Origin of the sequence: Burkholderia sp. PAMC 28687, from assembly GCF_001577465.1 — a bacterium.
Lineage (GTDB): Bacteria > Pseudomonadota > Gammaproteobacteria > Burkholderiales > Burkholderiaceae > Caballeronia.
The window spans coordinates 2,926,266-2,982,828 of the sequence record NZ_CP014505.1; the positions used below are offsets into that span (position 1 = coordinate 2,926,266).

57 protein-coding genes, 3 tRNA genes and 3 rRNA genes (2 of these 63 only partly in view) are annotated in these 56,563 nt (G+C 57.8%); 19 read left to right on the top strand and 44 right to left on the bottom strand.

The window, feature by feature from the left end; genetic code table 11:
• On the bottom strand, positions 1-843 hold the 5' portion of the coding sequence (locus AX768_RS13595) for an APC family permease (protein ID WP_062000400.1). Its footprint begins 750 nt before the window's first position; 843 of the gene's 1,593 nt are visible here — the first part of the coding sequence; it begins with the start codon at positions 841-843; its stop codon lies beyond the left edge, outside the window.
• A 456-nt stretch (positions 844-1,299) separates the two neighbouring features.
• Between AX768_RS13595 and AX768_RS13600 the strand changes: the two genes are divergently transcribed.
• Entirely contained in the window at positions 1,300-1,503 is a 204-nt protein-coding gene (locus AX768_RS13600; protein ID WP_060858913.1) for a cold-shock protein, read from the top strand.
• Between the two features lie 134 nt (positions 1,504-1,637).
• On the opposite strand, the gene AX768_RS13605 is transcribed toward AX768_RS13600, so the two are convergent.
• A complete protein-coding gene (locus tag AX768_RS13605) occupies positions 1,638-2,888 on the bottom strand; it encodes an Hsp70 family protein (RefSeq protein ID WP_062000401.1) in 1,251 nt (416 codons plus the stop codon).
• A 197-nt stretch (positions 2,889-3,085) separates the two neighbouring features.
• Here AX768_RS13605 and AX768_RS13610 point away from each other — a divergent pair, with 197 nt between their 5' ends.
• Entirely contained in the window at positions 3,086-4,564 is a 1,479-nt protein-coding gene (locus AX768_RS13610; protein WP_062000402.1) for an MFS transporter, read from the top strand.
• 35 nt (positions 4,565-4,599) lie between these two features.
• Here AX768_RS13610 and AX768_RS13615 read toward each other — a convergent pair whose 3' ends face one another.
• Positions 4,600-5,196: a nitroreductase family protein gene (locus tag AX768_RS13615; RefSeq protein WP_062000403.1), complete on the bottom strand. Its 597-nt coding sequence runs from the start codon at positions 5,194-5,196 to the stop codon at positions 4,600-4,602.
• A gap of 131 nt (positions 5,197-5,327) precedes the next feature.
• Positions 5,328-6,611 carry an MFS transporter gene (locus AX768_RS13620; protein WP_062000404.1) on the bottom strand — a complete coding sequence of 428 codons (1,284 nt, stop codon included), beginning with the start codon at positions 6,609-6,611 and terminating at the stop codon, positions 5,328-5,330.
• A 130-nt stretch (positions 6,612-6,741) separates the two neighbouring features.
• Here AX768_RS13620 and AX768_RS13625 point away from each other — a divergent pair, with 130 nt between their 5' ends.
• Positions 6,742-7,392: a TetR/AcrR family transcriptional regulator gene (locus AX768_RS13625; RefSeq protein ID WP_082778830.1), complete on the top strand. Its 651-nt coding sequence runs from the start codon at positions 6,742-6,744 to the stop codon at positions 7,390-7,392.
• Positions 7,389-7,943 (top strand): DUF1415 domain-containing protein, encoded by a 555-nt coding sequence (locus tag AX768_RS13630; protein ID WP_062000406.1) that lies wholly within the window; start codon positions 7,389-7,391, stop codon positions 7,941-7,943. Before AX768_RS13625 ends, AX768_RS13630 begins: the two co-directional genes overlap by 4 nt.
• Here AX768_RS13630 and AX768_RS13635 read toward each other — a convergent pair.
• The gene (locus AX768_RS13635) at positions 7,933-8,838 is read right to left on the bottom strand and encodes a class I SAM-dependent methyltransferase (RefSeq protein WP_082778831.1); all 906 of its coding nucleotides are present in this window, start codon (positions 8,836-8,838) and stop codon (positions 7,933-7,935) included. The two genes, AX768_RS13630 and AX768_RS13635, sit on opposite strands and share 11 nt — an antisense overlap.
• A 414-nt stretch (positions 8,839-9,252) precedes the next feature.
• Here AX768_RS13635 and AX768_RS13640 point away from each other — a divergent pair, with 414 nt between their 5' ends.
• Positions 9,253-9,573, top strand: coding sequence for a hypothetical protein (locus AX768_RS13640; protein WP_062000407.1), 321 nt, complete (start codon positions 9,253-9,255; stop codon positions 9,571-9,573).
• 66 nt (positions 9,574-9,639) lie between these two features.
• On the opposite strand, the gene AX768_RS13645 is transcribed toward AX768_RS13640, so the two are convergent.
• Positions 9,640-10,347: a FadR/GntR family transcriptional regulator gene (locus AX768_RS13645; protein WP_062000408.1), complete on the bottom strand. Its 708-nt coding sequence runs from the start codon at positions 10,345-10,347 to the stop codon at positions 9,640-9,642.
• Between the two features lie 176 nt (positions 10,348-10,523).
• Between AX768_RS13645 and AX768_RS13650 the strand changes: the two genes are divergently transcribed.
• Both AX768_RS13650 and AX768_RS13655 read left to right on the top strand, forming a co-directional pair.
• Positions 10,524-11,546: a zinc-binding alcohol dehydrogenase family protein gene (locus tag AX768_RS13650; protein ID WP_062000409.1), complete on the top strand. Its 1,023-nt coding sequence runs from the start codon at positions 10,524-10,526 to the stop codon at positions 11,544-11,546.
• 7 nt (positions 11,547-11,553) lie between these two features.
• Entirely contained in the window at positions 11,554-12,672 is a 1,119-nt protein-coding gene (locus AX768_RS13655; RefSeq protein ID WP_062000410.1) for a D-mannonate oxidoreductase, read from the top strand.
• A gap of 1 nt (position 12,673) precedes the next feature.
• Here AX768_RS13655 and AX768_RS13660 read toward each other — a convergent pair whose 3' ends face one another.
• From AX768_RS13660 to AX768_RS13695, 8 genes are all read right to left on the bottom strand, one after another.
• Positions 12,674-14,287 (bottom strand): NAD(P)/FAD-dependent oxidoreductase, encoded by a 1,614-nt coding sequence (locus AX768_RS13660; RefSeq protein ID WP_062000411.1) that lies wholly within the window; start codon positions 14,285-14,287, stop codon positions 12,674-12,676.
• A 201-nt stretch (positions 14,288-14,488) separates the two neighbouring features.
• A 5S ribosomal RNA gene (rrf, locus tag AX768_RS13665) occupies positions 14,489-14,601 on the bottom strand.
• 252 nt (positions 14,602-14,853) lie between these two features.
• Positions 14,854-17,736 (bottom strand): 23S ribosomal RNA (locus AX768_RS13670).
• Positions 17,737-18,088: 352 nt separating this feature from the next.
• A tRNA-Ala gene (locus AX768_RS13675) sits at positions 18,089-18,164 on the bottom strand.
• A gap of 65 nt (positions 18,165-18,229) precedes the next feature.
• Positions 18,230-18,306: transfer RNA gene (locus tag AX768_RS13680), tRNA-Ile, on the bottom strand.
• A gap of 69 nt (positions 18,307-18,375) precedes the next feature.
• Positions 18,376-19,906: ribosomal RNA gene (locus AX768_RS13685) — 16S ribosomal RNA — on the bottom strand.
• The 16S, 23S and 5S rRNA genes sit together here with 2 tRNA genes alongside, the layout of an rRNA operon.
• Before the next feature lie 972 nt (positions 19,907-20,878).
• Positions 20,879-22,162, bottom strand: coding sequence for a dicarboxylate/amino acid:cation symporter (locus AX768_RS13690; protein WP_062000992.1), 1,284 nt, complete (start codon positions 22,160-22,162; stop codon positions 20,879-20,881).
• A 1,270-nt stretch (positions 22,163-23,432) separates the two neighbouring features.
• The gene (locus AX768_RS13695) at positions 23,433-24,146 is read right to left on the bottom strand and encodes a hypothetical protein (protein ID WP_155524239.1); all 714 of its coding nucleotides are present in this window, start codon (positions 24,144-24,146) and stop codon (positions 23,433-23,435) included.
• Between AX768_RS13695 and AX768_RS13700 the strand changes: the two genes are divergently transcribed.
• The 11 genes from AX768_RS13700 to AX768_RS13750 all read left to right on the top strand — a co-directional run bounded on the left by AX768_RS13700 (position 24,145) and on the right by AX768_RS13750 (position 33,382).
• Positions 24,145-24,633: a hypothetical protein gene (locus AX768_RS13700; protein WP_442857237.1), complete on the top strand. Its 489-nt coding sequence runs from the start codon at positions 24,145-24,147 to the stop codon at positions 24,631-24,633. The two genes, AX768_RS13695 and AX768_RS13700, sit on opposite strands and share 2 nt — an antisense overlap.
• 7 nt (positions 24,634-24,640) lie before the next feature.
• Complete coding sequence (locus AX768_RS13705; protein ID WP_231941280.1) at positions 24,641-24,937, top strand: hypothetical protein; 297 nt, start codon at positions 24,641-24,643, stop codon at positions 24,935-24,937.
• 43 nt (positions 24,938-24,980) lie between these two features.
• Positions 24,981-25,220, top strand: coding sequence for a hypothetical protein (locus AX768_RS13710; RefSeq protein ID WP_062000414.1), 240 nt, complete (start codon positions 24,981-24,983; stop codon positions 25,218-25,220).
• 150 nt (positions 25,221-25,370) lie between these two features.
• Positions 25,371-26,927 carry a hypothetical protein gene (locus tag AX768_RS13715; RefSeq protein WP_062000415.1) on the top strand — a complete coding sequence of 519 codons (1,557 nt, stop codon included), beginning with the start codon at positions 25,371-25,373 and terminating at the stop codon, positions 26,925-26,927.
• 9 nt (positions 26,928-26,936) lie between these two features.
• A complete protein-coding gene (locus AX768_RS13720) occupies positions 26,937-27,230 on the top strand; it encodes a hypothetical protein (protein ID WP_062000416.1) in 294 nt (97 codons plus the stop codon).
• A 5-nt stretch (positions 27,231-27,235) separates the two neighbouring features.
• Positions 27,236-28,336, top strand: coding sequence for a zonular occludens toxin domain-containing protein (locus AX768_RS13725; RefSeq protein WP_062000417.1), 1,101 nt, complete (start codon positions 27,236-27,238; stop codon positions 28,334-28,336).
• Positions 28,333-29,673 (top strand): type II secretion system protein GspD, encoded by a 1,341-nt coding sequence (locus AX768_RS13730; RefSeq protein WP_062000418.1) that lies wholly within the window; start codon positions 28,333-28,335, stop codon positions 29,671-29,673. Before AX768_RS13725 ends, AX768_RS13730 begins: the two co-directional genes overlap by 4 nt.
• A gap of 530 nt (positions 29,674-30,203) precedes the next feature.
• On the top strand, positions 30,204-30,983 hold the full coding sequence (locus AX768_RS13735) for a rolling circle replication-associated protein (protein ID WP_062000419.1): 780 nt from the start codon (positions 30,204-30,206) through the stop codon (positions 30,981-30,983).
• 1 nt (position 30,984) lies between these two features.
• Positions 30,985-31,191 (top strand): DUF4224 domain-containing protein, encoded by a 207-nt coding sequence (locus AX768_RS13740; protein ID WP_062000420.1) that lies wholly within the window; start codon positions 30,985-30,987, stop codon positions 31,189-31,191.
• Between the two features lie 2 nt (positions 31,192-31,193).
• Positions 31,194-32,213: a tyrosine-type recombinase/integrase gene (locus AX768_RS13745; protein ID WP_062000421.1), complete on the top strand. Its 1,020-nt coding sequence runs from the start codon at positions 31,194-31,196 to the stop codon at positions 32,211-32,213.
• Between the two features lie 326 nt (positions 32,214-32,539).
• Complete coding sequence (locus tag AX768_RS13750; RefSeq protein WP_155524240.1) at positions 32,540-33,382, top strand: site-specific DNA-methyltransferase; 843 nt, start codon at positions 32,540-32,542, stop codon at positions 33,380-33,382.
• A gap of 10 nt (positions 33,383-33,392) precedes the next feature.
• On the opposite strand, the gene AX768_RS13755 is transcribed toward AX768_RS13750, so the two are convergent.
• The 8 genes from AX768_RS13755 to AX768_RS13790 all read right to left on the bottom strand — a co-directional run bounded on the left by AX768_RS13755 (position 33,393) and on the right by AX768_RS13790 (position 39,548).
• Complete coding sequence (locus AX768_RS13755) at positions 33,393-34,190, bottom strand: hypothetical protein (RefSeq protein WP_155524241.1); 798 nt, start codon at positions 34,188-34,190, stop codon at positions 33,393-33,395.
• Between the two features lie 186 nt (positions 34,191-34,376).
• Positions 34,377-34,452: transfer RNA gene (locus AX768_RS13760), tRNA-Thr, on the bottom strand.
• 18 nt (positions 34,453-34,470) lie between these two features.
• The gene (locus AX768_RS13765; protein ID WP_062000424.1) at positions 34,471-34,977 is read right to left on the bottom strand and encodes a ClpXP protease specificity-enhancing factor; all 507 of its coding nucleotides are present in this window, start codon (positions 34,975-34,977) and stop codon (positions 34,471-34,473) included.
• A 64-nt stretch (positions 34,978-35,041) separates the two neighbouring features.
• The gene (locus AX768_RS13770; RefSeq protein WP_031362199.1) at positions 35,042-35,653 is read right to left on the bottom strand and encodes a glutathione S-transferase N-terminal domain-containing protein; all 612 of its coding nucleotides are present in this window, start codon (positions 35,651-35,653) and stop codon (positions 35,042-35,044) included.
• Positions 35,654-35,749: 96 nt separating this feature from the next.
• The gene (locus tag AX768_RS13775; RefSeq protein ID WP_062000425.1) at positions 35,750-36,505 is read right to left on the bottom strand and encodes a cytochrome c1; all 756 of its coding nucleotides are present in this window, start codon (positions 36,503-36,505) and stop codon (positions 35,750-35,752) included.
• An 88-nt stretch (positions 36,506-36,593) separates the two neighbouring features.
• Entirely contained in the window at positions 36,594-37,976 is a 1,383-nt protein-coding gene (locus AX768_RS13780; protein ID WP_062000426.1) for a cytochrome b, read from the bottom strand.
• Positions 37,976-38,596, bottom strand: a complete 621-nt coding sequence (gene petA, locus AX768_RS13785; protein WP_062000427.1) for a ubiquinol-cytochrome c reductase iron-sulfur subunit — start codon at positions 38,594-38,596, stop codon at positions 37,976-37,978. The genes AX768_RS13780 and petA overlap by 1 nt, the downstream gene beginning before the upstream one ends.
• A gap of 205 nt (positions 38,597-38,801) precedes the next feature.
• Entirely contained in the window at positions 38,802-39,548 is a 747-nt protein-coding gene (locus AX768_RS13790; protein ID WP_062000428.1) for a Nif3-like dinuclear metal center hexameric protein, read from the bottom strand.
• A gap of 20 nt (positions 39,549-39,568) precedes the next feature.
• Between AX768_RS13790 and AX768_RS13795 the strand changes: the two genes are divergently transcribed.
• Positions 39,569-40,798, top strand: coding sequence for a S1C family serine protease (locus AX768_RS13795; RefSeq protein ID WP_062000429.1), 1,230 nt, complete (start codon positions 39,569-39,571; stop codon positions 40,796-40,798).
• 90 nt (positions 40,799-40,888) lie between these two features.
• On the opposite strand, the gene tatC is transcribed toward AX768_RS13795, so the two are convergent.
• The 22 genes from tatC to AX768_RS13905 form a co-directional block, all read right to left on the bottom strand.
• A complete protein-coding gene (gene tatC, locus AX768_RS13800) occupies positions 40,889-41,689 on the bottom strand; it encodes a twin-arginine translocase subunit TatC (protein WP_062000430.1) in 801 nt (266 codons plus the stop codon).
• A gap of 69 nt (positions 41,690-41,758) precedes the next feature.
• Positions 41,759-42,292 (bottom strand): Sec-independent protein translocase protein TatB, encoded by a 534-nt coding sequence (gene tatB / locus AX768_RS13805; RefSeq protein WP_062000431.1) that lies wholly within the window; start codon positions 42,290-42,292, stop codon positions 41,759-41,761.
• A 70-nt stretch (positions 42,293-42,362) separates the two neighbouring features.
• Positions 42,363-42,590: a Sec-independent protein translocase subunit TatA gene (tatA, locus tag AX768_RS13810; RefSeq protein ID WP_062000432.1), complete on the bottom strand. Its 228-nt coding sequence runs from the start codon at positions 42,588-42,590 to the stop codon at positions 42,363-42,365.
• 167 nt (positions 42,591-42,757) lie between these two features.
• Positions 42,758-43,120 carry a histidine triad nucleotide-binding protein gene (locus tag AX768_RS13815; RefSeq protein WP_062000433.1) on the bottom strand — a complete coding sequence of 121 codons (363 nt, stop codon included), beginning with the start codon at positions 43,118-43,120 and terminating at the stop codon, positions 42,758-42,760.
• Positions 43,121-43,168: 48 nt separating this feature from the next.
• Positions 43,169-43,561, bottom strand: a complete 393-nt coding sequence (locus tag AX768_RS13820) for a DUF4870 family protein (protein ID WP_062000434.1) — start codon at positions 43,559-43,561, stop codon at positions 43,169-43,171.
• Positions 43,562-43,603: 42 nt separating this feature from the next.
• On the bottom strand, positions 43,604-43,984 hold the full coding sequence (locus AX768_RS13825) for a phosphoribosyl-ATP diphosphatase (RefSeq protein ID WP_062000435.1): 381 nt from the start codon (positions 43,982-43,984) through the stop codon (positions 43,604-43,606).
• Positions 43,984-44,397, bottom strand: coding sequence for a phosphoribosyl-AMP cyclohydrolase (gene hisI, locus AX768_RS13830; RefSeq protein ID WP_062000436.1), 414 nt, complete (start codon positions 44,395-44,397; stop codon positions 43,984-43,986). The genes AX768_RS13825 and hisI overlap by 1 nt, the downstream gene beginning before the upstream one ends.
• 3 nt (positions 44,398-44,400) lie before the next feature.
• Positions 44,401-45,174 carry an imidazole glycerol phosphate synthase subunit HisF gene (gene hisF / locus AX768_RS13835; protein ID WP_062000437.1) on the bottom strand — a complete coding sequence of 258 codons (774 nt, stop codon included), beginning with the start codon at positions 45,172-45,174 and terminating at the stop codon, positions 44,401-44,403.
• A gap of 167 nt (positions 45,175-45,341) precedes the next feature.
• Complete coding sequence (hisA, locus tag AX768_RS13840) at positions 45,342-46,094, bottom strand: 1-(5-phosphoribosyl)-5-[(5-phosphoribosylamino)methylideneamino]imidazole-4-carboxamide isomerase (protein WP_062000438.1); 753 nt, start codon at positions 46,092-46,094, stop codon at positions 45,342-45,344.
• Positions 46,095-46,249: 155 nt separating this feature from the next.
• Positions 46,250-46,900: an imidazole glycerol phosphate synthase subunit HisH gene (hisH, locus tag AX768_RS13845; RefSeq protein WP_062000439.1), complete on the bottom strand. Its 651-nt coding sequence runs from the start codon at positions 46,898-46,900 to the stop codon at positions 46,250-46,252.
• A 19-nt stretch (positions 46,901-46,919) separates the two neighbouring features.
• Positions 46,920-47,540 carry a MarC family protein gene (locus AX768_RS13850; RefSeq protein ID WP_062000440.1) on the bottom strand — a complete coding sequence of 207 codons (621 nt, stop codon included), beginning with the start codon at positions 47,538-47,540 and terminating at the stop codon, positions 46,920-46,922.
• A 50-nt stretch (positions 47,541-47,590) separates the two neighbouring features.
• Entirely contained in the window at positions 47,591-48,178 is a 588-nt protein-coding gene (gene hisB / locus AX768_RS13855) for an imidazoleglycerol-phosphate dehydratase HisB (protein ID WP_056355581.1), read from the bottom strand.
• Positions 48,179-48,207: 29 nt separating this feature from the next.
• Positions 48,208-49,278 carry a histidinol-phosphate transaminase gene (hisC, locus tag AX768_RS13860; RefSeq protein WP_062000441.1) on the bottom strand — a complete coding sequence of 357 codons (1,071 nt, stop codon included), beginning with the start codon at positions 49,276-49,278 and terminating at the stop codon, positions 48,208-48,210.
• A gap of 50 nt (positions 49,279-49,328) precedes the next feature.
• Positions 49,329-50,654, bottom strand: coding sequence for a histidinol dehydrogenase (gene hisD, locus AX768_RS13865; protein WP_062000994.1), 1,326 nt, complete (start codon positions 50,652-50,654; stop codon positions 49,329-49,331).
• A 43-nt stretch (positions 50,655-50,697) separates the two neighbouring features.
• Positions 50,698-51,381: an ATP phosphoribosyltransferase gene (hisG, locus tag AX768_RS13870; protein WP_062000442.1), complete on the bottom strand. Its 684-nt coding sequence runs from the start codon at positions 51,379-51,381 to the stop codon at positions 50,698-50,700.
• A complete protein-coding gene (murA, locus tag AX768_RS13875) occupies positions 51,378-52,646 on the bottom strand; it encodes a UDP-N-acetylglucosamine 1-carboxyvinyltransferase (protein ID WP_062000995.1) in 1,269 nt (422 codons plus the stop codon). Before murA ends, hisG begins: the two co-directional genes overlap by 4 nt.
• A gap of 136 nt (positions 52,647-52,782) precedes the next feature.
• The gene (locus tag AX768_RS13880; RefSeq protein ID WP_062000443.1) at positions 52,783-53,022 is read right to left on the bottom strand and encodes a BolA family protein; all 240 of its coding nucleotides are present in this window, start codon (positions 53,020-53,022) and stop codon (positions 52,783-52,785) included.
• 64 nt (positions 53,023-53,086) lie between these two features.
• Entirely contained in the window at positions 53,087-53,842 is a 756-nt protein-coding gene (locus tag AX768_RS13885) for an ABC transporter permease (RefSeq protein ID WP_062000444.1), read from the bottom strand.
• Complete coding sequence (locus tag AX768_RS13890) at positions 53,839-54,765, bottom strand: ABC transporter ATP-binding protein (RefSeq protein WP_062000445.1); 927 nt, start codon at positions 54,763-54,765, stop codon at positions 53,839-53,841. Before AX768_RS13890 ends, AX768_RS13885 begins: the two co-directional genes overlap by 4 nt.
• A 224-nt stretch (positions 54,766-54,989) precedes the next feature.
• The gene (locus AX768_RS13895; protein WP_172811952.1) at positions 54,990-55,259 is read right to left on the bottom strand and encodes an STAS domain-containing protein; all 270 of its coding nucleotides are present in this window, start codon (positions 55,257-55,259) and stop codon (positions 54,990-54,992) included.
• Positions 55,256-55,885 (bottom strand): MlaC/ttg2D family ABC transporter substrate-binding protein, encoded by a 630-nt coding sequence (locus AX768_RS13900; protein WP_062000447.1) that lies wholly within the window; start codon positions 55,883-55,885, stop codon positions 55,256-55,258. Before AX768_RS13900 ends, AX768_RS13895 begins: the two co-directional genes overlap by 4 nt.
• A 137-nt stretch (positions 55,886-56,022) precedes the next feature.
• Positions 56,023-56,563, bottom strand: partial view of an MlaA family lipoprotein gene (locus tag AX768_RS13905; RefSeq protein ID WP_062000448.1) — the 3' portion only. It continues 389 nt past the right edge of the window; only the last 541 of its 930 coding nucleotides appear in the window; its start codon lies off the right edge, out of view; its stop codon occupies positions 56,023-56,025.

Genomic DNA, 56,563 nt, shown 5'->3' on the forward strand with positions numbered 1-56,563 from the left:
CAGTTCTGCAAAAGGCGAAGCGAAGTTGAAATGGCTCCACCCTTTCAGCACATCGCCTGGACTTACCGCGCCGATATAGGCGACCTGCAGCAGCACATAAATAACCAATGCAAGCAGGATCGAACCGATCACCGCAAACGGAATGCTCTTGGACGGATTGCGGGCTTCACCGGCCAGATTAACCGGACTCTGGAAACCGTTGAAACTGAAGACGATACCGCTGGTCGCCACTGCGGTTAATACCGCCGACCATCCATAAGGTGCGAAACTCGACGCCGTACCAAAGTTTTCCGAATGAAAACCGGTAAGCATCAATCCCAAAATTGTCGCGCCGGGGATAATGAACTTGAAGACGGTAATCATCGAAATGGCGCGAGCAAATAATTTCACGCCCCAATAATTCAAAAGGAAATAGACGATCACCAGCAACGCCGATAAACCCAACCCTATCGGCGTTAGAGATTCATCGACATATAGCGCATGCGCCCACGCATAAGGCCATGTGCTCATGTATTGGATCGATGCCTCCGCTTCAATAGGAATCACCGAAACAATCGCGATCCAGTTCGCCCATGCGCTGACGAATCCAACCAGCGCGCCATGTGAATAGCGGGCATATCGCACCATGCCGCCGGACTCAGGGAACATTGCGCCGAGTTCCGCATAAGTGAGCGCAATGGCGAGAATCACGAGCGCGCCGATCACCCATGCCACGATGGCAGCGGGCCCCGCAATCTTGGCCGCCTTCCAGGCGCCAAACAACCAGCCAGAGCCGATGATGGAACCCAGACCCGTCAGCAGCAACGCAACTGGTCCGATGTTCCGTTGAATAGAACTTTTCACTCCATCTCCTTGAGTCAGCAAACTTCCAATCGACAAGTGCGGGTTGATGAACTTGTACGTACTTTTCGGTTCAATCCCCTTCCTCGCACCAGCGTGGCGCGTAGTTTAACGGCTGTCGAAGCAATGTGTTGTATGAGGTTTCCTAATGACACATGATTTGTGTCTGCATCGGCAAACATCGAGAAACGAAAGACTTGTAAGATTAACTTTCGATGTCCGACGATCACGCCTCACAAGAAGCGAACCGTGTCTCAAAAAACCCCAAATTCCGGTCGATTATTATTTGACCTCGTGTTTGATTGGCCGTATAAACCCTCTTGCAGGATTTCAAGCGCGAGTGAATTGGTCTTTCGTAATTCGCCCAGTACGGTACTCCGGTTGGTCCCATTGCCCCTTCCTTGATTTTCATGCACATTCGGGCCTCGGCCTTATTCAACATCTTTAGGAACACGTAACATGGAAACCGGTACCGTCAAGTGGTTCAATGACGCAAAGGGCTTTGGCTTCATCACGCCGGACGGCGGCGGCGAAGATCTGTTCGCTCATTTCTCCGAAATTCGCACGGAAGGCTTCAAGACGCTTCAGGAAAACCAGAAGGTTACCTTTGAAGTGAAGACTGGCCCAAAGGGCAAACAAGCTGCAAACATCAAACCGGCTTAAGTTTTAGTCGGTTTGATTCAGCAAAAGAAAACCCCGCATTCGCGGGGTTTTTTCTTTTTACTTCACGGGTTTATGCGGAGTCATCGAGAAGCGGCTTTAATTTATCCAAACAACAATTTAGCAATTAATACCGATTAACCGAATAGCCGCCGCGCATAGATTCCGAGTCCGGTTGCAACGCTCGCGAGCCGATCGCCGAAAACGGCCTCGGCTGCGGGAAATGCGCTCGATATCGACTGCGAAAGAAAGCTGAGGCCGGTGGAACCGCCCGTGAAGTAGACCGCGCTTACATCGGCTGGAGCAACGCCCGCGCGACGCACCGTCTCCTCGGCGGCTTGCGCAATCCGGCGCGTTTCGTCCAGCCCTGCATCGACGAGTTGTTGCGCCGTAAAGCCGATGCGCAGCGCCTCTTCGACCTCCTCCATGCCGATGGTGGTCTCGCCGCCCGCGGCGACATCGATCTTCGCGGCTTCCGCGTGCGATGCCAGCGCATGGCCCAGGCGCCGGTCGACAACGCGCATCAGCCGGTCGTGATGCCGCTGATCGCTGTAAAGATGCCGCATCAATTGCAGTTCGCCCACGCGTTTCGGCCCGTAGACCGTGTTGATCAAATGCCAGGTGGCGAGATCGAAATAAACGCGATTCGGCACTTCGCGGCCTTCCGGCGCAATCGACTGGTAGCCGAGTTCGCGCAGGATCGTCGCAAGTTCGACGCGCCGGTCGAAGTCCGTACCAGCCACGTGCACGCCGTAATGTGCGAGCACGTCGTCTTTACGCGACAACTTTTCAGCGCGCTCCGGCCCGACTCGCACGAGCGAGAAGTCCGACGTACCACCGCCAATGTCCGCGACCAGGACCAGCGCTTCTTTTGTGAGACTCGCCTCGTAGTCGAAAGCCGCCGCGATCGGTTCGTACTGGAAGTGGATGTCCGTGAGGCCAATGGCCTTTGCCGCAGCCTGCAACTGGTTCTGGGCGAGTTGATCGGCGCGCGGGTCGTCATCGACGAAAAATACCGGGCGGCCGAGCACGGCGCGGGTGATCGGCGTGCTCGACACGGCTTGCGCCTTCTGCTTCAGGTGCTGGAGGAACAGCGTGATGACATCGACGTAGCGAATCGCGGAACCGTCGCCGAGATCCGTGCTGGTCTCGGCGAGCGGCGAGCCGAGAATACTTTTCATGGAGCGCATCAAACGGCCGTCGAAACCGTCGATATAAGCCTCGAGCGCCGCGCGCCCGTAGGTCTGCTCGTCCTCGTCAGTGTTGAAAAACACAGCGGTCGGCAGCGTGGTGGCGTTGCCTTCGACCGGAGCAAGCCGGATCGATGCCCCGTCAGGCAAAGCGACCGCTGAGTTCGACGTGCCGAAATCGATCGCGCAATAAGTCATGGGGTGAGCGACGGCAGCGTGAACCCCGCCGAGCATCGCAAACAAAAAGTGGAGCGCGTTTTTAGCACGTAACGCGCTGCACTTCAACCGGCGATCAAAAACATCTGCGACGGTACGGTTTTTGCTCGAAAACCCGGTAATTAGTACGCTACCGGCATGCATCGGGCCGGATTTTTCCCACGCACCCGGCCAAATGCATGAACGACACCACCGCAGTCTCCGACGTTGACCAGGACGACAAGGCGTCCGCAACGATCATCGAAACGGATCTTCCCGGGCGGCTCGACAGGTTGCCGTGGGGGCGGTTTCACACGTTGATCGTGGCGGCGCTCGGTATCACGTGGCTGCTCGACGGGCTCGAAGTCACGCTGGCCGGTGCTGTGGCGAGTGCGCTCAAGGCGAGCCATGTGCTGAAATTTTCCAATGCCGACGTCGGCATTGGCGGCAGCGCCTACATTGCCGGCGCGGTGGTCGGCGCACTGGGTTTCGGCTGGCTCACCGACCGGCTGGGGCGCCGGAAACTCTTTTTCATCACGTTGTTTCTGTACGTGGCCGCGACCGCTGCAACCGCGTTTTCCTGGGATCTCGCGAGTTTCGTGCTGTTTCGGTTTCTTACCGGCGCGGGTATCGGCGGCGAATACACGGCGATCAACTCCACGATCCAGGAATTCACGCCCGCTCGCGTGCGCGGCTGGACGGACCTGGCAATCAACGGGACGTTCTGGGTCGGCGCGGCGCTGGGCGCCGCCGGCTCCATCGTGCTGCTCGATCCGGGCCTGCTGCCGCCCGATTACGGCTGGCGGGCGTGTTTTCTTATCGGTGCGATTCTCGGGCTGGCCATTCTCTTCATGCGCATGTGGGTGCCCGAAAGTCCGCGCTGGCTGATCACGCACAACCGCGTGGACGAGGCGAAGGAGATCGTGGAAGGGATCGAGGCGAAGTTCCGCGAGCACGGCGTGACGCTTTCGACCGATCCCATCAAGCCGCTGCGCCTGCACGTACGCGATCACACGAAGCTGAGCGAAGTGTTCCAGTCGTTGTTTCATTCTCACCGGCGCAGGTCGCTGGTCGGATTGACGTTGATGACGGCGCAAGCTTTCTTCTACAACGCGATATTTTTCACCTACGCGCTCGTGCTGACGGAGTTCTACCACGTGCCGGGCGACCACATCGGCTGGTACGTGCTGCCGTTCGCCGCGGGCAATTTTCTCGGGCCGCTCGTTCTCGGCCGCCTCTTCGACGTCCTCGGCCGGCGCAAGATGATCGCCTTCACCTACGGCATGTCAGGCATCCTGCTGACCATCAGCGGGTACATGTTCGAGCAGGGCATGCTGACCAGCACCACGCAGACGATCTCGTGGATGGTGATTTTCTTCTTCGCGTCGTCGGCGGCAAGCTCGGCGTATCTCACCGTCAGCGAAACTTTTCCGCTGGAGATTCGGGCGTTGGCTATCGCCATTTTTTATGCGTTTGGGACGGCGCTGGGGGGGATTGCCGGGCCTGCGCTGTTCGGGCGGCTCATCGATACCCATCAGCGCGGCGCCGTCTTCACGGGCTATCTGATCGGTTCTGCGTTGATGATGCTGGCAGCGGTCGTTGCAGGGGTCTGGGGGGTGTCGGCCGAGCGCAAGTCGCTGGAGGAAGTGGCGCGGCCGTTATCGTCGGCGGAGGATTGATGCGTCCCTCGCAACGAGGGACGTAGAACCGAAGCTTATTTGAACGCCTTGCCCCAGGCACCGTCGAATGCGATTTCACTCAGCGCCACGCGCGCACGCGGCGCGAGTTCACGTTCACGCAGGGCGTCGTCGAGCGTGGCCGGGTCGCCCGGATGGCCTACGGCAATCATCGCGATGACTTCGACGTCGTCCGGCGGCGAGAAGGTTTCGCGGAACGCATTGGTGTCGAAACCGCTCATCTGGTGCGCGACAAGCCCGAGTGAATGCGCCTGCAGCGCCAGCGAGAACGCGGCCGCGCCCGTGTCATAAGGCGCCGTGCGGTTCACTTCTCCCTTCGATGTCAGCGTCTTCGCCAGCACGCAAACCAGTACCGGCACGTTGGCGTTCCAGCCCTGATTGAACGGGACGAGCGTGGCGAAGGCCTTGTCGAACGCGGCTTGATCGTGGCTCCGGTCAAAGACGACGAAGCGCCACGGCTGCATGTTGTACGAAGACGGCGCCCAGCGCGCGGCTTCCAGAAGACTGTGCAACTGCTCGCGGCTTACCGCCTTGTTCGATACCGCCCGCGGGCTCCATCGGCCGGCGAGCAACGGGTCGATAGCGACTTCGGTAGGAGCGATTTTTTCAGTCATGCGAGATCCTCGTTCGAGTGGGTTATCACAACAACACGAGCAGCACGCTGGAAACGCGCGCCGCAACCGCCATAGGATAACCAAGCCCGCGACGCCGTGCTGCCGCCCGGAATCCGAGTCCACCTCAAACCTTACGTTGCCACCGCCTGAATCCGCCGCGACGCCTTGTTGATGCGCAACACCATCACGGCCGCGACAATGCACAGGCTGCCCGAAATCATGGTCGCGACCGTGTAGGTGCCGAGGCTCGCGCGCAGCATGCCGCCGCCCAGCGCCGCAAATGCCGCGCCAAGCTGATGCGCCGCGACGACCCAGCCGAATACGATCGGCGCTGATTCCTTGCCGTAGACATCCGTGGCCAGCTTGACCGTGGGCGGGACGGTCGCGACCCAATCGAGTCCGTAGAACACGGCGAAGATCGGCAAGCCGTAGAAATCGATGCCGAACGCCTGCGGCAAGAACATCAGCGACAACCCGCGCAAGCCGTAGTACCAGAAGAGCAGGACGCGAGCATTGAAGCGGTCCGAAAGCCAGCCGGAAAGCGTCGTGCCGAAAAGATCGAAGATGCCCATGGCCGCAAGAAGGCCCGCGCCCTGCACTTCGCTCATGCCGTGATCGGCGCACATCGCAATCAGATGCGTACCGATATACCCGTTCGTACTTGCCCCGCAGATGAAAAAACTGCCGGCCAGGAGCCAGAAATCGCGCGTCTTGCTCGCCATGCCGAGCGTGCCGAACGCGAGCGCAATCAAATTTTTCTGCGCGACGGGAATGGGCGGCGGCGCGTCGGCCGGTTCGCCGAACGGGCGCAACACGAGATCCGACGGACGTTCCGGCAGCAGCCACGCGACCAGCGGCAACGTGAGCGCCGCAGCGGCGGCAACCACCAGCACGACCGGCCTCCAGCCAAAATGCTCGGCAATGGCCGCGAGCACTGGCAGGAACACCAGTTGGCCGGTCGCTGAACTCGCTGTGAGAATGCCCATCGCGAGGCCGCGATGCGTCGTGAACCAGCGATTGACCACCGTCGCTGCCAGCGTCATTGCGGCAACTCCGGTTGCGCCCCCCACCAGGACGCCCCAGACGAGCACCATCTGCCAGGGCGCTGTCATCAGCGACGACAACGCCACGCCCGTCGCCAACGTAGCAAGCGCGACCAGCACGGTCGGCCGCACGCCGAAGCGCTGCATGGCGGCAGCAGCGAATGGTCCGGTCAGCCCGTACAAGGCAAGGTTGATGGATATCGCGAGCGAAATGGTCGCGCGGCTCCAGCCGAATTGCTGCTCGAGCGGCAGCATCATGACGCTCGGCGTCGCGCGTGTGCCGGCGGCGGCCAGCAACACCAGGAACACCACGCCCACCGATATCCACGCGTAATGCATGCGGCCCGAAAGCCGCCGTGCTGCCCAATTCATGCTTCGCTCCGGTTTTTCATCGTATTTTTTGCGTGGCCGGCGGCATAGAAGTTACCGATCAGTCACATGGAGGTTGCGAGCTTAGTGACTGATCGGTAACATGTCACGAATCCCTCCGGATTCAGAGGTTATGACCGTGGTACGAGCATCGACCCGAAACACTATCGCCGATAAAAAACCCGTCCGCCGGCACGTGGACGGCGCAACTGCGCAAGAGCAACTGCTCGACGCGGCAGAACGGCTCTTTTATCGCGACGGCATTCGCGCAATCAGCGTCGATGCCGTCGTGGAACGCGCCGGCGTGAACAAGATGAGCGTCTACCGGCAGTTTTCGTCGAAGGACGATCTGGTCGTGGCGTATCTCACGCGCATGGACGAGCGGTTCCGCGAGCGCGTCGAGGCGAGCTTCGCAAAGCATCCCGGCGATGCCGCCAAGGGTCTCGTGCAAGGCATCACGGATCTGGTGGAACGCGCGTCGCGGCCGGATTACCGTGGCTGCCCGTTCGTGAACGTGGCGTGCGAATTCGCGGATCGCGAACATCCGGCGCGGGTATCGGTTGCGCGCAACAAGGCTTATCTGATTGGACGATTACTGGCGCTGTCAGAAGCATCCGGCGCCGCCGATCCACAATCGCTCGCCGATTCGCTCGCGTTGCTGATTGAGGGCATCTACGCGTCGAGCCAGACTCTCGGGCCGGGGTGCGGTCCAATGCGCAGCGCGCCTCGCACAGCGCAGACGCTCGTACGCGCCGCTTGCGCCGAAGGCCGGGTGGAACAATGAACGAAGAGATCATCGATGCAACGCGCCACTGGCTGACGCGCGCTGTAATCGGGCTGAACCTGTGTCCGTTCGCCAAAGCCGTGTACGTGAAGGAGCAGATTCGCTACGTGGTCAGTGAGGCGCGTTCGTTCGAGGACGTGCTGGCCGACCTGGAAAAAGAACTCAAGCACCTTGCGGATTCCGACCCCGAAAAAATCGACACCACCTTGCTGATCGTTCCGCACGCGCTGGAAGATTTCGCTGAGTACAACGACGCGCTGCATTTCGCCGACACGCTTTTGAAACAGCTCAGGCTCGAAGGTGAGCTGCAGATCGCGAGCTTCCATCCGGACTATCGATTCGATGACGCCGAACCTGACGACATCGAAAATTTCACGAATCGCGCGCCCTATCCAATCTTCCATCTGCTGCGGGAAGCGAGCATCGAGCGCGCCGTCGATGCCTTCCCGGATGCCGCCAATATCTACGAACGCAACATGTCGACCTTGCGCCGTCTGGCGCTTGACGGATGGCAGGAACACATGAAGCGCGACATCCAGGTCAAGTCGTAAAGAAGCGCTCGCGCATCTCGTCAAGGCCGAGTGTTTCGAGTACATCGGACAGGCGTTGCGCAGGCTTGCCGCGCGGCAAGTCCTTGAACTGCGCGATGATCAACTCGTTTTTCATCGAATGTTCCCAGCCGACGAGCTCCGTCACGCTGACCTGGTAGCCGTGCGACTCAAGTTGCAGGCATCGCAGCACGTTCGTGATCTGGCTGCCAAATTCGCGTGTATGCAGCGGATGCCGCCACATTTCAGTCAGCACATTCTTCGATAACGAATGGCCCTTGTTCTTGCGCAGGACAGCGGCCACTTCCGCCTGGCAACACGGCACGACCACGATCGTTTTCGCCTTTTTCTGCAGGGCGAAATGAATGGCGTCATCGGTTGCGGTATTGCACGCGTGCAAGGCCGTGACCACGTCCACGGTCTCGGGCAACTTGTCCGACGTAGTCGATTCGGCCACCGACAGATTCAGAAACGACATCCCGTCGAAGCCCAACCGCGCGGCCAATTCCTCCGACTTTTCAACCAGTTCCGGGCGCGTCTCAATTCCATAGATATGTGACCGATCGCGCAGAGCTTTGAAGTAGAGATCGTAGAGAATGAAGCCAAGGTAGGACTTGCCAGCACCATGATCGACCAGCGTCACCGAGCTCTGCTTCGCATGAATTTCCGCAAGCAACGGCTCGATGAACTGAAACAGGTGATAGACCTGTTTCAGCTTGCGGCGGCTGTCTTGATTCATCTTGCCGTCGCGAGTAAGGATATGCAGTTCCTTCAAAAGCTCGATGGATTGCCCCGGACGAATTTCATGTTTTTCATTCGTCGAGGTGGTTTCCGGCTTTAGATCGGATGAATCCGATGATGCAATGGGCGCATTCAACGCCCGGGACTTCTTGGCCATCGTCTGGATACCGTAGGGATTTTTGCGTGGGGATCTAACGCGAAGTGTGCGCTAACCGCTGGTTTTAATGATGCAGATGAGCAAGTTTACCGAAAAGCGCAAAGACGCTCCCGAACAACGCAACGTCAGGAATTGGTAAGCGTTCGACTCTTCGTTTTTTGGATTGATCGAGCAGACAGTTTCAGATGGAACATTTCGTGCATTTGCAACGGGACAATCAACGGGACGGATGGACGCAACGGCGGCACGAAACCGCAAAATTGACTGAACAACAAGCCTGTAGCCAAGGTGAGCGCGATTAACCGGCGACCGGTGAGATGCACCGAGTCTCGTAACCACGCGCTGCCTGTTACGTAACACCCACGCACACAAAGCGCGTTCCCCGAGGAACACGCGAACGAAATGAGGACGGCAATGGACCCAATCCGAGACAGTAAAGCCGAACAGCAGTTTCAAGAGATGCTCGCCAAGCTCACCGCGTTGCCGGAATGGAGCGAAAAGCAGCAACTTGAACTGGAAATGGCTCGAGAGATTTCCGGCGAAATGCTGCGGCTTGCAGAAGCCATGCGCGACGGAACCACCGACATGGAAACTTGCCTGACGATGCTCAAGTACGCCAAGGTCATGGACTTCGTGCTGACCACGCTGGCGTCGCGTCGCGAGATCGCTCCGCAGACGTTGCGCGTGATCTTCAAGCTCGCCGGGCTGAAAGTCGATGAGGCTTATCCGGGTTGAGCCTGCATTCAGTGATGGTCTTGCGGCCAGTCCGGTATTTCCATCGGCTGGCCTGAAGCGGTTTTCTCAATGTTTGCGGCGGGTCATCAGCCGCTCGTAAGACGCTTTCAGGTGGCGCTGCATGGCAGCCTGAGCTTGAATCGCATCGCGCGCTTCGAGTGCGTCCAGTATTTCCTTGTGCTCGCTCAACGCGTCCGCCCACGTCTCCTCCCCCTCGAAATGCCCACGCAACGTCGATGACAACGGGCTATGCCGTTCATCGAAAAGACCCGCTACGGTACGCACCAGCACGTCATTGCCCGACATTTGCGCAACAGCCATGTGAAACGCACGGTCCGCAGCAAGTGGAATCTGGCCGTGGGCAACCTGGCGTGCCATGTCCTCGTAAATGTCGCGCAACGCCCTGAGCGCCTTGGGCTTGGCGAACGCCGCGACACTCGCCGCGATCGCACCTTCTATCACCATGCGCGCCGTTGTGATTTCCAGCGGGCTCTCCCCGAGCTCCGTATCGGCCAGCATGCCGGGGCGAGAACCTGGCGCGGGTGCCGCGCAAATATAAACGCCCGATCCCATTCGGATTTCGACACGCCCTTCCAGTTCCAGCGCAACCAGCGCTTCGCGCACGGACGGCCGCGATACGCCGAGCGTCGATGCCAGCTCACGCTCCGACGGCAAACGGCCGTTCGGCGCGAACCCCTTGTCGTCGATGAGTGCGCGCAGCTTATCGGCGATCTGGAGATAGAGACGGCGCGTTTCGATGGGTTTGCCTGCCACGAGGATTCCTTTTTTCTGCAGATATCGCGCGCCGGGTTAACTAGGCGAAAGCGTGAATTCTAAACAAAGGACGTCAGAATGGTCAGGCCAAACCCGTACTATCGGCAAATTGGCTTGACCAGTTCTCTTTTACGAAACTAACATGCACTCTGGTAAGGCCAAAACAGACCCCTCTCATGAAAACTGTCATCTGCGAACAACCCGGCTCTCTCGTCCTGATCGATCGGCCGTCTCCGGAACCCGGTCCCGACGATGTCCTGATTCGCATCAAACGCGTCGGCGTGTGCGGCACGGATCTGCACATATTCACGGGCAATCAGCCGTTTCTCGCGTATCCGCGCGTGATGGGACATGAGCTGTCGGGAATCGTCGAATCGGCACCATCCGGTGCGCGCGTCGCAAAAGGCGATCAGGTCTACGTGATGCCTTACCTTGCGTGCGGGAAGTGCATCGCGTGCCGCGCCAAAAAGCCGAATTGCTGCATGAACATTCGTGTGCTCGGCGTGCACACGGACGGCGGTCTGGTCGAGCAACTCGCCGTGCCGCAAGCTTTCGTGTTCAAAGCCGATGGCGTCACGCTCGATCAAGCTGCGATGATCGAATTCCTCGCCATTGGCGCACACGCCGTCGCCCGCGCCGATGTACAGCCGAAACAGCGCGCGCTCGTGGTGGGCGCGGGTCCCATCGGCATGGCGGCAACGATTTTCGCGAAGCTGCGCGGCGCCGAAGTGACGGTGCTCGATGGCCGGGAAGACCGCCTGAAATTCTGCGAGACGCAACTGAGCGCTGATCACATCGTGCGCCTGGATACCACCGACGCCGCGACCGACGCCAAACAACTCGCCGAGCTCACGGACCAAGAATTCTTCGATATCGTCTTCGATGCCACCGGCAACGTCAAAGCCATGGAACGCGGCCTGGAGTTCGTTGCGCACGGCGGCAAGTACGTGCTGATATCGATCGTTCGCGACCGCATCTCGTTCGCCGATCCCGAGTTCCACAAGCGCGAAACCACACTGCTCGCAAGCCGCAACGCCACGCCCGACGACTTCGAAACCGTTCTCACCGCCATGCGCGCCGGCCTGATTCCCACCGCCGCACTCAACACGCACACGTTGCAGCTCAGCAATTTGCCGCATGAGTTTTCGAGGTTGCTGGATCCATCGGCCGGGGTGATCAAGGCGCTGGTCGAGTGTTGAGCACGCAATGAGCAATCCCATTCTGCAGTTCGGCACGAGCCGCTTCCTTCAGGCGCACGTGGATTTGTTTGTCGCGCAAGCCTTGCGAAGCGAGCCGCCGAAGGCGCTTGGCCGCATCACGGTTGTGCAAAGCACGTCGAATCCCGAGAGCCGCGCGCGCATTGATGCGTTGCGCGCATCGAGCGTCTATCCGGTGCGGATTCGCGGACGAAAAGGCGATACGACCATCGATGAAACCGTGCAATGCGACGCGATCACCGAAGCGCTGAACGCCGCCGATGACTGGCCGACGCTTCGTGAACGCGTGCGGCGCGACGTCAGGGTCATCGTGTCGAACACGGGGGATACGGGCTACGTTTCCTTCGATAAAGACATTGGCCGCGGGTTCGAAGCGGCCTCAGTGCCGCGCGGTTTTCCAGCGAAACTCGCTGCGCTGCTGCATGACAGGTTCGTCGCAGGCGCTGAGCCGGTCACATTGCTGCCGTGTGAACTCGTTTCGCACAACGGCAATACGTTGCGTGACGCGGTGGTTGGCATCGCGAAGCAATGGCATGCAAATGATGCGTTCATACGCTATCTCGAGCACGATTGCGTGTGGGTGAATTCGCTTGTCGACCGCATTGTCTCGGAGCCGATTCATCCGGTTGGTGCCGTCGCCGAACCTTACGCGCTATGGGCAATCGAGCGCCAGCCGGGCATGATTCTGCCGTGCGAGCACGAAGACATCGTGATCACCGACGACCTCGCCCACTACGAGCGTCTCAAGCTTTTGCTGCTCAATCTGGGTCACACGATGCTCGCCGAACTCTGGCTCGCCGGGCAATCCGCAGCCGACGCAACCGTGCTCGATGCCATGCGCAACGCCGCATGGCGCGATACTTTGGAGTCGGTATGGCAGGACGAAGTGCTGCCCGTCTTTAATGCCCTCGGCAAGCACGACGCAGCGCAAGCCTATCTCGCCGATGTTCGCGATCGCTTCCAGAATCCGTTCCTCAATCATCGCCTTGCGGACATCGCGCGCAATCACGCGGAGAAGAAACAACGCCGCTTCAAGCCCGTAATCGATCTCGCGCGTCAGTTGGGGCTGGACATCGAACAAAAGCGGCTCGTCGCCGCGCTTCGATGACTCACTTCGCCATCATGTCCAACGCCAACGCTTCGGCGACTTCAATCCCATCAATCGCCGCCGAATAAATGCCGCCGGCATACCCTGCACCTTCTCCCGCGGGGAATAAGCCATCGACGTTCATGCTCTGATAGTTGTCTTTGCGCCGCACGCGGATCGGCGATGACGTCCGCGTCTCCACGCCGGTCAGGACGGCGTCGGCCATGGCGAAGCCGGGAATCTTTTTATCGATTTGCGGAAGCGCTTCGCGAATCGCCTCGACCACGTAATCGGGCAACGCGGTGCTCAAGTCAGTCATACGTACGCCTGGCTTGTACGACGGCTCTACAGAACCAAGCGCCGTCGATGCCCGCCGCGCGATGAAATCCCCAACCAGTTGCGCCGGCGCCGAATAGTCACCGCCGCCAAGCTCGAACGCCCGCTCTTCCCACTGCCGCTGAAACGCGATGCCGGCAAGCGGACCGCCCGGAAAATCCTCCGGCGTAATCCCGACGACGATCCCCGCGTTTGCATTCCGCTCATTTCGCGAATACTGGCTCATGCCGTTCGTGACGACGCGGCCTGGCTCCGACGCCGCGGCTACTACCGTTCCGCCCGGGCACATACAAAAGCTATAGACCGCTCGACCGTTGCTGCAGTGGTGAACGACCTTATAGTCAGCAGCGCCCAGCAATTTATGTCCGGCAAACTTCCCGAACCGGCTTCGATCGATCAACCCTTGCGGATGTTCGATCCGAAACCCGAGCGAAAACGGCTTCGCTTCCATATAGACGCCACGCCGGTGCAACATCTCGAACGTGTCACGCGCGCTATGTCCCACCGATAACACCACGTGATCGCAGCGCAGCGTCTCTCCGTTGGAAAGCGTCAATCCACGGACCTTTCCGTTTTCGATATCGATATCCTCGACTCGAGTATCGAACCGCACTTCCCCGCCGAGCTGATGAATGGTCGCGCGCATTTTCTCGACCATGCCGACCAGCCTGAACGTACCGATATGCGGCCGGCTCAGATAGAGGATGTCTTCCGGCGCGCCGGCGAGCACGAATTCATCGAGGACTTTGCGGCCGTAATGCTTCGGGTCCTTGATCTGGCTATACAGCTTGCCGTCGGAGAACGTACCGGCGCCGCCCTCGCCAAACTGAACGTTTGACTCCGGGTTCAACACGTTTTTCCGCCACAGGCCCCACGTGTCTTTGGTCCGTTCACGGACCGCTTTGCCCCGCTCGAGGATGATCGGGCGAAAACCCATCTGCGCGAGAATGAGGCCGGCGAACAAACCGCACGGTCCCATGCCGATCACAACCGGTCTCGGCGATGGCATCTGTTCAGGCGCCTTCGCCACGAACTTGTACGCCATATCAGGCGTGGTCGAACAATGCGGCTGATCGTCGAGATGACGAAGAGCGGCCGCTTCGTCCTTGATCTCTACATCGACGATATACGTGAGCTTGATGTCGGAACGCTTCCGTGCATCGTGCGCACGGCGAAACACCGTATAGCGGATAAGGCTTTCGGACGGAACGTGGATAAGCGCGAGGCGTGAGCGAATAGCCGACTCGAGCTCGCTTTCCGAATGCTCAAGCGGAAGCTTGATTTCGCTTAGACGTAACATGGAGACCTGATTGTTTTGCAGACGCCCTTGAACGACGGGCCGAAGCGCTATTTTAGCGTGTTGATACCAGGGGAGCCGACGCGAGCTGAGATTCCTCCGCCACCTGGGCTTGAGTGGCTACTAAGCCGCGCTGTAAACGCAAAAACCCCACCTTGATGGGGTGGGGTTTTAGCGACTGCGATGAGATGCAGAGGATGAGGAGCCTGACGATTACCTACTTTCACACGGGTATCCGCACTATCATTGGCGTGGAGTCGTTTCACGGTCCTGTTCGGGATGGGAAGGGGTGGTACCAACTCGCTATGGTCATCAGGCATTGAGGGGGTGTTCAGTCGCTGATGCGGTGCGACTGAACCAATCTGGGGAAGAAGTAGTCGAGTGCATGTGGGGAGTTAATCGCGCACGCCTCGTTGTTACGGGTAAAGCTTGGGGTTGTGTTTGCTACTACTTATATCAGGCACAACACTGATCTCAACCCATGCGTGTACTTAAGACCCCGCGCATGGCGCGGGATGGGGCATCCATACGTGCTTAAGCACTCATGGCTGCCGACACACACTGGTTATAGGATCAAGCCTTACGGGCAATTAGTATCAGTTAGCTTAATGCATTACTGCACTTCCACACCTGACCTATCAACGTCCTGGTCTAGAACGACCCTTCAAGGAGCTCGAAGCTCCAGGGATATCTCATCTCAAGGCGAGTTTCCCGCTTAGATGCTTTCAGCGGTTATCTCTTCCGAACATAGCTACCCGGCGATGCCACTGGCGTGACAACCGGTACACCAGAGGTTCGTCCACTCCGGTCCTCTCGTACTAGGAGCAGCCCCCTTCAAATATCCAACGCCCACGGCAGATAGGGACCAAACTGTCTCACGACGTTTTAAACCCAGCTCACGTACCTCTTTAAATGGCGAACAGCCATACCCTTGGGACCGGCTACAGCCCCAGGATGAGATGAGCCGACATCGAGGTGCCAAACACCGCCGTCGATATGAACTCTTGGGCGGTATCAGCCTGTTATCCCCAGAGTACCTTTTATCCGTTGAGCGATGGCCCTTCCATACAGAACCACCGGATCACTATGACCTGCTTTCGCACCTGCTCGACTTGTCGGTCTCGCAGTTAAGCACGCTTATGCCATTGCACTATCAGCACGATTTCCGACCGTACCTAGCGTACCTTCGTACTCCTCCGTTACACTTTGGGAGGAGACCGCCCCAGTCAAACTGCCTACCATGCACTGTCCCCGACCCGGATCACGGGCCAAGGTTAGAACCTCAAACAAACCAGGGTGGTATTTCAAGGACGGCTCCACCGAAACTAGCGTTCCGGTTTCATAGCCTCCCACCTATCCTACACAGATCGGTTCAAAGTCCAATGCAAAGCTACAGTAAAGGTTCATGGGGTCTTTCCGTCTAGCCGCGGGGAGATTGCATCATCACAAACACTTCAACTTCGCTGAGTCTCGGGAGGAGACAGTGTGGCCATCGTTACGCCATTCGTGCAGGTCGGAACTTACCCGACAAGGAATTTCGCTACCTTAGGACCGTTATAGTTACGGCCGCCGTTTACCGGGACTTCAATCAAGAGCTTGCACCCCATCATTTAATCTTCCGGCACCGGGCAGGCGTCACACCCTATACGTCCACTTTCGTGTTTGCAGAGTGCTGTGTTTTTATTAAACAGTCGCAGCCACCAGTTTATTGCAACCCCTTCACCCTTTGCGCGCAGGCGCATCAAGCTACAGGGGCGTACCTTATCCCGAAGTTACGGTACCAATTTGCCGAGTTCCTTCTCCCGAGTTCTCTCAAGCGCCTTAGAATACTCATCTCGCCCACCTGTGTCGGTTTGCGGTACGGTCTTGTTAAACTGAAGCTTAGAGGCTTTTCTTGGAACCACTTCCGATTGCTTCTTCACCTAAGTGAATGGCCTCGTACCCTTGAATTCCGCGCCCGGATTTGCCTAAGCGCCTTCTCCAATACAAGGACCGGGACTTCCAACACCCGGACAACCTTCCGCGATCCGTCCCCCCATCGCATTTAACAATGGTGCAGGAATATTAACCTGCTTCCCATCAGCTACGCATTTCTGCCTCGCCTTAGGGGCCGACTCACCCTACGCCGATGAACGTTGCGTAGGAAACCTTGGGCTTACGGCGAGGGGGCTTTTCACCCCCTTTATCGCTACTCATGTCAGCATTCGCACTTCCGATACCTCCAGCACACTTTTCAATGCACCTTCACAGGCTTACGGAACGCTCTCCTACCATGCGAGATAAATCTCGCATCCGCAGCTTCGGTATATTGCTTAGCCCCGTTACATCTTCCGCGCAGGACGACTCGATCAGTGAGCTATTACGCTTTCTTTAAAGGGTGGCTGCTTCTAAGCCAACCTCCTGACTGTTTTAGCCTTCCCACTTCGTTTCCCACTTAGCAATATTTGGGGACCTTAGCTGGCGGTCTGGGTTGTTTCCCTCTTGACACCGGACGTTAGCACCCGATGTCTGTCTCCCGTGATTGCACTCTTCGGTATTCGGAGTTTGCTATGGCGTAGTAATCCGCAATGGACCCCACAACCATGACAGTGCTCTACCCCCGAAGGTGATACACGAGGCACTACCTAAATAGTTTTCGGAGAGAACCAGCTATTTCCAAGTTTGTTTAGCCTTTCACCCCTATCCACAGCTCATCCCCTAATTTTTCAACATTAGTGGGTTCGGTCCTCCAGTACGTGTTACCGCACCTTCAACCTGGCCATGGATAGATCACTTGGTTTCGGGTCTACGCCCAGCAACTGAACGCCCTATTCGGACTCGCTTTCGCTACGCCTGCCTTAATCAGTTAAGCTTGCTACTGAACGTAAGTCGCTGACCCATTATACAAAAGGTACGCCGTCACCCCTTCGCAGAGGCTCCGACTGTTTGTATGCATGCGGTTTCAGGATCTATTTCACTCCCCTCCCGGGGTTCTTTTCGCCTTTCCCTCACGGTACTGGTTCACTATCGGTCGATCACGAGTATTTAGCCTTGGAGGATGGTCCCCCCATCTTCAGACAGGATTTCACGTGTCCCGCCCTACTTGTCGTACACCTAGTTCCACACATCCGCTTTCGCCTACAGGGCTATCACCTGCTATGGCCACACTTTCCAGAGTGTTCGGCTAACGGTCGTGCTAAAGAGTACAGGCTGATCCCATTTCGCTCGCCACTACTTTGGGAATCTCGGTTGATTTCTTTTCCTGCGGTTACTTAGATGTTTCAGTTCACCGCGTTCGCTTCACGTAACCTATGTATTCAGTTACGGATGACCCAGAAGGGCCGGGTTTCCCCATTCGGACATCTACGGATCAAAGCTCGTTTGCCAGCTCCCCGTAGCTTTTCGCAGGCTACCGCGTCCTTCATCGCCTGTGATCGCCAAGGCATCCACCACATGCACTTGTTCGCTTGACCCTATAACGAGTGCGTCTCCGAGACTCCTCCCGACTCCGAACCGAAGTTCAGCTTCGAGGCAAACCTCTTTCACACCGCTATAGGTTGAGTATTCGTGTTGCGCCGTATTCCAAAGCAATCTCTCGATCACTTTTTCATACATTGATACAATCACAACCCTGATTCACCTACTCACACACCCATCTCTAAGTATGCTTTCGTGAATCTCTTTACTACTTCTTCCAGATTGTTAAAGAACGACAGCATCACCTGAAGCGCTATGCTCCACATGATTTTACTGACTGGCTCAATCGCCAATGCAAATCACGCTCGACCGGCATGGCTCGGTCTAAACGTGCTTGGCATTGATGATTGGTGGAGGATGACGGGATCGAACCGACGACCCCCTGCTTGCAAAGCAGGTGCTCTCCCAGCTGAGCTAATCCCCCAAATACCTTGATGCTTGAGGGTCTGCATTTATCTTCGTTCGTTCTTTCAAACGTTCAAGAGTAAATGGTGGGTCTGGTTGGATTCGAACCAACGACCCCCGCCTTATCAAGACGGTGCTCTAACCAACTGAGCTACAGACCCTTAGCCTGTCTTCTTACAGCCGATAAGCGTGAGCACTTTAGTGCTTCGTTCAGAAGCGTTGAGCTCGAGAAAGGAGGTGATCCAGCCGCACCTTCCGATACGGCTACCTTGTTACGACTTCACCCCAGTCATGAATCCTACCGTGGTGACCGTCCTCCTTGCGGTTAGACTAGCCACTTCTGGTAAAACCCACTCCCATGGTGTGACGGGCGGTGTGTACAAGACCCGGGAACGTATTCACCGCGGCATGCTGATCCGCGATTACTAGCGATTCCAGCTTCACGTAGTCGAGTTGCAGACTACGATCCGGACTACGATCGGTTTTCTGGGATTAGCTCCCCCTCACGGGTTGGCAGCCCTCTGTTCCGACCATTGTATGACGTGTGAAGCCCTACCCATAAGGGCCATGAGGACTTGACGTCATCCCCACCTTCCTCCGGTTTGTCACCGGCAGTCTCCTTAGAGTGCTCTTGCGTAGCAACTAAGGACAAGGGTTGCGCTCGTTGCGGGACTTAACCCAACATCTCACGACACGAGCTGACGACAGCCATGCAGCACCTGTGTATCGGTTCTCTTTCGAGCACCCCAGCCTTTCAGCCAGGTTCCGACCATGTCAAGGGTAGGTAAGGTTTTTCGCGTTGCATCGAATTAATCCACATCATCCACCGCTTGTGCGGGTCCCCGTCAATTCCTTTGAGTTTTAATCTTGCGACCGTACTCCCCAGGCGGTCAACTTCACGCGTTAGCTACGTTACTAAGTCAATGAAGACCCAACAACTAGTTGACATCGTTTAGGGCGTGGACTACCAGGGTATCTAATCCTGTTTGCTCCCCACGCTTTCGTGCATGAGCGTCAGTATTGGCCCAGGGGGCTGCCTTCGCCATCGGTATTCCTCCACATCTCTACGCATTTCACTGCTACACGTGGAATTCTACCCCCCTCTGCCATACTCTAGCTCGCCAGTCACAAATGCAGTTCCCAGGTTAAGCCCGGGGATTTCACATCTGTCTTAACGAACCGCCTGCGCACGCTTTACGCCCAGTAATTCCGATTAACGCTCGCACCCTACGTATTACCGCGGCTGCTGGCACGTAGTTAGCCGGTGCTTATTCTTCCGGTACCGTCATCCCCTCACAGTATTAGTGCAAAGGTTTTCTTTCCGGACAAAAGTGCTTTACAACCCGAAGGCCTTCTTCACACACGCGGCATTGCTGGATCAGGGTTTCCCCCATTGTCCAAAATTCCCCACTGCTGCCTCCCGTAGGAGTCTGGGCCGTGTCTCAGTCCCAGTGTGGCTGGTCGTCCTCTCAGACCAGCTACAGATCGTCGCCTTGGTAGGCCTTTACCCCACCAACTAGCTAATCTGCCATCGGCCGCCCCTATAGCGCGAGGTCTTGCGATCCCCCGCTTTCTTCCGTAGATCGTATGCGGTATTAATCCGGCTTTCGCCGGGCTATCCCCCACTACAGGACACGTTCCGATGTATTACTCACCCGTTCGCCACTCGCCACCAGGGTTGCCCCCGTGCTGCCGTTCGACTTGCATGTGTAAGGCATGCCGCCAGCGTTCAATCTGAGCCAGGATCAAACTCTTCAGTTCAATGCCTGTTACTGTTTTCTATTCTTCCGAATAGGTCGCTCACTCAACGTACTGACAAGTTCCTCCCATCTTTCCATCTCTGAAAAGACGCTCAAAACCTACCTTAATACTAGTGTGAGACTTGATACTTTCGCTTCACGGCAGCGCCCCGAAAGACACCACCACGCTCTAAAGCAAAACACCAAGCGCCCACACTTATCGGCTGTTAGTTTTTAAAGAACATTCACCAAAACCGCAGCATCCCATCCCTCAGAACACCACCGCTTTCGCGTCGCTGCGTTTGCAGCACAGAAACGAGATTATGTAGAACGTTTCGCTTTTCGTCAACAGGTTTTTTACCGCATCGTGACAAACTCCAAATCACGACCACCTGGACCTCAATTCCCTGCGAAGGCCGTCCTGCATGGCTCTCCAGCTACCGGAATAGAACTGCGAATCCCCTACTTCCCGCTTCTCTTCACCTCACCCAGAAGCGAAGAGGCCGAATTCTAGTGCGCCCTCACGGGTTGCGCAAGGGGTTTGTGAAAAGAATATGAAGCCGCAGGCATTCCCCGGGGAATGGGTCAGGAACGCGGCGTAAGCGCTGCGTCGAGGGACGCAAAGTAAAAACCCCGCGGACCGTTGCCGGGCGCGGGGTTCAATTACATCTGACTACTTCTTGAAGCTAATCTGGTGCCGGCTGCAGGACTCGAACCCGCCACCTTCTGATTACAAAGCATCATAAAAACTTAATAAAATCATGAGGATAGGCGATATTTCGTTCTACCAAACCACGGAAGAGTCGCACGGCAGCGCCCAGCGGGACAAGGCACACCTGCGGGTTGTAGAACACTCCGTCGTTCGTAAGGGAAGGAGTTTCCCCCATAGAGACCTGCCAATTTGGTAGCCAACCGCTGTAGCTAGCGCCGTCTCTCGAAAGTTACGTTCGATCGACGGCGAGATTAAGTGGCTGTCTAGTCGTGTTTCGGTGCATCAAGAAACGGTTTCGGCTTCGGTATCCACCGCGCCGTGCTTGAGCTGATCGCGCAGCTTGTTGCGGTCCAGTTCCTTTTCCCATGCCGACACAACGACCGTCGCCACGCCGTTACCCACGATGTTCGTCAACGCGCGGCACTCGCTCATGAAGCGGTCGATACCAAGAATCAGCACCATGCCCGACAGCGGAATGGTCGGCACGACAGCGAGCGTGGCGGCCAGCGTGATGAACCCCGCGCCGGTCACGCCGCTTGCGCCCTTCGAGGTCAGCATGGTCACCGCGAGCAGCGTCAGTTGCTGCGTCCACGTGAGGTCCGTATTCGTCGCCTGGGCGATGAACAGCACGGCCATCGTCATGTAGATGTTGGTGCCGTCGAGGTTGAACGAATAACCGGTCGGCACAACGAGACCCACCACCGAGCGCGAGCAGCCGAGCTTTTCGAGCTTGAGCATCAGTTGCGGCAACGCGGCTTCCGATGAACTCGTGCCCAGCACGATCAGCATCTCTTCCTTGATGTACGCGACGAAGCGCAGGATGTTGAAGCCGACCATCTTTGCAATTGCGCCGAGCACGACGACCACGAACACGATGGACGTCAGATAGAACGTGCCGATCAGCTTGAGCATGGGCACCAGCGAACCGATGCCGTACTTGCCGATGGTGAACGCCATTGCGCCGAACGCGCCGATCGGGGCCAGCTTCGTGATGATGCGCACGATGCCGAACAGGATGTGCGACAGCCCTTCAATGAAGTTCGTCACCACGCGGCCTTTCTCGCCTGCGGTGGCCAGCACCGCGCCGAACAGCAACGCGACCAGAAGGATCTGCAGGATTTCGCCCTGAGCGAACGCCGACGAGATCGTGTCCGGGATGATGTGCATCAGGAAATCGGTGGTCGTCTGGCCGTGCGCCTTCGCGGCGTACGAGGCGACTGCCTTGGCGTCCAGCGTAGCCGGATCGATGTTGAAGCCCACGCCCGGTTTCAGCAGGTGCGTCGCGGCCAGGCCGAGGATGAGTGCGAAGGAAGAGACGACTTCGAAGTACAGAAGCGCCTTGCCGCCCACGCGCCCGACCTTTTTCATGTCCTCCATGCCGGCGATACCGGTCACGACCGTACAGAAGATGATCGGGCCGATCACCATCTTGATGAGCTTGATGAACCCATCGCCGAGCGGTTTCATCTCGGTGGCGAGCGCGGGATAGAAATGCCCGAGCGCGATGCCGATGGCAATCGCCATCAGCACCTGCACATACAGGACTTTATAAAAAGGTTTCTTCACGGTTGTCACAGTGGTTGCGGGCATGGTCGGCGAATGGCAAAGGGGTGAGACAAAAACGCGCCGGCGCTCGGCTGCGGCAATGCGCGTCTGGCGTCGGCAAAATCAGGTCAAGCTGGATGGGATGGGGTGCATCGAATTGTCTCCTTGTATTTGTCTGCGGCCTTTTTTGGCCTGCCTATATAAGGCAAGGTCGATGCCAGTTAGCGACCTACATGATGCATTGATTTTAAAAGGATTTTTTTGAGCAACGAGAACGCAAGTCCGCCTTTCCGAAATTACTAACGCTCTCATTCTGGTGATCCAGACGCCCCCTAGGGTTTCCACCAGCTCCGCTTTAAGTGCGGAATTGAGCAGGGGTCGTTGGTACGAAAATCGGATTCAATAGAATCTGCAGGAGGAGTGCTGCGGACTGACGCAAGCATGAAAACCCGCGCGAGCCCCCATGTTTCTGTTCTAGCCGGAAATAGCAAGAAAGATAAAATTCACCCGTCGCACCGATGACTTCTGAGCCTTCGCCGAGCGCGAATTGTCTGATCGCGTAGTGCAACGTCATATATCACGGCATTCTGGAAAGATTACTCCTCGCCCCTTGACCATCGGTTGCATGCTTCCGCAGCCGACATGTACTCGGAGCCCCGCTTCGCGAGCTCTGAGCCCCAAACTGCGACGTCTTCACGGGACGGAATCATTGTCGAGGGACACTCATAAAGGAAGAATGCGAGCATTCGATTGATCTCGTCGTGATCACCTTCAACGATGAATCTGGGGACCGATGAATTTGTCATTTGCGTGGTGAATCTCGTGGTTATTGGTGGCGCTTCCGCACCTCCAAGTTATTTGATCACGCTTCCGAGACCTGAGGTTATTTGGTCGCGCTCAGGAGCCTTGGGGCAATCTGGTCACGCCCCGAACCGTGAGGTTATCCGGTCGCACAACGAGCCCTGAGGTTATCTGGTCGCGCAACGAGCCCCGAGGTTATCTGGTCGCGCAACGAGCCCCGAGGTTATCTGGTCGCGCAACGAGCCCTGAGGTTATCTGGTCGCGCAATGAGCCCCGAGGTTATCTGGTCGCGCAGGTTATCTGAGGTTATCTGGTCGCGCAATGAGCTGGTCGCGCAATGAGCCCTGAGGTTATCTGGTCGCGCAACGAGCCCTGAGGTTATCTGGTCGCGCAATGAGCCCTGAGGTTATCTGGTCGCGCAACGAGCCCTGAGGTTATCTGGTCGCGCAACGAGCCCTGAGGTTATCTGGTCGCGCAACGAGCCCTGAGGTTATCTGGTCGCACTCTTGGCCGTGCAGCTCTTTGGTGATAGAGAGTCGATTGAATCGTAGGCGTCGAAGTCATCGGGTATCGATTGATCGAAATCGGTTGCATACCAGGTGTTTGAGATAGATTCCAAGATGGTTTTCAGGGTCTTGGGCTCGACAGCGCCATTCAATGCACGACGGATTCGCCGTTTCACCCGTTCCTGATCGGCTCGTTGATCGTCACAAACTTGATCGATCGCTTCGATTGCCGGCTTTAGGACCCACGCGTATTCGTTCAGCAGGCGGTTTTCTTTGAGCCACTGAATCGACCTCGTCAGAACCTTCGTAGCCTCCATCGCATCTTGTACAGGTGCTGGCAATCCGCTTAAAGCGGGCGGTTGCGACGCCCCGCGCAATGCGGCATCAAGGCCTTGTTCAAAATCGCGCCGCTGCATGTCAGATAGCAGGCCGAGTTCCACTGCTTGGTGCGCTCTTTGACGAAGTGACGCCTCACTCCATGACCGGTGGCCGTTCTTATAAGCGGACCAATTATCAACGCCAAAGGCCCGGCTGAAATGCTCATTGGTACGGGGCCAGCTAGGAGCCAGATTCGGTATCCGCAATTCGTTTTCTGAGTGCGGCACCTGACTGCTATGTTCTTCGATGAGCTGAACCAGCCTCTTCGTGGCAGCAGTTTTGAGCATTCGATAGGCCGTCCGATCTGCGGTTCGAGTCATGTCCATTCCAAAAATTGTCGAACAAACGGCGACATTTATTGCCATCGATGTTAGAGCGCGCGACGGCAACAATCAATCCCGCTCGCTCCGTTCTACAAAAATTTCCCATCAGGCAAATATTCGCGAGCGCTCCAAATTCCTTTGTCGCATAACAAACAGAAGAGGTTCTATGACTTCGAAGCAAAAGCTCACCATCCTCGCCATCAATGAGCGCAGCGGAACATCGATTAAAACCGGCCGCCCTTGGATCATCCGCGAAGCGCAGTCAATTCTGGAACAGGCGTCGAGCGAGGGCACAAGCATCGTGGTTGGCGTAATCAATTTGCCAACGGCACTGGCCGAAACACAACCTGGCGAATATCTGGCCGAGTTTGCGCTCGCTCAAGGGAATGGCCAAGACGCCGGAAGATTGGTCCCTCGCGTCGTGTCGCTCACCCCGTTCGGCCAAGTCCGTGCGCAGCCCAAATCCGACTCCAAGCAGGTGTAAAAGCTGAATGCCCGTCGGCTCAGTTCAGATCGTTCTTGTGTGCGTGCCGGTGTCGTCGGCGGAACAAACAAGCACCGTTGATCAGCAGGTGTGCGCTTCTTTCAACGGAAGCAGCTATCGACTTCAGCAGCAACAAGCTTACGTGCTCTCGCCAGACAGTGCGGGGTACATCGACTCGATAGCTCAGCCATTCGACTACGTCGCAGCGGCCGGCTTTTGGGGCGTGGCATTCACCACCATCGTGAGCTTGTGGTTGGTGAGCCACGGAGCAGGCGCAATCGTCAACTTTCTACGACGCGCCTAATTTTACGTTCGCGGGTCCACCGCATTTTTTTAGGGAAAAAAACATGAAGGTAAAGCTGCAACAAATTATCAAGATCGGCGGTCGCTTCGCTGTCCTGGCTGCTGTCGTTGGTGTTGGCGAAGCACGCGCTGCAACCACTGGTCCGGATTTCTCGACGCTCACAAGTGGAATTGATTTTTCCAGCGTAACCACTGGTGTGCTTGCCGTTGCGGCAACGCTGATCACTGTGTACGTCGGTATCAAAGGCGCGAAGATCCTCATCGGCATGGTACGCGGCGCGTAGGCCCAGTACTGCACATTGCTCAACGGGGGCTGCGGCCCCCGCTTTCATCACCGGAGGGTCGATGGACGTCAATAGTGCGTGGTACTTGCTGATGTTCGCGTTCGGAATCGTGTGCGCCTGGGCTGTTATCAGTGGTTTCAAGGGGGCGTGATGCTGCGCAAGAGAATTGTCGTATCTGTCGCTCTGATCTGCGTACTTGGTGTGCAACTGGCGCATTCACAGGCGCTGTTAGCGCCAGTCGAAAACTTGGTTATCAACCGTGCCGAGGCCGCGATTCTGACGCGTGTCGCTATTTCTCGCGGCTTTGCGGCAAATGATCCGCGCATAGCTGCAACGCTTACCTCAATGGGCCAAGCGTCAACCGCATTGAATGTCGTCTCGACAGGGGTTGCTGTGGGTCTTGGATTTGCGGGTGCGCCGGTATGGCTGACAGTTGCGGCCGGCTTAGGAATTCTCGCAGCGGGGTCTGCGTTGTACGCTGGCAGCGTGTCGCTCAGTCGCTCGATGGATGGAAAGACAATCACCGCTCAGCAACCATTGCCGCAAAGTGTCGGCGCAACTTACACGCCTGTTTCCGCTGCGCCGGCCACGGATAACAACATGGTGAATCCATGGGTATGGGCAGCACAACAAGGCATCCCGGTCTATCGCACGGCGCAATGTCAAAGTGGAGATGCGTTTTGCACAGCTTTTCCTAGCGTTCCGACGAGTGGGCAAAAAAACTTTGACTATTCGGCCGGCACCGTGGAAATCATTCCAAACACGATTCAACAGGTTCAGCAATTCGAGGGATACCAGCAGCAATACAGTGCAAACGGGGGCGTCACCAATCCGACAAACCCACAGTGGACCTACAGCGGCTCGAGCGTCTATTGGCAACCGAACGCCGATGGCACGCAACAAACGCTGTATATCTCGGTGAATGGTCAGCAGCAAGTCTACGACTCGACAAGCGGCAACTTCGTATGGCAGCCGCTTAGCAGGACCCAGGCGCTGACAAACTACACGATCGGACCAGGTGTTAAGCCGGCGACCGGGACTGACTTGTCCCAGGTTTATCCGCAACTACAGCCCGCAGCTTTGACGCAAACGCTCGACCCTTCAACGCTTGCAGCACTCACGAACCAGACCTGGCAACAGGCTGCATCCCAGCCAGGTTATCAGGGCTTGCCTTACTCAGCGACGCAGCCGATTTCCTTCGCAGATGTCCAGCCTTGGGTCGCACAAAATCCGACGCTTGCGCCGAACGTGTCGGATTTGTTTAGACCTGCAACCGACCCCGGGGTGACGCAGGTGACCATCAGTCCGACGGTGCAACCGGGTTCGGCTGGTGTAACAGATCCAGCCAGCAGTCCGAGCACCGGCGCAGGCAACAACGTCAACGTGGTCAATACGCCGAACGTCAATGTCGTCAATAAGGTCTCCGTTGATCTGGGGGCCGACCCCGGCGTTCAAGCGCCGACGCTAGAGAGCGCTCCGACTATCTCGATGATCTTGTCACCGCTGTTGAACTTATTTCCCGATCTGAAGGGGTGGAGCGTTCCTACCCATGGCTCTGCGTGTCCGGAGCCATCTTTTACCGCCTTTGGTAGGTCGTTCACCCTCTCGGCACAATGCGATCTCGCCGAGAGCCACAGGACGGGCATTTATACAGCGTTTGCGGCGATGTTCACTCTTGCCGCGCTCCTCGTCGTTTTGCGAGCATAGGGAGACGTCATGTTCGGAATTTTGGTGTCTGCCGCGAACGTATTGCTCGGGTTTGTTCTCCGGTCCGTTGTCGCGAAGTTCTTCCTGTATTTCGCCCTGTATTTCTTTGTCGGCGAGACGGTTGCGCTCCTGCAGAGCGCTCACTTCTTGCCTAATGCGTCGTTTCTTGCCGGGGCCTTCGGAGCCATCGGGGACGATGTTTGGTATTTTTTGGACCTCTGTGCATTCAGTTACGGCGCACCGCTGCTCGTATCGGCATACGTGACACGCTTCATTGTCCGCCGTTTGCCGATCATCGGCTGACAGACATGGCTATCAACGCATACTGTGGCGTGATGGGCTCCGGCAAGTCGTATGAGGTCGTCCAAGGCCCATTGCTTGATGCTATCGCGATGGGGCGTCGGGTGGTCACGAACGTGGATGGCATCAGCGAGGTGCGCATTCACGACTACCTTGAAAAAAACAATAAACTGACTCGCGAGAAACTTGGCCGCGTGGTGCACGTGCGCACGGACGACATTGTGCGCCCCGCGTTTTTTCCCATGGAGCACGAGTCCACAGATGGTGCAACTGTTACCGCTGGATTTGTTGAACCTGGTGATCTCGTCGTTGTTGACGAAGCGTGGAAGCTTTGGGCATCGGACAAGAAAATCTTCGATGAGCATATGGCATTTTTCCGTATGCATCGGCACTTTACGCATCCGGTAACGGGTGTGGCTTGCGATGTGGTGTTAATGATTCAGGGGATCGCTGACCTTCACCGCAAGCTGAAGGAGGTCGTTGAGCTTTCCTTCCGTATGCACAAACTCAAGTCGCTTGGCCTCGCGTCGGGCTATCGCGTGGAGCAGTACGAGGGTTGGAAGCAAAACAGTAAAACCCGCGTCGGTACTTACGTGCGCAAATACCGAAAAGAGATATTTCCGCTATACAAAAGCTATGCAGGTGCGGGCGGCACAGAGGCGACGGTAGACAAGCGGCAGAACGTTTTAGCAAATAAAACGCTTTGGCTGATGGCGGCCGTCGGCGTTGTGGCACTGTCCATCTCAATTCGTTTCATCTATACGTTTTTCCATCGAGCCCCCAAGGCCAACGAGGTCAGCGCCATGTCTCAGGCGGCTCCGGAAACCACCGCAACCATGCCCTCATCGCCGGTAGCTACGACCAGGCCGAAGGAGGCATTCTCTGATAGCTGGCGAATCGCCGGCACCTACGCTGGACCGGGGCAAGCATGGGTCGTTGTTGCCGATAGCGCTGGTCGGCTTCGTGTTGAGAGTCCTTCTATGTTTCAGAACGTGGGCACCGCTCGCGTAGGGACCATCGACGGCGATCGTGTATCGACGTTTTCGGGTGCGAAGGTCACCACATCTATCGGGAGCCCTGCGCAGGGTCTGGGAGCGCCATCTCGATGAGATATCTCGCTCTACTGTCGCTTGTCGCGGCCTCGGTGTCCTCGGCGTCGGAAAATGCGACGGGAATACCGCCACTGCCACCGTTGCCGCCTTCGCTGACATCGGCGCTGCCCGCTGGCTCGATGTTCGCTCAACCGCTTGTGCCATTGAAGATGGGAAGTGCGAAGTCGGTTGACCTGCGTATGGTGAACGTCGCGCAGGTGATCGATTTGATCTACGCCGATATGTTGCAAACGCAATACGTGCTTGCACCTGACGTTCTATCCGATCAACGCGTTGTCTCCTTCCGATTTGACCGGACCAAGGGCGACATTCGCGAAGTTGTAGCCAGCTTTCTTGAGTCCCTCGGCTTTGGCGTATCAACAAAAGATGGCGTGGACTACGTGTTCAAACGCGAGAAGGAGGAAGCGAAGGAGCCGGACAGGCACACATTGGTTTACTCCCCGAAGTATCGCAGCGCTGACTACCTTGCGCGCCTTGTGCAGCCTCTGTTCCGCGGTCAATTCACGATGAACCGAGCAATTCCGGCACAGTCTTCTGGCGAGCGAGCCAAAGTTGATGCACCACTTACATCTGCGGCCGGCATGGTTGACCAGTCCTCGGACACGATGGTGTTTCTTGGTACGTCCAAGGAGATCGCGCAACTTCAACAACTATTGCCGGCAGTGGATAGGAAGGTTGGCGAGGTCGCAATTCGTGCGTGGGTGTACGAGGTCTCCACAGACGATGAGAGGACAACGGGCTTCCAGCTCGCGGCCAGTGTTCTTGGCGGAAAGCTTGGCGTGTCTCTGGGTGCTGGAACGGTCGATCAAAGCGCAAACGCATTGCGCATTCACACGGGTTTTCTCGATGCGGCGATCGCGGCGCTCGATTCGGACTCGCGGTTTCGTGTCATTACGTCGCCCAATCTTCGGGTTGCTTCCGGCAAGCATGGGCGTCTCAATGTCGGGCAGTCCGTTCCCGTAATCGGATCAGTGTCATATCCGAGTTCAGCCGCGGCCCCCGTTCAGTCGGTGACGTATGAGGACGCCGGCGTGATTTTCGATGTACTCCCTGTCGTGAAAGACGATGTGATCGACACCGACGTGACAGTTGAAATTTCAGACTTTCAAAAGACAACAACCGGTGTGAATAGCTCTCCCACGAAAAACACACGCAAGTCGGAGACGTCAATGGCGTTGGCGGATGGTGAGGTGGTCGTGATGGGTGGGCTGGTGTCCGGCAAGGATTCCAAGATACGTAGCGGGATTGCCTGGCTGCCGTCTTTCATGGACGGTCGCACCGTCGAACACTCTAGCTCGGACATCGTGCTTGTCTTGCAGGTCACAAAGATTTAACCCATGTGGCAGGGGATCCATCGTGCGAACTATGACCGCTTCCATTTGCGCATGTGTCAAGGCTCGGCGCAGCCGATCGCGCAGCGACATGGCCTTTACACAGGCTATACCGCTTTACGCTTCGGGAACGGGTTGGGACGGCCACAGGTCGGCGCAACCCATGCCGAACTTGCGCGCTGGATGGTCTGCGAAGGCGTCGTGGGTTGCTTCGGGCGACCGTCTGCCCGCAGCGTGAAGCGAGGACAGCCGGGCGCGCGAAGCGCGCCTAGATTTATATCAGGGACACTTAACGTACGAGGGATAGCAATGAGGAAATGCCGCGAACACCTATTGATGGAACTAGTTCCTTCGGATTCGAGCCAGCTAGTGACACTTTCATTCACTGCCCGGGGCCTGACAGCGAAAGAGCTTAATCGCGTTTGGAATTCGGTCAGACGCGAACTGGTGCGACGACAGAACTGAAATAAAAAAAGCCCCGACCGCTGCAACGGTTCGAGGCTCCTACTACAGCATTACAAGGACAAGTTGCAATGCACGACGACAGTATAGGTAATTTTTCGGCGTTTCGCCGGGAATGGGTGGTTCGTGGTCGGAATTTTGGCGACGGGCAGGTTGAGGTTACGGCTACGCGATTCGACCGGTATATGGGTGCGCAGGGGTTAAGCCTGATGCCTCGGGCGAAGCGCGGAGAGTCGGAGAATACCGAACAAAACCTCATGGATGCAGCAAAGCGGGCCAAACAGCAGGTACGTTTGCGATGTAAGGCGATAGGTGCTGATCGCATGATTACTTTGACCTATCGCGAAAACGTGTTGGATAAGGCGAGGCTGAAGAAGGACTTTGACGCGCTTCGGCGGAGGCTCGGAAAGGTTAGAGGGTTTCAATACGTTGCCGTCGCGGAGCGGCAGAAGCGTGGATCGTGGCATCTCCATATCGCGCTGAAAGGCCGGCAAAACTATAGTGTGTTGCGGTCGATTTGGTGGAGCATCGTGGGGGACGGTAACGGCAATATCGACGTGCGGAACCCGTTTAGGGAGAAGGGTTTGCGTCATAAGCTCGCGTCGTACCTCAGCAAATACATCACCAAAGACTTCGCTGAACACGCACTTAACGAGAAGCGATACTGGACCAGTCGCGGCGTCGTGATTCCCGAGCGACATCCTATTGCACATCTGATCTGCGATAACGCGGCCGAAGCCATCAAGGTGGCATTCGACGCTGCTCTAAGGGTCGGGTCGACGCTTGATCGTTGCCAGTCGTATTGGAATCAGGATCTCGGTTGTTTTTGGCTTTCGACACGGGAGACATGACATGGTCGATATTTTTCTATCCGCACAAGAATTAGCAGTGCTTACGGGACGAAAAATGAAATCTAAGCAGATTGACGCGTTACGTCGAATGGGCGTTGCGTTCTTCGTCAATGCGTGTGGGCGTCCGGTCGTGGCGCGCTCCGTGATTGAAGGAGGAAGACCGGGCAAAGTGAACTCTGGTTGGGCACCCGACGTCATGCGAGCATAAAGATGGGACGCCGTCCGACAAAAAATTTGCACCTCCCTCCTCGATTGAGGTTAAAGCAAACGTTGCGTGGAAAAAGCTATTACTACTACGACATGGGTGGCAAGCCGCGTCGATGGATTGCGCTGGGCGGTGATTTCGTAGAAGCGCTTCGCAAATACGCTGACCTGGAGCAGGGTGATCGGAACGCACTCGCGATGACGACTTTTCGACACGTGGCGCAGCGCTATGTCACCGAGATCGTGCCAGGCAAAGCCCCTGCCACGCAGAGGAACAATATTATTCAACTTGAACGGCTATATCAGTTTTTTGACGCGCCACCCGCCCCGTTGGACCAGATCAAACCGATTCACATCCGCAAGTATCTTGATTGGCGGAAAGAGTCGCCAATTGCAGCCAACAGGGAGATCGCATTGTTTTCTCACGTCTTCAATAAGGCTCGTGAATGGGGAGCAACCGACAGACCAAATCCGTGCGCAGGCGTTCGCAAGCACAGAGAGAGCGGGCGAGATGTTTATGTGGATGATCACCTATACCAAAAACTGTGGGATAAGGCGGACGTTCCGCTTCGGGAGGCCATGGACATTGCATACCTGACCGGACAGCGGCCGGCGGATGTCCTGAAAATCGATGAGAGGCATTTGCGCAACGGTGTTGTAGAAATCCGACAGAACAAAACGGGGGCACAGTTGCGAATCGAAATTATCGGGGCTCTCGCGCTTGCTTTGGAACGGATTACATTGCGAAAAGCCGGTCATCAGGTCCGATCGACGCGACTCATTGTTGACGAGGCTGGCCGGCCGCTGGGTCGCGACGCGTTGAGGTTTCGATTCGATCGCGCAAGGGAGGCGGCGGGCATCGAAAAGATTGCTTTTCAGTTCCGGGATCTTCGAGCGAAGGCGGGTACGGATAAGGAGGCCGCAACAGACATGCGAGGTGCGCAAGCGTTGTTGGGACATGGCAGTCAAGCAATGACCGAACACTATGTGAGGAACCGGGGAAGAACCGTGAAACCGACAAAATAGCTTTTCACTCTTCCCTACCCCCGATATACTCAACGAGTATATAACGGCCACGGCGAGCGCCTACGCTATGGATTCAACGGTGAGCCAGCAGGATTTTTTGCGCGGCGCGATGGAGACATTGCGGATGACCCGCGACCAATTTGCCAATCGGATAGGAGCTAAGCGCCGTGCGTTGGATAACTGGCTTTTACCCTGTAGCTCCAAAGGATATCGATCTATGCCCGAGCACCTTTGGCGGTTTGTCGCTGAAATCACGGCTCACGAAACCATTAACTAACAAATTTCGAAATATCGCTTTCCTTGCCCCATTGGTTGACGGATTTTACATGACATCAAACTTTGAAGCTGCTGGCTTCGAACTCAAAGGAACCGACGATAATGATCTGTCGGTTTTGCCTTCATCGGTACGTAAGAAGCAGAAGAAAACTGCCCGTGTGAATACGGGCGTTGCTACAAACGATCTAATTCATTCAGCATATGTAGACTCCAACGACGCCGTCTTTCCAAATATTTTAGAAATCTATGTTGCACCTGGGGCAACCATTGGTGATACGACCTATGGGAAAGGTGTATTTTGGAAAAACGTTGACTTAAATGAGTATGAGATCTTTTTTACGGATTTAAAAAAGGATGGTCTGCCAGAGTTCGTGCAGGGGGGAATTGATAGCCGGCGACTCCCTTATGCCAACGAATCATTTGACGCACTGGTCTTTGACCCGCCTTACATGCATACGCCCGGTGGAACAGCGCACAATGGGCACCAGAACTTCGAAACCTATTACGCAAACAACGCCGACCAAGACCACGAAGTAGTCGCAGAAATTTGGCGCGAAACCAACGGAAAGCCACCCAAGTACCACGAGGCTGTACTCGACTTGTATTTCCGCGCGGCTCGTGAAGCCTTGCGCGTCTTACGACCGGAAGGTATTTATATTGTTAAATGCCAGGATGAGGTCTGTACGAACCGACAGAGGCTTACTCATTTGGAAATTACTATCGAATTGCAGAAGCAAGGCTTTATAACGGAGGACCTCTTTGTTGTCGTTCAAACTGGGAGACCGGGAGTTTCTCGTTTGAAAGGCAAGCAGTATCATGCTCGGAAAAATCATTCATACTTCATGGTCTACCGCAAGCCGAAGCAGAAGAAACAACGGAAACTGAGTAAATAAGATCTGATCCCTAGACTGGCGCCAAGCTGTTCCACTCGTGGAAAAAATCTCCAAATGGCTTAACATGGAGTGGTGGAAACTGAGTGGCTAATGCGGCATATGCAGTCGGGGGGTCAAGATAATAGACTCGTTGAAGCCGTGCGATATACATTTGATAAAGACGCCACTGCTCCGGGGTGCATATTTCAACAACTTCCCGGCGGGTTCGGTCCATTTTAGTTTCTGCCAACAGAACTGGTGTACCCATGAAACGCTCGGTGCCATAAACACCGTCGAGTAAACGCTGGTGAGCCCAAAGCATAATAGCGCGTTCGCGGGTAGACGTTTTTATTGGCATGTGGAATTTCCGCATGCCGGGGCCCAAGTTAAACAAATAATCGGTGGGCAACTCTGTGTTTTCGTCGTCGATATTAAGTACGCGAATGCGGTTTACCGGCTCAGTTCGCACCCGCCAAGCGAAAAAAAAGGCAGTGAAATATTCAAAAAACGTTCCCGGTGTTTTTTGGTCCCGCTCCTTCAATAGGTCAATCGCCACGCAGAAGGCAATCGCCATCGAATAAAGAGTCTTGGTGATCTCGCCGCTTGCCGGTAGCGCGACGTTACCACCGTCGTCGAGCGCAGCTCGGAGCTGAATCCAGCGGTCTAGGTTGGGATCGAACAGAGCTCGGTTCACGGGCCGGCTAACGTTTCGAGGTCCCTCAAACGCGTCATATTGCTTCCCCGGAACGCGTGATGTGACCTGTACACGCGGAAACCCTTGCAGAACCTCGATAGCGGCCGCATAGCTGGCTCCGATCGCATCGGCCATCGCTCCGCTAAGGTATCCGTTACGGGCCTCCCTCCTCAGGCTTTCGTAGGCCACGAAAATCGGCCCAACTGGTTGTCGTGTAGCCATACCGCCCTGTGACGAACGTCGCTGTTACCTTTGTAGAACAGCGGCACTTTTGTAGAACAGAAAAAAAGCGGGCCCCATTGCTGGAACCCGCGCGAGTGTTGGTGCCGGCTGCAGGACTCGAACCCGCCACCTTCTGATTACAAATCAACTGCTCTACCTGATGAGCTAAGCCGGCGAAGTCAGCGATATTACTTCATTTGACGACCTTGAGGTGAGCCCGGCCAGTGGATTTTGATCCATCGTCGTCGGGAGGCAACTCGTCGTCATCTCGAGTTGACGCGGCCGGTTCACGGCGTTCTATGCGCTCGGCGCCGCTCTCGTCCGGACCCAATTCCGATGAACGCGGTCCATCCAGACCCGAGACATCGGGCGCCGCGCCCAGTGCTGCGGGATCGACCGGAAACGCCATGCCCTGGCCATTTTCACGCGCGTAGATAGCGAGCACGTTGGCGACCTGCACCTCGATCTTGTGCGACTTGCCGGAAAACCGCGCGCTGAACTCAATCCACTCATTGCCCATCTGCAACTGGCTCGTCGCCTCGAAGCTGATGTTGAGCACGATCTCGTCGTTACGCACGAATTGCCGCGGCACGCGCGTTCCGTTATCCACACGGACTGCTATGTGCGGCGTGAAGCCGTTATCCGTGCACCACTCATAGAGCGCGCGCAACAGATACGGCTTGGTGGAGATTTCTTGCATCGGCTTGTCCTCTATCGATGCGAAACGCCGCCAGTCGACCCGGCGCGCTCCGCGATCGGATACGTCAGCGACGCATCACTTTTTCCGAAGGCGTCAGCGCTTCGATATAAGCCGGCCGGCTAAAGATCCGCTCGGCGTACTTCATCAAGGGCGCGGCGTTCTTCGAGAGCTCGATGCCATAGTGATCCAGGCGCCACAGGAGCGGCGCAATGGCGACGTCGAGCATGGAGAACTCTTCGCCGAGCATGTACTTGTTCTTGAGAAAGATGGGCGCAAGCTGCGTCAGGCGATCGCGAATCGCGTTGCGCGCCTTCTCGTGATTTTTTTCGGCGGCTTTGCCCTTTTCGTTTTCGAGCGTGCCGACGTGCACGAACAGCTCTTTCTCGAAATTCAGCAGGAACAGCCGGGCACGCGCGCGCTGGACCGGATCGGCGGGCATCAGTTGCGGATGCGGGAAGCGCTCGTCGATGTATTCGTTGATGATGTTCGATTCGTACAGGATCAGGTCGCGTTCGACCAGAATCGGCACCTGGCCGTACGGGTTCATCACTGCGATGTCTTCGGGCTTGTTGAACAGGTCAACGTCGCGGATTTCGAAGTCCATGCCCTTTTCGAACAACACCAGCCGGCAGCGCTGGGAGAACGGGCAAGTAGTGCCGGAGTACAAAACCATCATGATTAAAAGTCCCTTCAGAAAACATAAGGGCCAGCGTGCGAAAAGCGCCTTCTGCGAGGCGCTTTGTCGACGCTGACCCACACCGATCGCGGCGTGTTATTTAATCTGCTTCCAGTATGCCGCGTTGAGGCGCCATGCGAGAAAGCTCAAAATTCCCAAGAACATCAGGACCCAGACGCCCAGCTGTTTTCGCGTCTGCTGGGCCGGTTCCGCCATCCACGAAAGGTACGAAACCAGATCGGCCATAGCCGAATCATAATCTACTGGCGACATCGTCCCCGGTGTGACTTGGGTATAACCCGCGAAATGTTTCACCTTTTCGCCAGTTTTTTCGTCGACTTCGGTGTCGAATTTTGCGGTGCGCGTGCCCTGCAACTCCCAAAGCACATGCGGCATTGCGACGTTTTCATACACCCGGTTGTTCCAGCCGGTCGGCCGGGTGTCGTCGCGATAAAAACTGCGCAAATACGTGTAGATCCAGTCCTTGCCGCGCGCCCTCGCCTCCACCGACAAATCCGGCGGCGCCGAACCGAACCACGCTTTTGCATCGTCCAGACGCATGGCGACGGTCATCGTGTTGCCGATCTTGTCCGTGGTGAACAGCAAGTTCGCCTGGATTTCCTTCGGATCGATGCCAATGTCCGTCAGCCGGTTGTAACGCATCAAATTCGCGCTGTGGCAATTCAGGCAGTAGTTTACAAACAATTTTGCGCCATGTTGGAGCGAAGCGAAATTTTCCGAACTGTCGGGCGCGGCGTCGAGCTGCGGGTTTTCTTGCGCGTGCGCCGGCGTCAAGCCGAACGCGACCAGCGACGCCCCGATCAGCACGAGGGCAGAGAGCCATTTTTTCATCGTTGTGTCTCCTGTGTCGACCAGAGTTGGCGCTGAGCGCCTTACCCTGGTCCCATGCAATCTGGCTGCGGCCATATCCCAAGCGAGGTCAATGCGGCTTGAACTGAACGCGGTCAGGCGGCTGCTTGAAGCGGCCGCGCGTCGTCCAGAAAGGCATGCCGAGGAAAAAGCCGAAATAAATCAGTGCGCATATCTGCGCAATCAACGTGCTGGCCGGCGACGGCGGTTTTGTGCCGAGATAGCCGAGCACGAAGAACGCGAACACAAAGACGCCGTAGAAGACCTTGTGGAAAAGCGGGCGGTATCGGATGGATTTGACCGGGCTCCGGTCAAGCCACGGAAGGAAGAAGAGCGATACCACTGCCGTTCCCATCACCACCACGCCCCAGAATTTCGATTCGGTCAGCGCCATGAACACGATCACGAGCAACGCCAGCACCGGCAAGCCGAAGCGCCACTTGCCGCGCCCGCGCAGCAACGCCAGAACGCCAAGCAACGCGATGATCACCATCAGCACGATCTTGAACGGATCGGTGGTCGCGCGCAGCATTGCGTAGAAGGCGGTGAAGTACCAGACCGGCGCGATTTCGTTTGGCGTCTGCAGTGGGTTCGCCGGAACGAAATTGTTGGCTTCCAGGAAGTAGCCGCCCATTTCCGGCGCGAAGAACACGATCGCCGCGAAGATGAACAGGAACACGCACACGCCCATGAAATCGTGGACCGAGTAGTACGGATGGAACGGGATGCCATCGAGCGGAATGCCCTTCTCGTCCTTCTTCGCCTTGATTTCGATACCGTCCGGATTGTTCGATCCGACTTCGTGCAACGCGACCAGATGCGCGACGACCAGCCCGATCAGGACCAGCGGTATGGCGACCACGTGGAACGCGAAGAACCGGTTCAGCGTGACGTCGGATACGACGTAATCGCCGCGAATCCAGAGCGACAGATCCGGGCCGATAAACGGGATGGCCGAGAACAGGTTCACGATCACCTGCGCGCCCCAGAACGACATTTGTCCCCACGGCAGCAAATAACCAAAGAACGCTTCGGCCATCAGGCACAGGAAAATAGCGCAGCCGAAGATCCAGACAAGTTCACGTGGCTTCCGATACGACCCGTACATCAGTCCGCGGAACATATGCAGATAGACGACGACAAAGAACATCGACGCGCCCGTGGAATGCATGTAGCGGATGAGCCAGCCCCACGGCACCTCGCGCATGATGTACTCGACCGATGCGAACGCCAGCGTCGCGTCGGGCTTGTAGTTCATCACGAGGAAAATGCCAGTGACGATCTGGATCACGAGCACCAGCAGTGCAAGCGAGCCGAAGAAGTACCAGAAGTTGAAGTTTTTCGGCGCGTAGTATTCGGAGACATGCGCTTTCCAGGTCGATGTCAGCGGAAAACGCCTGTCGATCCAGCCCAGGAATCCGCTTGTCTCAACGTCTTTATCGGTCGTCGCCATTACGCTTCTCCCTTTTCGTCCTTGCCAATCACGAGTGACGTCGCCGAGGTGAACATGTACGGCGGAATGTCGAGGTTCTGCGGCGCTGGCTTGTTCTTGAAGACGCGGCCGGCCATGTCGTAGGTCGAACCGTGGCAGGGGCAGAGAAAACCGCCGGGCCAGTCATCGGGGAGATTGGGTTGCGCGCCTTCCTGGAAGCGCGGCGTGGGTGTGCAGCCGAGATGCGTGCAAACGGCGACGGCAACGAACAGGTTCTTGTGCTCCGGGCGCGAGCGGAATTCGTTGTTGCAGTATTCCGGCAGCGGCATCGTGAATTCTTTTTTCGAATGCGGATCGGCGAGTTCGGGATCGGCTTTCTTCACGTCGGCGAGCATTTCGTCAGTGCGGTTCACGATCCACACCGGCTTGCCGCGCCAGGCGACAGTCATCATGTCGCCAGGCTTGAGACCGGATATATCTACTTCGACCGGCGCGCCTGCCGCCTTGGCTTTTTCCGACGGTGCAAACGAACCGACAAACGGCATGACCGTGGCTACGCCACCGAGTCCGCCTGCTACGGTTGTCGCAATCAGCCAGGTCCTGCGGCCGCCGTCGACGCGTTGATCTTCGTTGTCTCGCATCACACGCCCCACTTCTGAGTTGGATTTATACCGTCAGTCCGTTCTACCGACGCTAGTGTGCGCGAATGGAGTCGTCATTTACAAGAGTTGAATAGCAAAAAACGCTCGAAGTCCTTCATTCTTAAGGGTTTCCCCGCACTTTTAGGCAACTCTCAAATGAAGGGGTTATTTACGGAGTGCGATTAATTATTGCAGTGCAAGATAATCAGACCGGATTATCGATATCGATAAACACATGCTCGATATCGAAATGTTCGGCCACATGGGCGCCGAGTGCCTGAACGCCATAACGCTCGGTTGCATGATGCCCGGCCGCAACATATGCCACGCCGCTTTCCGCCGCGATGTGCATGGTCTGCTCCGACACTTCGCCGCTAATGTAGACATCGGCGCCGGCGGCGATCGCTTCATCGAAGAAACCTTGCGCGCCGCCCGTACACCACGCCACGCGACGCAATTCCATATCCGGGTCGCCGAACACGAGCGGCTTGCGGCCGAGCTCGTTCTCGACTGTCGCGGTGAAGTGTTCGAGCGACAGCGACATGGGCAATGACGCGATCCAGCCGAGGTCCTGGTCGCCGAACCGGTTGTCCGCGATCAATCCGAGCCGCGCGCCGAGCTGCGCGTTGTTGCCGAACTCGGGATGCGAGTCGAGCGGCAGGTGGTAGGCAAACAGGTTAAGGTCGTTGGCAAGCAGCGTTTTCAGCCGCTGATATTTGCGTCCCGTGACCTGCGGCGCCTCGTTCTTCCAGAAATAGCCGTGATGCACGAGCACGGCGTCCGCGCCCCATTCGATCGCGGCTTCGAGGAACGCCAGCGATGCCGTCACGCCCGTCGCCAGTTTCCCGACGCGACGCGAGCCTTCAACCTGCAATCCGTTCGGGCAATAGTCCTTGAAGCGTCCTATTTCCAACAGATTGTTCAGATACAATTCGAGTTCAATCCGATCCATGAATTCCTCTATTCCATCAAATGCTTAGACGCTTCTGGCTGTTTTTTGCCCAAGCGGTGACCGTGCTGTTGGCGCTGATGTTCATCGTCGCGACCTTGAAACCGCAGTGGCTTCAACGCCAGGGAACGTTCGGCAAGCAGCTTGCCGAACCGATCGTCGCGTTGCAGGAAGTGGCTCCCAGCATTGGTTCCCGGCCTGCTCAGTCGTCGTATGCGGATGGCGCGCAAAAAGCGATGCCCGCCGTGGTCAACGTTTTTTCCAGCAAGGACGGCACTTTGCCGCCCGACCCGCGCGCGAAAGATCCGTTGTTCCGGTACTTCTTCGGCGATAAAAACAAGCACAAAGGCGACGAGACTCCCGCGTCGAATCTTGGTTCAGGCGTGATCGTCAGCTCCGAAGGCTACATTCTAACGAACCAGCATGTCGTCGACGGGGCGGATCAAATTGAAGTTGCACTCGCAGACGGCAGGACGTCATCGGCGAAGGTGATTGGTGTGGATCCTGAGACCGACCTCGCCGTGCTGAAGATCAACATGACGAACCTGCCGACCATCACGCTCGGCCGCATGGACCAGACGCGCGTGGGCGACGTGGTGCTTGCCATAGGCAATCCGTTCGGCGTCGGGCAGACGGTGACCATGGGGATTGTCAGCGCGCTCGGGCGCAATCACCTCGGCATCAACACCTTCGAGAATTTCATCCAGACGGACGCCGCGATCAACCCGGGTAATTCGGGTGGCGCGCTCGTGGATGTGAACGGCAATCTGCTCGGCATCAACACGGCGATTTATTCGCGCAGCGGCGGCTCGCTTGGTATCGGCTTTGCGATTCCGGTATCGACTGCGCGCAGCGTGCTGGAAAGCATCATTACGACGGGAACGGTCACCCGCGGCTGGATTGGCGTTGAACCGCAGGATGTAACGCCGGAAATCGCGGAATCGTTCGGACTCGACCAGAAGTCCGGCGCGATCGTGGCGGGCGTGCTGCAAGGCGGCCCGGCCGATAAAGCCGGCATCAAGCCAGGCGATATCCTGATCAGCATCAACGACGACGCCATCACCGACACGACGCGTTTGCTGAACGTCGTCGCGCAGATCAAGCCCGGGACATCGGTGAAAGTTCACTTGATGCGAAAGAGCAAGGAGCTGGACCTGAATGTGGTGATCGGCAAGCGGCCGATGCAGCCCAAGGCGCCTCAATCACCGGACGACGAAGGCGGCGACCAGGGCGGAGATCAGGGCGACGAGTAAGTGACTTATCCGGACGATGCAAATCAAAAGGCCGTTCCAACTCGACGTTGGAACGGCCTTTATGCTTTAGGTTAGCTGATGACAAACCGCTTACTCGGCATCCCTTTTGGCGTCCTCGGTGGCTTCCGCTTCCTGCACCTTGATTTTGTCCTTCCCGACTATGACTCGCGCTGCAATGATGCCGACCTCGTAAAGAATGATCAGCGGGATGGCCAGAATCAATTGGGAGAACACGTCCGGCGGCGTCACGACCGCTGAGATCACAAATGCGCCAACGATCACGTACGGCCGGATCTGCTTGAGCTTCGCGATCGTCACGAATCCCATGCGCGCCAGGATCACCACGATGATCGGGACCTCGAAGGTCACGCCGAACGCCAGGAACATGGTGAGCACGAAGCTCAGGTAATTATCGATATCCGTCGTCATTTCCGCACCGAGCGGCGCGTTGTAATGCGCCATCACGCGAAAAATGGTCGGGAAGACGACGAAATACGCGAACGCCATGCCGCACAGGAACAGGAAGTAGCTGCTTCCGACCAGCGGCACGACCAGCTTCTTCTCGTGCTGGTACAGCCCAGGCGCGATGAACGCCCAGATCTGGTACAGCACGATTGGCAACGCGATCACGAGCGCGACCATCATGGTCACTTTCATCGGCACGAAGAACGAGCCGGTGACGTCCGTGACGATCATCTTGCCGTCCTTCGGCAAGTTCTGCATCAGCGGCCGGGCGAGCAACCTGAAGATATTGGGCGCCCAATAAACCAGGCCGATAAACACGACGATGACTGAAGCGCCTGCGCGGATGATGCGGTCACGCAGTTCGACCAGGTGCGAGATGAACGTCTCTTCGACGGCCTCGTCTTTAATCTGTTGCGGGTCGCTCACGCCGGCCCTCTGCTGGGATTCATCGATGGAAGGGAAGTTGGTGTTCGCGAATTCAAAGCGGCTGCGTCATCAGAAAAACCGCGTCGGACGGCGCAGCGTTTCTGGCGTATGCCGCGCTACACGCGCCGCGCCCGACTGAACGCGCGTCTTGCGTAAAGACGTACGCTTATACCAGTTTGGAATGGCACTCTGCTTGACGCGCCAGTTCTTGCGCTTGCCGGACGACGCGCCGCTGTCCGACGATGACCGCCACGTGTCGCCCGAAACATGCGTCAGATCCGGGTCGCCGCCGCCTGCGACGCTGTCGGACACCGACGTGCCCTGCTTCCAGGCGTCGTTGAGTTCGTTCTCGTGCTGGCGCAGGTTGTCGTGAATCGTGTTCTCCACATTCGACGCCGCCGTCTCGAACTCGGTACGCATCTTCTTCAGCTCGTCGAGTTCCATCTCACGCGAGACTTCGGCCTTGACGTCGTTGATGTACCGCTGCGCGCGCCCGAACAGCGCGCCGGCCGTCCGCGCCACGCCGGGCAGACGTTCCGGCCCGAGCACTACCAGCGCGACGACGCCGATCAGCGCCATTTTGGTCAGACCAAGGTCGAGCATGGAATCGAAGATCCTGAAGGTGACGAATGAATACGGCTGGAACTACGCGGAGAACCGAGCCGGGCTTGGCTTACCGGTAGTCGCTCGAGCGCGTCTTGTCCTTCGCTTCCACGTCCACCACGCCGTTGCGCGGCAGTTCGCGCTGCTCGGCCGGCGTCTCGCCTTCTTTCATGCCTTCCTTGAATCCCTTCACCGCGCCGCCCAGATCGCCGCCGATGTTACGCAGCTTCTTCGTGCCGAAAACCAGCGCCACGATCAACAAAACGATCAACCAATGCCAAATGCTCAACGAACCCATGACTGAAAACTCTCCTTGGCTTCACTGGGATTGCTGCCCGCAGCGAAGAATGTGGACCTTTCGGCCCGAGTCGGAGCACTGACGCTCCGCTGATTAAACCGACAGTTTGCGCGCGCAATATTGCGATGAAAAGACGCTTTCGATTTCATTACATGAAAACAGCCTTCCTAGCCCATCCGGCGCCACGGCCGCTCGCCCGCAAGAATATGTGCGTGAATGTGATAAACCTCTTGCCCGCCACCCGGCCCAGTATTGATGACCGTACGAAATCCTGTGTCGCCGCCGGTGTATGAAACGCCGAGTTCCTTGGCGAGGCGCGCCGTCAGGCTCAGCATTCTACCAAGCAGCGGCGCATCGGCTTCGGTACAGCTCGACAGTGTCTCAATATGTTTACGCGGAATCACCAGCACATGGACGGGGGCGACCGGATTGATATCGTGGAAAGCAACGAATTCATCGTCCTCATGGACTTTCTTGCTCGGAATTTCTCCCGCGGCGATCTTGCAGAAAATACAGTTCTCTTGGCTCATGTGTCTCGCGGGTAAATCCCGGCTATCAGTGCGCGGTTAAGTTCTGGTTCAAACCCAGGCGCGCGGTTGCAACGGCTTGTTCTCGTACAAAAACAGCCAGCCTTTTATGACCCGATACAAGGTCCAGATTCCGACCACGGCCAGAACGGGCAAACCGATCAGTACCCAGATCAGCGCAACGCCGATCACATGCCCGAGCAACGCCCACCAGAAAGTGCGAATCTGCCACTGGAAATGCGCTTCATATGGCGTCCCGACGACGTCGTCGCGTTTCAGGTAATTGATGATGATCGCAATCAGCACCGTCAATCCGCCGGTCAGCCAATAGGCCGCATAGAGCGCGTACAGCACGTGAGTCAGGGTGCGCAGTCCGCGCAACCGCTCGGAATCGGCCGGGTTCTCGTAGACGGGCGGTGGATAAGGTTCGTACGGCTGATTCATTTCATCCTCCAGATGCCCTTCGATGCGAACCGGCGCCGCTTTTCAGCGGCCGCTTTCGTCCTGCTCGCGGTCGCGGGACTTGCGCAACGCTTTCTCTTCGATCCCCGACGTACCTTCGCGCCGCTCGAGTTCCGCGATGACTTCCGCTGGACCGAGATCGAAATGAGACAGCATCACGAGACAATGGAACCACAAGTCGGCCACTTCACCGACCAGCGCGTTGGGCGCACCACCGTGCCGAGCGTCCTTGGCGGCCAGCACGACTTCGGTGGCTTCTTCGCCGATCTTCTTCAGAACGGCGTCGTCACCTTTATGAAAGAGTCGTGAAACGTAGGATTGTTCCGGATCGCCGCCCTTGCGGCTGTCGATAATCGCCGCGAGGCGCAGCAACGTGTCTTGCGTGGAAGTCGTGGATTCGGTCATTACTTATAGATATGTTCGGGGTCCATCAAGACCGGTTCTACGGCGAGCCAGTCACCTGTTTCCACCGATCCTTCGAATTTTTGGAAAAAGCACGAATGACGGCCGGTATGGCAAGCGATGCCCGATACCTGCTCGACCTTCAGCAATACGACGTCTTCGTCGCAATCGAGCCGGACTTCGTGGACGTGCTGCACGTGTCCCGACTCCTCGCCCTTGAACCACAGGCGTTTGCGCGAGCGCGAGTAATACACGGCGCGCTTCAATTCGATGGTCTTTGCCAACGCCTCGCGGTTCATCCACGCGAACATCAGCACGTCGCCCGTGGCGGATTCCTGCGCGATCACCGGCACGAGTCCGTTGTCGTCCCACTTGACCTTGTCGAGCCAGCCCGACGCTTCAGTTTGTGCAGTCACCGCTTAAATCCTCACCGAAATACCCTGATCTGCCATGAAGCGTTTTGCTTCACCGACCGTGTGTTCGCCATAGTGAAAGATGCTGGCGGCAAGCACCGCATCGGCGTGCCCTTCGGTGATGCCGTCGGCGAGATGCGCAAGCGACCCCACGCCGCCCGACGCGATCACGGGAATCGAGATCGCGTCCGATACCGCCCGCGTCAACGCAAGGTCGAAGCCGCTCTTGGTGCCGTCGCGATCCATGCTGGTCAGCAGGATTTCGCCGGCGCCGTACTCCGCCATCTTGCGCGCCCATTCGATCACATCGAGCCCGGTGTTCTTGCGTCCACCGTGCGTGAACACTTCCCAGCGCGGGGTTTCGTCGCCAGTGCTGACGCGCTTGGCGTCGATCGCGACCACAATGCACTGCGAACCGTGTTTATCCGATGCGTCGCGCACCAGTTGCGGGTTCGACACCGCCGATGAATTCATGCTGATCTTGTCAGCGCCCGCGTTCAGCAGCCGCCGCACGTCTTCGACAGCCCGCACGCCGCCGCCAACGGTCAACGGAATGAAAACCTGCGACGCCACCTGCTCGATGATCGGCAAGATCAGATCGCGTTGATCGGAAGTTGCGGTGATGTCGAGAAACGTGAGCTCGTCGGCGCCTTGATCGTCGTAGCGACGGGCAATTTCCACGGGGTCGCCTGCATCGCGCAATTCGAGGAAGTTGACGCCCTTGACCACGCGGCCAGCGGTGACGTCGAGACACGGGATGATGCGTTTAGCGAGAGCCATAGTCTTGCAATTGCCGTTTTGCTGCGAGTGTGAATGCTGACGAAGGCGCGGCGGTCTCAGACTTGAAACCGACATCGGGAAAAGATGCTGCGTCGGCGCAAATGCGCATTGAGCGGCCACCAAAGACGCTGGCGGGCTTGAATGAAGCGCTGCGCAGCAGCGCTGCTTCAGGCGTCGTCCGCTTCGCGCAGTTTGTCGGCGCGTGCTTGCGCAGCAGTGAAATCCAGGTCACCCGAGTAAATCGCGCGCCCGCAGATCACGCCTTCAATGCCTTCGTCTTCGACTTCGCATAACGAGTCGATATCGCCGATATTGGACAGGCCGCCGCTTGCGATCACCGGAATCTTGACGGCTTGGGCGAGCCGCACAGTCGCTTCGATGTTGATGCCCTGCAGCATGCCGTCGCGGCCAATGTCCGTGTAGATGATCGCTTCACAGCCGTAATCCTCGAACTTGCGGCCGAGGTCGATGACTTCGTGACCGGTCAGCTTGCTCCAGCCGTCGGTTGCGACCTTGCCGTCTTTCGCGTCCAGACCGACGATGATATGGCCCGCAAAAGCGGTACACGCGTCTTGCAGGAAACCTGGATTCTTGACCGCCGCCGTGCCGATGATCACGTACTCCAGACCATCGTCCAGATAGCGTTCGATGGTATTCAGGTCGCGAATCCCGCCGCCGAGCTGCACCGGGATGTCGCTGCCGACTTCCTTGATGATTGCCCGGATGGCGTCTTCGTTTTTAGGCTTGCCGGCAAATGCGCCGTTCAGGTCGACGAGATGCAGCCGCCGCGCGCCTCGCTCGAGCCAGAGCCGGGCCATTGCCGCCGGATCTTCGGAAAAAATGGTCGCCTGGTCCATATCGCCTTGTTTGAGGCGTACGCACTGACCGTCTTTTAGATCGATGGCCGGAATGAGCAACATAGAAATAGCGTTAAAGGAAAGGGTTGATCGAACGATTGCGAATCTGGGCGGAGCGCCGCTTTTCGCCTACCGTCTCGCTAGTGTAGTACAAGTAATGCGCACGTCACGGCTGCAAACGGCATAAGCCAAAACGTCAGAATTACGCCGCGCAGACATCACGGATTCCAGTGAACGAAGTTACGGTACAGGCGCAATCCGGCATCGGCGCTCTTCTCCGGATGGAATTGGGTGGCGAAGAGGTTATCGCGGGCAATCGCGGACGTGAAAGGCGCCCCGTACAGGGTTTCGCCGGACGTGTGCGCCGGGTTGTCCGGCACACCGTAATAACTGTGCACGAAATAGAAAAACGAGTCGTCAGGCACGCCTTCCCAGATCGGGTGGTGCTGCGCCTGACGCACGCGGTTCCAGCCCATTTGCGGAACCTTGAAGCGCGAACCATCGTCCTGCAACTTTCCTTCGAGGACAAACCGCACGACCTTGCCTGGCACGAGACCCAGCCCATTCGTGCCGTCAGCGCCGCCTTCCTCGCTCCAGTCGAACAGCATTTGCTCGCCCACGCACACGCCGAGCATCGGCTTGTTCCGCGCGGCTTCCATGACGGCTTCCTGCAAGCCCGACGCGCTGAAATGCGCCATGCAGTCGCGCATTGCGCCCTGTCCCGGCAACACGATCCGGTCGGCCGCACGGATGGCTTCCGGCTGCTCGACGATCGCCACGTCCGCTTCCGGCGCGGCATGGCGCAGCGCCTGATACACGGAGCGCAGGTTGCCCATGCCGTAATCCACGATTGCTATCGAAGTTTTCATCGAATTCACTAAAACAACGCTATTTCAGGGAGGGGATCAACGCCTTCAATCCATTGACGATAAATTCGACCGCCAGCGCCGACAACATCAGACCCATCAGCCGCGTACCAATGTTGATACCCGTTCGGCCGACCCAGGTTGCGATCGGCTCGGCCAGGCTCATCGCGCCGTAGCACAACACGGCCAGCACGCCGCCAATCATGACGAGACCAATGCGGTCGTACCAGTGCGCCACGCTTGCAGAATAGATGATTACCGTGCTGATCGAACCCGGCCCCGTCAGAAGAGGAATGGCCAGCGGCACGACCGCGATGCTGTTCTTGATCTCGGCTTCGTGCCGCTCTTCCGGCGTGGAGCGCGCGTTGCCAGTCTGCGCGTTCAACATGTTGATTGCCATCAGCAACATGATGATCCCGCCGCCGACTTCAAGCGATCCTACGGAAATGCCGAAGAACGCGATGATTTGCTGTCCGAGCAACGCCGTCACCGCGATCACGCAGAACACCGAAATGGACGCGATCCGGATCGTGCCCGCTTTTTCCGAGCGCGACATTTCGGTCGTCAGGCTCAGGAAAAACGGAATCGCGCCGACCGGATTGATCAGCGCGAGCAGGGATATAAACGATTTGAGTAGGTTCATCGCGGGCCGTCACGGCGTTGCATGGTGCAAACCGTGGCGTTTATCCGGCTTCAGAGGCTGCCCTTGGTAGATGGAATCTGCCCGGCCGCGCGTTCGTCCAGTTCTACGGCCATGCGCAGCGCGCGCCCGAACGCCTTGAAGACGGTTTCCACCTGATGGTGCGCGTTGATGCCGCGCAAGTTGTCGATGTGAAGCGTTACGCCCGCGTGATTCACGAAGCCGCGGAAGAATTCGATGGTCAGGTCCACGTCGAACGTACCAATGCGCGCGCGCGTGAACGGCACGTTGAATTCCAGGCCCGGACGGCCCGAAAAGTCGATCACGACACGCGACAACGCTTCGTCGAGCGGCACGTACGAATGGCCGTACCGGCGAATGCCCTTGCGGTCGCCGATTGCCTTCGCCACCGCCTGGCCCAGCGTGATGCCCGTGTCTTCGACCGTGTGATGGTCGTCGATATGGAGGTCGCCATGCGCTTCGACGTCGAGGTCGATCAGGCCGTGACGCGCGATCTGGTCCAGCATGTGGTCGAGAAACGGCACGCCGGTCGCAAGTTTTTGTTTGCCGGTGCCATCCAGATCGAGCTTCACACGGATCTGCGTTTCGCTGGTGTTGCGAACGACTTCCGCAATGCGCATGGTATTTCCTTCGGGACGTTTAAGAGAATTCAGTGCAACGCGAGTTTCAAAGCGGCGATCATTTGCGCGTTCTCTTGCGCCGATCCAACCGTCAAACGCACGCAATTTGCCAATAACGGATGCATTTTACTCACGTTTTTGATCAAAACCCGCGATGTCAGCAGGGTTTCGAAGACGGCTGCGGCATCCGGAACACGAACCAGCAGAAAGTTGCCGGCGCTGGGATAAACGGTCGCGCCGGGGAGCGCTGCGACGGCCTGTTCCAGACGTGTGCGTTCGAGGCGAAGTCCGGCGGCCTGGGCATCGAGCACATCGAGGTGATCCAGCATGAAATCCGCGGCCGCCTGCGTCAGCACGTTGATGTTGTACGGCGGGCGGACTTTGTCGAACTCGGTGATCCATGACGCCTTGCCGGCCAGGTAACCGAGGCGGATGCCGGCCAGACCGAGCTTCGAAAACGTGCGCATGACCACCACGTTGTCGAACTCGGCGGCACGCGGCAGCCAGCTTTGCTGCGCGAACGGCTGATAGGCTTCATCGATTACGACAAGACTGCCCGATGCCGCTGCGATCACGCGTTCCATATCGGCGTCGTCGTAAAGCGTGCCGGTGGGATTGTTCGGGTACGCGAGATACACCAGCGCCGGATTGTGCACTTCGATAGCGGCGATGAGCGTGTCGGCATCGAGCGTGAAGTCGTCGTTCAAAGGCACGCCGACGAAGTCCAGCCCCGCGAATTTTGCCGAGATTGCGTACATCACGAAGCCCGGAACGGGCGCGATCACCTTGGCGCCGGGCTTCGCGCACGCAACCGACATCATGCTGATCAGTTCGTCCGAACCATTGCCGAGCAGGACTTCGCACGCGGCGGGAACCTGCATCACGCGCTTGATCTTCTCGATCAACGCGGTGGGGCGCGGCTCGGGATAGCGGTTCAGCGCGACATCGGCGAGCCGTTCGCCTAGTCTGGACGCGAGTTCTGCCGGCAGCCGATACGGATTTTCCATCGCGTCGAGCTTCACCAGGCCGGTGGAATTCGGCACGGGATAGCACGTCATCGCGAGGACGTCGGGGCGGAGAATGTCTTGTGGTCGTGTCATGGTCTGCGAACTTCCGGGCGGCTTTTGAGCCGCCTCCTATAAGTGTAGTGTTACTGCGCCGTGTTTTTCATCCGGTACTCAGCGCTGCGGGCATGCGCCTGCAGGCCCTCCCCGTAGGCCAGTTCCGCTGCAATTTCCCCGAGCGTCTGCGCGCCTTCCGCGCTAACTTCGATCACGCTCGAACGCTTGATGAAGTCATACACGCCAAGCGGCGATGAGAACCGCGCCGTACGCGATGTCGGCAAAACGTGGTTCGGTCCCGCGCAGTAATCGCCGAGACTTTCGCTCGTGTAGCGGCCGAGGAAAATCGCGCCCGCGTGGCGAATCAGCGCGCCCCATTGATGCGGATCGAGCGCTGAAATCTCCAGGTGTTCCGGCGCGATGTCGTTGGCGATCGCGCACGCTTCGTTCATGTCGGCGACCTTGATCAACGCGCCGCGATCTTCCAGCGAGCGCTGGATCACGTCGCGACGCGGCAACGTGGGCAGCAATTCGTTGATTGCGTCTTCCACGCGCTGGATGAACGCGGCGTCCGGGCACAGCAGGATGGATTGCGCGAGTTCGTCGTGCTCGGCTTGCGAGAAGAGATCCATGGCGACCCAGCGGGGGTCCGTGGTTCCGTCGCAGATGATCAGGATTTCCGACGGTCCCGCGATCATGTCGATGCCGACCGTGCCGAACACGCGCCGTTTCGCCGAGGCCACGTACGCGTTGCCGGGGCCGCAGATTTTATCGACGGCCGGGATGGATTGCGTGCCGTACGCGAGCGCGCCAACTGCCTGCGCGCCGCCGATGGTGAACACGCGATCCACGCCACCCAGCAACGCCGCCGCCAGCACCAGCGGATTCTTCACGCCGTCCGGCGTGGGCACGACCATCACGATTTCCTTCACACCGGCAACCCGCGCAGGAATCGCATTCATCAGCACGGACGACGGATACGCCGCCTTGCCGCCCGGCACGTAGATTCCGGCGCGATCCAGCGGCGTGACTTTCTGGCCGAGCATGGTGCCGTCGGCTTCAGTGTATTGCCAGCTATGGCTGCCACACTCGATTCGCTGCTTCTCGTGATACCCGCGCACGCGCGCCGCCGCTGCTTCGAGCGCCGCGCGGCGTTTCGGCTCGAGCCCTTCGAGCGCCGCTTCGAGTTCGGACTGCGGCAATTCCAGCGAAGCCACGCTTTCCGCCTTCAGCCGGTCGAACTTGTTCGTGTAGTCGAGCACGGCTTCGTCGCCGCGCTTTTTTACGTCAGCGAGAATTTGCGCGACAGAGCGCTCGATAGCTTCGTCCTCGCTCGCCTCGAACGCGAGCACCGCGTGCAGCGCCGTGTGAAAACCGTTGGCGCTGGAGTCGAGTTTGCGAATCTTGATAGACATGATGCTGGTATCCGTTTGTTTGCCTTGGCCTGCGTCGCTTTGCCTACACACTAGCCGACGCGCGTTCGAACGCATCGAGATAAGGCTTCAACGCAGCGCGCTTCAACTTCAGCGCGGCCTGGTTCACGACCAGACGCGACGATATTTCCATGATCTCTTCGACTTCGACAAGATCGTTGGCGCGCAACGTGTTGCCCGAGCTGACCAGGTCGACAATAGCATCGGCCAGTCCGACCAGCGGCGCGAGTTCCATCGATCCATACAGCTTGATCAAGTCGACGTGAACGCCCTTCGACGCGAAATGCTCTCGCGCCACTTCAACATATTTTGTCGCAATGCGCAGCCGCGCACCTTGCCGCACGGCGGTTTCGTAGTCGAAACCGTTTTTCACCGCCACCGACATCCGGCAGCGCGCAATGTTCAGGTCGACCGGCTGGTACAGCCCGCCACCGCCGTGTTCGATCAGCACGTCCTTGCCCGCCACGCCGAAATCCGCAGCGCCGTATTCCACGTAAGTGGGGACATCGGTTGCACGCACGATGATCACCCGCAAATTCGGATTCGTGGTCGGCAAGATCAGCTTGCGCGACGTTTCCGGATCTTCGGTCACTTCAACGCCGGCGGCTGCAAGCAGCGGCAAGGTTTCTTCGAAGATCCGTCCCTTCGACAAAGCCAGCGTCAGCATTGCCCCCGCCGGCACCGATGCAGAAGTCTGCAGTGAACTCATTGCTCCACCCCGTTGCCCTTGATGCGCCGCACGTTTGCGCCGACGGCCGTCAGCTTGCTTTCCATCCGGTCGTAGCCGCGATCGAGGTGATAGATCCGGTCGATCAGCGTCTCGCCTTCCGCACACATGGCCGCGATCACCAAACTCGCCGATGCCCGCAGATCCGTTGCCATCACCTTCGCGCCCGACAGCTTTTCGACGCCGGTAACCAGCGCCGTGTTGCCATCGACAGTAATGCTCGCGCCCAGGCGGTTCAGTTCCTGCACATGCATGAAGCGGTTTTCGAAGATGGTTTCGACCGCTTGCGACGTGCCGTTGGCCATGGTGTTGAGCGCCATGAACTGGGCCTGCATGTCGGTCGGGAACGCCGGATATTCCGATGTCCGGAAACTCACCGCGTTCGGACGCTTGTTCATGCGCACGCGAATCCAGTTCTCGCCCTCTTCCACCGATACACCCGCTTCGTGCAGCTTCTCGATCACCGCTTCGAGCAGCGAAGGATTCACGTTACGCAACGTGACGTCGCCGCCGGTCGCCGCAACGGCGCAAAGAAACGTGCCGGCTTCAATGCGGTCAGGCACGACTGAATGGCGCGCGCCATGCAGCTTGTCCACGCCTTGAATGACGAGCCGGTCCGAGCCGATGCCATCGATCTTCGCGCCCATCGCGACGAGCAGATTTGCAAGGTCGCTGACTTCCGGCTCGCGCGCCGCGTTCTCGATCACCGTTTCGCCTTCCGCCAGGACCGCCGCCATCAGCAGGTTTTCCGTGCCGGTGACCGTGATCATGTCGGTGACGATGCGCGCGCCTTTCAGGCGCTTAGCCCGCGCCTCGATAAAACCATGCTCGATGGTGATCTCGGCGCCCATCGCCTGGAGGCCCTTGATATGCTGATCGACGGGGCGCGCGCCGATGGCGCAGCCGCCCGGCAACGACACCTTCGCTTCACCAAAGCGCGCGACGAGCGGACCGAGCACGAGGATGGACGCACGCATGGTCTTGACCATTTCGTACGGCGCGACGAGGTTGTCCAGCTTCGCTGCGTTCAGCGACACGCGGCCATCCGCCGACTCCGAACGCACGCCCATCTGGTTGAGCAATTTGAGCATCGTGCGCACGTCCTGCAGGTTGGGCACGTTTTCCAGATGCACGTCGTCTGCGGTCAGCAAGCTGGCGCAGAGAATCGGCAATGCCGCGTTCTTCGCACCGGATACAACGATTTCGCCCGAGAGCTTCGAGCCCCCGACAATCACGAGTTTGTCCATGCCTGGCGTTCCTTCTACGGAGCTTCCTGCAGCGGCGCCGTGGTTGGCGTCGCGGTTGTCTTGAGTGAATCGCACTAAATTTCCAGCTAATCGGTTGACAGGTGATGCTCAGATACAGCGCGAGCCGGCGAACCGCTCAGGCGGGTTTCCACTCGGCGGGCGTCAGCGTCTTCATGCTCAGCGCGTGGATTTCCGCGCGCATGCGGTCGCCAAGGGCCGCGTAAACGAGTTGGTGACGCGCGATCGGCCGCTTGCCTTCGAACGCATCGCTCACGATGGTCGCAAAGAAATGCTGGCCGTCGCCTTCGACTTCGACGTGCTGGCAAGACAAGCCGCCAGCGATGTAGTCCTTCACTTGCTCGGGAGTCGGCAACATGGGTGTCTCCTGAAAATTGAGCGAATCGATTAAATGAGCCTGCGAGTGAGCCTGATGAGTGAGCCTAGTGGCGCAGCTTGTAGCCGCTTGCCAGGAGGCGCATGGCAACCACAGCCAGCACGATAAAAAACCCGCCGACAATGCCAAGGCTCGCAAGCGGACTGACGTCGGACATGCCGAAAAAGCCGTAGCGGAAACCGTCGATCATGTAGAAAAACGGATTGAGCCGCGACACTTCGCGCCAGATGGGCGGCAGCGTATGCGTGGAGTAAAACACGCCCGACAGGAACGTCAGCGGCATAATCAGGAAGTTCTGGAACGCGGCGAGCTGGTCGAACTTGTCTGCCCAGACGCCGGCGATCAACCCGAGCGTGCCGAGAATCGCCGAGCCGAGGATGGCGAACGCGAGAATGTAGAGCGGCGCGGAGAAGCTCATTGGAATGAACCACACCGTCACGATAAAGACGCCGAATCCAACCGCCAATCCGCGCACAACCGACGCCAGCACATACGCGAAGAACATTTCCCAGTGCGAGAGCGGCGGCAGCAGCACGAACACCAGATTACCCGTGATCTTCGACTGAATCAGCGACGAAGAACTGTTTGCGAACGCGTTCTGCAGCACGCTCATCATCACGAGGCCAGGCACGAGAAAACTCGTGTAGGCCACACCTGGATAAACCTCGACATGACTCGTCAGCGCGTGGCCGAAGATCATCAGGTACAACAAGGCCGTGATCACCGGCGCGAGCACGGTCTGGAACGCGACCTTGTAGAAACGCAGGATTTCCTTGTAGAACAGGGTGCGAAAGCCGCTCATGACAAGCCCTCGACCACTTCCGGCCCGTTCATCACTTGCACGAATACGTCTTCCAGATCTGCCTTGCGGACATCGATTTCATCGAACGTGCAGCCGGCCGCTCGGCATTTCGCGAGGATCGGCTCGACATCGTCGTAGCTTGAAAGTCGCAGCAAATGATTCGTGCCCGAGGTCGCCCGCGGATCGACTTCCAGCGTGCGCAGCTCGACGGGCAACACGCCCTGCGAGAATCTCAGCGAAAGCTGCATGCCGGCGAAGCGCTGCAACAGCGTGCTGGTTCGTTCGAGCGCGACCACCTCGCCGCGACGCAGCATTGCGAGCCGGTCGCACAAGGCCTCGGCTTCTTCCAGATAGTGCGTCGTCAACACGATGGTGTGACCCTCGCGGTTCAGGCGCGAGATGAATTTCCAGAGCGTCTGGCGCAACTCGACATCGACACCCGCGGTCGGTTCGTCGAGCACGATCACCGGCGGTTTGTGCACCAGCGCCTGCGCGACCAGCACACGGCGTTTCATGCCGCCGGACAGTGCGCGCGTGTTGACATCGGCTTTCTCGGTGAGATCGAGATTCGCCATGATTTCGTCGATCCAGTCATCGTTTTTGCGCAGACCGAAGTAGCCCGACTGGATGCGCAGCGATTCGCGAACAGTGAAAAACGGATCGAAGACGAGTTCCTGCGGCACCACGCCGAGCGAACGGCGTGCATCGCGGAAATCCGTGACCACGTCGTGGCCGCGTACGGAGATCGTGCCGCTATCCGCGCGCGCGAGGCCCGCGAGAATGCTGATCAGCGTAGTTTTACCCGCGCCGTTCGGGCCGAGCAGACCGAAAAACTCGCCCTCTTCGACGACGAGATTCACGCCTTTGAGCGCTTGCAGCTCTTTGTAGCGCTTTTTGACGTTGCGTATTTCTATGGCTGACATTGACAGTGCGCGCGCGTGTTGGGGGCTGCGCCTCTAGGTGTGCGGATCGGAACCAGAACCGGCCTTCATTACGACGAAAGGCGGAAGTCAGGCCGAAAAAACGGTTGATTATAGGCCATCTGCGGCTGGGAGCTGCCGCAAGCGTGTCCGTGACAACCCTGTCTGGCGCGTCTCGTCGGCGTCAGAACGCGACGACAAAACGCCATGGGTTCAGGCAGACAGGATCAATGTCGGAAGGTGAGAAGCGTATCGACGCCATAGACTTGCGCGAGACTGGCAAGCCCGGAGGGGAGATTGACGACGGCAAATGCCGCACCGCGCGCAGTGGCAGCACGCTGCCACGCGATCAGGACGGCGAGCGCCGACGAATCGAATTGCTTGAGCGGCGCGCAATCCACTTCGGTTGCGCCCGCTGCGATCCGCGACAAACCCGCATCGAGCGCGCTCTTTGCGCTGTCGTGCGTGAGGGTCGCGGCGGTTTCGAAGCGACTCACGATGCCTTGCCGTTCGCGAGTTGCTGGTTACGCTGGGTCAGGAACTGCAGCAGGCCGGACACGCCATGCTGCTGGATCTGCTCGTTGAACTGCTGCTGGTAAGCCTGGATCAGCCACGCACCGAGCACGTTGATGTCGTACACCTTCCAGCCCTGCGGCGTCTTGTACAGGCGGTAGTCGAGCTGGATCGGCGAACCGTTGTTCAGCACGACCGAGCGAACGACCACGTCTGTGTCGCTCGGATCAGCGCGGAACGGCTTGTACTGGACTTGCTGGTCGCGAACCTGCGCCAACGCGCCCGCATACGTGCGGATCAGCAGCATCTTGAACTGCTCGACGATCTGCTTTTGCTGTTCCGGCGTCGCCGTGTTCCAGTTGCGGCCCATCACCAGACGCGTGGTCCGGGTGAAGTCCGTGTATGGCAGGATCTTTTCATTCACCAGTTGCGTGATGCGCGTGATGTTGCCCGACTGGATCTGCTTGTCGGCCTTGATTTGATCGAGAACCTGGGAGGTCACCGTCTTGACGAGTCCGTCTGGCGTCGACATATCGTCGGCTTGAGCGAACGCGCCCGTGCAAAAAGCCATCAGCACGGCAAACAGGGGGAGCAAGAATAGTTTTTTCATTAAAGACTCTGCAAAAAAAGTGGCCTGGGTTTGAGCGCGGCGTGCACTACGAGTTCATCACCGCACTATTACCAGCCGTCAAAACGCTTTCGATATATTACTGGCGCGCGGTGTTTTGCGCTTTTTCCACACTTTGCTCAACGCAGCCTGAACGACGGGAACGATGGAATGCGCGGCGGCACCATGCGATCAGCCGGAACACCCGTCGCGCCAGGAGCACTTGCGCCCGCTGCGCCCGAAGCCGCTTGCGGCGCCGATGCCGAGCCTGCCGGCGGCGACGCCAATACACCTGAAGCAGCTCCCGCGCCTGCCGGCGCATTTACGTCGTCATATTTCGGTAGCGGCTCGTTGCCTGTGTCGCCGTAATCCGGCACGGCCGTGTTGTCCTGATTGCCAAGCAGATACTGACGGCGCTGAAGGTACGCATTGCGGACGAACGAGTATTTGTCGAGCGCGGCGTCAGCCAGTACGTCGCTTGCGCCGAGCAGGTTCGCACGCGTGTTCACCAGTTCCACACCAAACAGCGTCGTGCGGAACCAGGTCGGATCGACATAACTCGTCACGTTGCCGAAATAGTCGACCACCGTACCGGCCGTATCCCGCACCGTGCTCGGTCCGAGCAGCGGCAACACGACGTAAGGACCCGACGGCACGCCATAGTGGCCAAGCGTCAAGCCG

Coding starts and splice junctions, on each gene's coding strand:
- AX768_RS13700 (WP_442857237.1), top strand. CDS start 24,145: ATGTCCATTCCAAAAATTGTCGAACAAACGGCGACATTTATTGCCATC.
- AX768_RS13825 (WP_062000435.1), bottom strand. CDS start 43,984: ATGACCGAATCCACGACTTCCACGCAAGACACGTTGCTGCGCCTCGCG.
- tatA (WP_062000432.1), bottom strand. CDS start 42,590: ATGGGTTCGTTGAGCATTTGGCATTGGTTGATCGTTTTGTTGATCGTG.
- AX768_RS13740 (WP_062000420.1), top strand. CDS start 30,985: ATGGTCGATATTTTTCTATCCGCACAAGAATTAGCAGTGCTTACGGGA.
- AX768_RS13765 (WP_062000424.1), bottom strand. CDS start 34,977: ATGCAAGAAATCTCCACCAAGCCGTATCTGTTGCGCGCGCTCTATGAG.
- hisG (WP_062000442.1), bottom strand. CDS start 51,381: ATGAGTTCACTGCAGACTTCTGCATCGGTGCCGGCGGGGGCAATGCTG.
- AX768_RS13605 (WP_062000401.1), bottom strand. CDS start 2,888: ATGACTTATTGCGCGATCGATTTCGGCACGTCGAACTCAGCGGTCGCT.
- petA (WP_062000427.1), bottom strand. CDS start 38,596: ATGCGAGACAACGAAGATCAACGCGTCGACGGCGGCCGCAGGACCTGG.
- AX768_RS13655 (WP_062000410.1), top strand. CDS start 11,554: ATGAGCAATCCCATTCTGCAGTTCGGCACGAGCCGCTTCCTTCAGGCG.
- hisD (WP_062000994.1), bottom strand. CDS start 50,654: ATGTCTATCAAGATTCGCAAACTCGACTCCAGCGCCAACGGTTTTCAC.
- AX768_RS13635 (WP_082778831.1), bottom strand. CDS start 8,838: ATGGCCAAGAAGTCCCGGGCGTTGAATGCGCCCATTGCATCATCGGAT.
- hisC (WP_062000441.1), bottom strand. CDS start 49,278: ATGACACGACCACAAGACATTCTCCGCCCCGACGTCCTCGCGATGACG.
- tatB (WP_062000431.1), bottom strand. CDS start 42,292: ATGCTCGACCTTGGTCTGACCAAAATGGCGCTGATCGGCGTCGTCGCG.
- AX768_RS13650 (WP_062000409.1), top strand. CDS start 10,524: ATGAAAACTGTCATCTGCGAACAACCCGGCTCTCTCGTCCTGATCGAT.
- AX768_RS13745 (WP_062000421.1), top strand. CDS start 31,194: ATGGGACGCCGTCCGACAAAAAATTTGCACCTCCCTCCTCGATTGAGG.
- AX768_RS13625 (WP_082778830.1), top strand. CDS start 6,742: ATGACCGTGGTACGAGCATCGACCCGAAACACTATCGCCGATAAAAAA.
- AX768_RS13755 (WP_155524241.1), bottom strand. CDS start 34,190: ATGGCCGATGCGATCGGAGCCAGCTATGCGGCCGCTATCGAGGTTCTG.
- hisH (WP_062000439.1), bottom strand. CDS start 46,900: ATGAAAACTTCGATAGCAATCGTGGATTACGGCATGGGCAACCTGCGC.
- AX768_RS13715 (WP_062000415.1), top strand. CDS start 25,371: ATGCTGCGCAAGAGAATTGTCGTATCTGTCGCTCTGATCTGCGTACTT.
- AX768_RS13900 (WP_062000447.1), bottom strand. CDS start 55,885: ATGAAAAAACTATTCTTGCTCCCCCTGTTTGCCGTGCTGATGGCTTTT.
- AX768_RS13660 (WP_062000411.1), bottom strand. CDS start 14,287: ATGTTACGTCTAAGCGAAATCAAGCTTCCGCTTGAGCATTCGGAAAGC.
- AX768_RS13815 (WP_062000433.1), bottom strand. CDS start 43,120: ATGAGCCAAGAGAACTGTATTTTCTGCAAGATCGCCGCGGGAGAAATT.
- AX768_RS13880 (WP_062000443.1), bottom strand. CDS start 53,022: ATGTTGCCGACTCCCGAGCAAGTGAAGGACTACATCGCTGGCGGCTTG.
- AX768_RS13640 (WP_062000407.1), top strand. CDS start 9,253: ATGGACCCAATCCGAGACAGTAAAGCCGAACAGCAGTTTCAAGAGATG.
- AX768_RS13720 (WP_062000416.1), top strand. CDS start 26,937: ATGTTCGGAATTTTGGTGTCTGCCGCGAACGTATTGCTCGGGTTTGTT.
- AX768_RS13710 (WP_062000414.1), top strand. CDS start 24,981: ATGAAGGTAAAGCTGCAACAAATTATCAAGATCGGCGGTCGCTTCGCT.
- AX768_RS13780 (WP_062000426.1), bottom strand. CDS start 37,976: ATGGCGACGACCGATAAAGACGTTGAGACAAGCGGATTCCTGGGCTGG.
- AX768_RS13795 (WP_062000429.1), top strand. CDS start 39,569: ATGCTTAGACGCTTCTGGCTGTTTTTTGCCCAAGCGGTGACCGTGCTG.
- AX768_RS13850 (WP_062000440.1), bottom strand. CDS start 47,540: ATGAACCTACTCAAATCGTTTATATCCCTGCTCGCGCTGATCAATCCG.
- AX768_RS13790 (WP_062000428.1), bottom strand. CDS start 39,548: ATGGATCGGATTGAACTCGAATTGTATCTGAACAATCTGTTGGAAATA.
- AX768_RS13725 (WP_062000417.1), top strand. CDS start 27,236: ATGGCTATCAACGCATACTGTGGCGTGATGGGCTCCGGCAAGTCGTAT.
- hisA (WP_062000438.1), bottom strand. CDS start 46,094: ATGTTGCTCATTCCGGCCATCGATCTAAAAGACGGTCAGTGCGTACGC.
- AX768_RS13820 (WP_062000434.1), bottom strand. CDS start 43,561: ATGAATCAGCCGTACGAACCTTATCCACCGCCCGTCTACGAGAACCCG.
- AX768_RS13890 (WP_062000445.1), bottom strand. CDS start 54,765: ATGTCAGCCATAGAAATACGCAACGTCAAAAAGCGCTACAAAGAGCTG.
- AX768_RS13775 (WP_062000425.1), bottom strand. CDS start 36,505: ATGAAAAAATGGCTCTCTGCCCTCGTGCTGATCGGGGCGTCGCTGGTC.
- AX768_RS13735 (WP_062000419.1), top strand. CDS start 30,204: ATGCACGACGACAGTATAGGTAATTTTTCGGCGTTTCGCCGGGAATGG.
- AX768_RS13750 (WP_155524240.1), top strand. CDS start 32,540: ATGACATCAAACTTTGAAGCTGCTGGCTTCGAACTCAAAGGAACCGAC.
- AX768_RS13695 (WP_155524239.1), bottom strand. CDS start 24,146: ATGACTCGAACCGCAGATCGGACGGCCTATCGAATGCTCAAAACTGCT.
- AX768_RS13610 (WP_062000402.1), top strand. CDS start 3,086: ATGAACGACACCACCGCAGTCTCCGACGTTGACCAGGACGACAAGGCG.
- hisF (WP_062000437.1), bottom strand. CDS start 45,174: ATGGCTCTCGCTAAACGCATCATCCCGTGTCTCGACGTCACCGCTGGC.
- hisB (WP_056355581.1), bottom strand. CDS start 48,178: ATGCGCATTGCGGAAGTCGTTCGCAACACCAGCGAAACGCAGATCCGT.
- AX768_RS13600 (WP_060858913.1), top strand. CDS start 1,300: ATGGAAACCGGTACCGTCAAGTGGTTCAATGACGCAAAGGGCTTTGGC.
- AX768_RS13885 (WP_062000444.1), bottom strand. CDS start 53,842: ATGAGCGGCTTTCGCACCCTGTTCTACAAGGAAATCCTGCGTTTCTAC.
- AX768_RS13770 (WP_031362199.1), bottom strand. CDS start 35,653: ATGATGGTTTTGTACTCCGGCACTACTTGCCCGTTCTCCCAGCGCTGC.
- AX768_RS13620 (WP_062000404.1), bottom strand. CDS start 6,611: ATGAATTGGGCAGCACGGCGGCTTTCGGGCCGCATGCATTACGCGTGG.
- AX768_RS13630 (WP_062000406.1), top strand. CDS start 7,389: ATGAACGAAGAGATCATCGATGCAACGCGCCACTGGCTGACGCGCGCT.
- AX768_RS13705 (WP_231941280.1), top strand. CDS start 24,641: ATGCCCGTCGGCTCAGTTCAGATCGTTCTTGTGTGCGTGCCGGTGTCG.
- AX768_RS13615 (WP_062000403.1), bottom strand. CDS start 5,196: ATGACTGAAAAAATCGCTCCTACCGAAGTCGCTATCGACCCGTTGCTC.
- murA (WP_062000995.1), bottom strand. CDS start 52,646: ATGGACAAACTCGTGATTGTCGGGGGCTCGAAGCTCTCGGGCGAAATC.
- AX768_RS13730 (WP_062000418.1), top strand. CDS start 28,333: ATGAGATATCTCGCTCTACTGTCGCTTGTCGCGGCCTCGGTGTCCTCG.